The following is a 51,789-nucleotide window of genomic DNA, read 5'->3' as shown; positions in this document are numbered from 1 at the left end:
CTGGCGAAGAAGGCGGTCTGCGCACCCCGGTCCGGGAAGCTCCGCTTCGCGATGCCCGCCTGCTCGAAATACAGGAAGGTCGAGGTCACCGAGAACAGGAGCAGGAACAGCGAGATGTTGAGCAGGTAGGGGGACGCGAAGGTTCGCGTGACGCCGGCGAGCACGCTGCCGCCGATCGTCCGATCCTGCCCGTCATCGGCGCTCCGGTCGCGGTCCGGCACCTCGTGCAGCTGCGTCGACAGGGCCGCGAGACCGCGCATGCAGAACACGGCGATCTCGAGGAGCACCACCGCGCAGAGCATAAGGCCCCAGGTCGGGACGTTCTTGGCGAGGATCGCGGTGGTCGCCGAGCCCGCGATGGCGCCGAGCGTCGCGCCGGCCGCGATGAAGCCGAACAGGCGCTTACCCTGGGCGTTCGAGAACACGTCGACGATCGTCGCCCAGAAGATCGAGACCACGAACAGGTTGAAGATCGACAGCCAGACGAAGAACACCCGGCCGATCCACACGCCCCACTCGGCGGGGGCGAGATAGAGCGTCAGCGCGAAGGCCAGGATGTTGGCCGCGAAGAACCGGTAGGTGATCGGCACGAACCGCGCCCGCGGCATCCGCTTCACCAGGTAGGCGAAGGGCAGGTTGAGGGCGAGCATGCCGACCAGGGTGGCGGTGAACAGCCAGGGCAGGTTTTCGATGCCGCCGGCGACGCCCATCTGATCCCGGATCGGGCGCAGGACGTAGTAGGCGGCCAGGATCGAGAAGATGTAGGCCCAGGACCACGCCAGCGCCCGACCCTCGCCGGGCTGAACGTCAATCAGGCGCGCGAGCGTGCCGCGGGCGGGTGCGGGTTCAGACATGGGCCGATCTCACCGGAATGGGCTTTCCCTCGGGCAAGCCTCCCTCACGGAGACTCGGTCCGACCCGTCGCCTCCGCAAGGCGTGGCGACGGATCGGATGACGCCCCTACTGCGCCAGTCCGAGTTTCTGGCGCATCTCCGACGCGGTCACGTCGTGACCGAAGCCCTGGGAGCCCATGGCGAACTTGTCGGCTTCCTTGAGCGGACCGACCACCACCGGATCGAAGCCGGCGTCGCGGACGAGGTCCTCGGCGACCTTCAGAGCCTCCGGGTCATCCCCGGCGATCGGGATCGCCATCCGTCCGCCCGCGCGACCCTTGCCGCCATCGGCGCCTTCCTTGGCGAAGACCTTGTAGTTGGCCGCATTGAAGGCGCGCACGAGTTTGGCGCCGGGAAAGTACTTGGCCGAGGTGGCGCCGATCCCACTGGCCTGGACCTCGTCGTAGAGCGCGCCGTCGCGCTTCTGCGTGGCGTTGCCGGCGTCGAGGACGACCTTGCCGTTGAGAGCCGGGCCGATCTCCTTCGCGAGATCCGGATAGGCCTTGTAGGGGACGGCGATGAACACGGCATCGCCGAACTTGATCGCCTCATCGGGCTTGCCGGCCTTGGCCTTCGGTCCCAGCTCCGAGACCATCGCCGCCAGCTGCTCCGGGTGGCGGGAGGCGAACATCACCTCGTGGCCGTCCTTGACCCAGAGCGTCCCGATCGTACCGCCGATATTTCCGGCCCCGATGACGCCGATCCGGATCTTTTTCGGGCTGTCCTGGGCCAGCGCGGGCATGGCCGCGGCGACGGCGAGTCCGGCCGCGAGGGCGAGCGCCGCGCGGCGCGAGGTGAGATCAGACCGCATCGATGAACATCTCCATCTGCTTGCGCTGTGCCGCATCCGGGAGCTTGCCCCGCGCGGCGCCGAGGTTGTCCTCGACATAGGCGGCCTTCGCCATGCCGGGGATCGGGCAGGTCACGGCCGGATTGCCGAGCACGTATTTCAGGAAGACCTGCGGCCAGCTCGCGCAGCCGAGGTCCTTGGCGAAAGCCGGCAGTTCCTTGCCCTGGATCGCCTTGAACAGGCGGTCGCGGCCGAACGGCACGTTGGTCATCACCGCCACGCCGCGGTCCGCGGCGAGCGGGATCACGCGCTCGGCGGCGGCACGGTTGTCGATGGCGTAGTTCACCTGGATGAAGTCGAGCGTCTCGCGCTTCATGATGGCTTCGAGCGCGTCGAGCTGGTTGTCGCGCCAGACCGTGACGCCGACATAGCGGATGCGTTTGCGATCCTTCAGATCCCGCAGAATCGCCAGATTCTCGGTCACGTCGATCAGATTGTGGACCGCCACGAGATCGAGTGTATCGACCTTCATCCGCTTGAGCGACCGCTCGAACTCCGCCAGCGTCGCATCGCGGCCGGTCGTGTCGACCTTGCTGGCGAGGAAGACTTTTTGGCGCAGGCCGGGCTCCGCCAGGATCAATCCGAGGACGTCCTCGGCGGTCCCGTAGCTCGGGGCCGTGTCGATCACCGAGCCGCCGAGGGCGACGAAGGTCTTCACCGCTTCCTTCAGCGGCGCCACCGCGTCGGGCGTCGGCTCGACCTCGTAGCGTCGGGACGTGCCGATCCCGATGGCCGGAAGCATCTCGCCGGTGGAGGGGATCGGGCGGCGGATCAGCGGCTCCGCCGCGGTGGCGAGTCGCCCTGCGAGCGGGGCGAGGGCCGCTGCGGCGATGACGGCGCGACGGGATACGGGCATGGCCGGCCTCGGACGAAATCACGACCCATCGGAAGATAGGGCGGCTTCGGCCTGTGTGCATTCATAATTCTCACGCTTGCGTGAGCACGACGCAACGGCCGGCCGCGGGCAGAAGGCTAATCCTCCTCGGGCGGATCCTCGAACTCCGCACCCTCGGTGTCGGGGGCGATGCGGAACCGATATTCGTCGATCGTCAGAAACGCCCGGTGGGCCGCCTGCGGGTCGATCCCGTCGCGGACCACGAGGGTCTGGAAGTCGATGAAGAGGCGGGCGATGCGCGCCTCTTCCGACAAGGCGGCCAGGGCGGACGAGCTGGCGCCGGCGCGCATCATGTAGCGCTTCGCCTCGCCCGCCGTGTCGGGTGCGGGCAGGACGACGACCTGCCCGGCGGTTTCCGGCTTCAGCTCTGCCCAACGCAGGGGCGTCCAGGCGATGATGGCGTCGATCTGCTTCATCGAAAGCTCCGGCAGGAGGATGGGATCCGCCTACCGGGCGCGATCGGGAACGTCGAGGCTCTCGCCATTCCCGATCAGGGCGCGCGCTCCAGCTGGCCGCGGATCTCACCCTTCGGGTTCGCGGCGGTGTGAAGGTTGAAGTAGATGCGGCCCGCAGCGAGATGGGCGGCCTTCGCGTCGTCGAGGATCGCCTCGCCGGAGAAGGGACTGCTCGCCGCCGTCACCGGAACCAGCACGCCGGCATTCTCACCGGCCTTGGCCGGACCATGGAAATGGGCGGCCGTGACCGGGCCGGTGAGACCGCTGTATCGTCCCGACCAGCTGAGGCGCTTGGCGGCAGGATCGAAGGTCGCGGTGATCTCGCCCGTGCCGGCACCTGTGGTCGCCGGGACCTCGCTGCTGCCGGTGAGGGCCGCGCGATAGGTGGCGTCGTTGCCCGCCGCGATGGCCGGGCCGGCGAGGAGCGGCACGCCCAGCACGAGAAGGGCGGCGAGGCTGGTGTTCCAACGATGGTTCGTGCGCGCTGTCATCGAACGCTCCGCGATGTGACGGGCCTTCAGGCGGCCCGTGTGTCAACCTAGCGGGCTTCGACGGACCGCACATGGCCGCCGCATCGGCGACGGTCGACTTCCGGTGACAGCCGGGCTGTCCCGTCCGCGATCGGCGGGACATGGATCGAGCCCGATCCGGACGCGCGCTTTGCGCACCCAAAACCGTTGACAGCGAGCGTCCGCTCTTCCTATACCGCGGCCACTGCACGCATCGTCCTCGCGGACGGTCGTGCCGCGTGGCGGGGTAGCTCAGCTGGTTAGAGCAGAGGAATCATAATCCTTGTGTCGGGGGTTCAAATCCCTCCCTCGCTACCATCTAACTTCTTGATTTTACTCGTTTGACCCAAACCGCCATCCGGCGGGTTTGACGTTTCTGGCCTCTGGGTTTGACGGCCGCCCGCGCTTCGGCGCGCAAACTCGGCGTCCAGCGAAGCCACCAGCGCTCGCATCTTCGGCGCCAAATCCGCACCCTTCGCATAGTGCCGGGCCATCTCGATCGTGCGCTGTCCCAGCGCGTCGGCGATGGCTCTCTCGTCGTGCCCGATCTCGCGTAGCACGACGGCCAGGGTGTGCCGCAGCCCATAGAGCGTGAGGCCTGGCTGCACCCTCCCCGCCTTCTCCAGCTTCAATCGAATCGGCCGCCACGACGCGCGGAATCCGCTGAGCGTCCAGGGTTTGCCCTCGGAGTTCGCGCACAGGGTCGGCGCCGTGTGCTCCGGCGCGGCGGCCAGGATCATCGTGAGCGGTAGCGGTGCGGGCCAGAACACTGGCTCGCCTGTCTTGGCGCGACTCGTCGACAGCTCACCATCGCGAAAGGCCTCCCGCGGTAGGCGGAGCGCCTCCTTCGGTCCGAGGCCGGTGAACATCATCAAGGCGACCGGAGTGAGGATGTGCGGCGGCGCGGCGGCCAGCACAGCTTCGCGCTCGGCATCCGACCAAGGGCGGTTGGCGTCGGGCTCACCCTTCTTCTTGCGCAGATCCTTGATGCCGGTGGCCGTGTTCGCCGGCAGGTGGCCGCGCTCCGACCCCCAGGCGAACATCAGCGACAGCACCGCCTTCACGTAGTTGCCGAATCGACGCCCCTTCCGCTCGGCCGCGCGGTCCCTGACCTTCACCACGAACGGGCGCGTGAACCGCTCAAGGTCTGTGCCGTCGATGTCCTTCAGATAGTCGAGGACCTTCTGGTAATCGGCGCGCGTCTGCGGGGCCAAGTCGGTGAAGGCCGCATGCGCGCGGTAGGCGACGATCAGGCTGCCGAGCGTGCCGGCCTTGGGCGCAGCGGCGGTCTCGGCGCTCTTCCCGATCCGCGCCACCTCCGCGAAGAACGCAGCGGATCCAAGCGGCGCCTTCTTCAGGTCGATCTTCTCGCCGGTCGTCCGGTGGTAGCACCGCATGGCGCCGTGCCGGTCCGCGAAGATCTTGAACCCCTTCACTCGGATGCGCGTCACCCGAGCCTCGCCAGGATATCCTCGTCGCTCTCCTGGTTCGCCTCGCGTTCCGGCAGCGCCTCGAAGAATAGATCGACTTGCGCGCGATCCCAAAGCACGCGCGTGCCAACCTGCTTCGGCCGAGGCATCAGCCTCTCTCGTACCATCTCGTCGAAGGTGGTCACGGAGACGCCGACGTAGCGGGCGGCCTCCAACCGCGAGATGCCCTTGGGTGCGAACGGAAGTGCGGGGCGCTCCGGCCGTTCGGATGTGCGGACGCTACGCGGCACTTCCCCCTCCCAAGTACGGCAACAGCGGTGTCAGCTCGCGCTTCTCGTGTGCGAGCCGCATCTCCTCGCGGACGGCCTCTCCGAAGGTGACGCTCGCGCCGGGCGGCACCGTGTTGGCGAGGAATTCGTCCTCGAACACCACTATGCCGACCTCGACTGCCTCCAGCTTCGCCTTGATGACCAAGGCGAGCGCCCGCCAGCGCGACCGGCAGGCCTGCTCCCATGCGGTCTCGGCCGCCGAGGCGGATCGATCGCGGCCGGTTTCGGTCTTCGTGAACTCGGCGTCTTTCGGATCTGGCATCGCGAGCCGGAACAGGATCCGCCGGCCGCGCATGGTGAAGTGGATCGCGGCCTGCGTGTCGCTCTCCATGTGGGCGAACTCGCTGGCGCCGTAGCGCCGAACGGTGGTCCGGATCTCGGAGATGCTGCGGTCCATCGGGACCGACGTGTCGGCGGCGTAGCGGCGGCTCATCAGAAAATGCCCTCCTGACGCGTCGCCCCGCATTTCGGGCAGCGATAGCGTTGCTCCGCGGTTTCCAAACGTCTGCCGGGCCGCACGATCAGATTGCCTTGGGGGCGCCAGTCGTGTCGGCACCAGTTCTGACGGAAGGCGCGGGCGGCTCCGGCGATCATCTCGATCAGCTTCGATAGCGGTCTCACGCTGCCCTCCCGCTCGTCGCCTCGGTCGGCCGCTCGCCGCGCTCGGCCAGAGCCTCGAGGTCCGGGATCATCTCGGCCCGGATCTCGCGCCGCTCGTAGCTCCAGCCAGGCAGCAGCTCGTGGATGTAGCGTCCGGCCCTGCCGTTGATCCGGTGGAAACCGGGCAGGTTCGCCCAGCTCTCCCACCATTCGCCGCGGCGCGGGCGCGCGAGGTCGACGTGCGCGGTGCTCTTCGCGCCCATGGTCGACGGGTCGGCGATGGCCGCGCGCAGGGCTTGCGCCGCCTCACCCGCGCGGCGGCGCTCGTCGTCGGTCGGCGGCGGGAGGGGCTTCGGGGCGCGCTTCGTCATGCCGCCCCCGCGATGTCGAGCGCGTCCGCCGGCGGGTTGCCGACGAACAGTTGGACAGGCGGATGTTCGACGCCCAGCACGCCGAGGTAGATCGGCGCGCCGGCCACGATGAGTGCGATTTCCTCCGGCGTCGGCAGCCAGGCCGAGACCATCCGGTTCACGCCCGGGCTGTGCGGCTCGTCGCGGATCGGCAGGCCGCCGCAGATGCCGTCCTTCGCCGGGTCCCAGCCCCGCGGCGCTCCGAGGTTGCGGGTCGCGCCCGCCACGCGTCCGATATGCATCACTCTGCTCCGGGATGTGCGGGCACATGGCCGCCGCTGAAGCCCCCGCCGCCCGGCAGCTTCACGGGATCAGGCACCGCGGCCTCGCGCCCGAGGTCCGTCAGCCCCAGCCGCATCGGCCCGCGCGGCTCGACGTGGCCGGTCGTCATCAGCCGCAGCCACGTGTCGGCGAGGAACTGGAGCCGGACGCCGCCGGCCACGACCAAGCCGTGCCGGTCGATCGCGCCCTCGCCTCCGCGGTGGTGGAGGTGCTGGAGGGCTTGCTTCTGGGCGGGGGTCACGAGCGCGCCTCCCCACCGAACAGATCCCCCTTCGCGCCCTCGGCATCGGCTTCTGCCCGGAGCTTGCGCGCGATCGCCTCCATGAGTGCGGTCTGCCGGTCGGCGAGAGCCTGCGTCATGCGCTTGACCTCGACCCAGCGCGGGTAGGCGCGCCGCCGCTGGGCAAGCTCACGCTCGGCGCAGGCGGCGAGGTCGGCGGCGGTGAAGGTCTCGCGCGTGATGGTGCTGGACTCGGCCATGGGGCTACTCCGCGAGCGTGAGAGTGGCGGCGACGATGCGCACGGCCCGACGCGCTGCTACGCTCTCGACCTGCGACCGAGAGGACCGAGCGTGTTCAAGGGCATCGTGCGTGAGGGCGAGTTGCGGCGCTGGGCGCCATGGGCCGGCATGGTGCTGCTGATACTGCTGGCGGCGGCTCTTGAAACCAGCATGGAAGGAGTTTGCTGGGACAAAGATACTGCCCGCGCCGCAAAGATCGATGAAGCCGCCGGCTGTTTCGAATTCTGGTTCAATCGATATCAGACGCTGATTGGTGCACTCGTAACCCTGGTAGCGGCTGGCATTGCGTGGATTGGTCTTAAACGTCAGCTTGAACGAGCCGATGAGCAGATCGATGTCGCGAGACGTCAGGGGCTGATTGCATTGCTGCCCGCGCTCGATCAAAGAGCTGAAAACGCCACCAGGGTATACTCGCTGGCGGCTGCCTTGGGAATGAATGCAATTAGAACCAAAGAGGCTGCCAGAACTACCCTTCAATACGCCTTCGCTCTGAGACAAAATTTTGAGAGCAATACCAATCTTGCGGCCGATATTTATGTTTATCGACACCAGGTCGAAAGGTATCGAGTCGAAATCTCGGCCTTCTCCGAGCGAATTGAGCAGTTTACAATAGAATGGCACAGAGGCCTGTTTGGTCCGGATGGCCGCTATCACTGCGAAAAAATCTGGGCGAGCCTGACCGGTGTTCTGGACACTCATCAAGACGCAATGAACAAGCTTTCCGACACAGGATCCGCCCTGCCAAGATCCGATCTTGAGTTCATGGCTGCACTTGATGCTGCAGCAAAGATTGATCAAAGGGGATTTATATTGTCCGATTTGGGATTTGATATTCCGCTGCGAGGCCTTGAGCACACAGTCGTGGAGATTGAGCGCGAACGAGATCGCTGTCGCGATGCCAGCCGCATTTGAGCGGAGATGCATTGTCCTACTCCGCGGCGAATAAGGACACGGAGACCGCGTCTACGAGCGTGCGGGTACAGTAGGGGCAGCGGAGGGCGGTCATTCAGGCAGCCTCATCCGAGCCGCTGATCGGCCGGACCTGGAAGCACGTCGCCGTGCTCGCCTCGGCCTCGCAGATCAGGGAGCCGTAGCCGAGGAGCGTCTCTACCTTCTCGCCCCGGCGAACAGCCCGGACGGTCAACTCCAGCAGGGTGCCGTCCGTGAACCGGACCGCGAAAAGGCCGCCGCGGCCCTCGTACCGAGCGCGGCGGCGTTCGTTGATCGTCTCGCGGTGGACGACGCGGCGCTGGGACGACGAGTAGCCGGACCATTCGCCTTCGAGGACGTAGCGAGCCATCTCAGGCGGCCTCTTCGCGCTGGCGGGCCGCGGTGCCCGCGCGGTGCCCGGCCTGCCACTTCGCCAGCCGTGCGGGATCCGCCTGGATCTCCGCGTTGAGGCACTTCCCCGTGCCCTTCTCGCCGTCGCTGAAGCCACGGCCGAAGTCCGGGTCGCGCTCGTCGCCCTCGGACGGCGGAGGCTGGACGACGGTCGCCGTACCGTCCTCGACGAGGGGCTGATCGCCTTCGGCCGGCGTGTCCCGCTCCGGCGCGTCGAGCAACGGGCTCTGCACGGGTCGGAAGCCCGGCGCCGGCTCGCCCCGGCCGCGCAGATCGTAGAGGGCGTCGTCCCGCCGGAACAGCTCGGCGAGGTCGGTCGACATCGGGAGGCGCTTGGCGAGACGACGCAGCACCGTCTTGCGCGCCATCTCCTCCCACCAGTCCACCCACGGCCCCTTGGTGGCGGCGCGGCTGACCTTGCGGACCTTCTCGATGTCGGCGAACGACATCACCTCGCGGTAGATCCCGCCATCCTTGGTCTCGGCGATGGCGTAGGCGCAGCGCACCTTGCCGCGGTCGCCGTCGAAGATCGGGCGGTGCTCGATCCTCTCTTCATCACCGAGCGCGTATTCGAACTCGTCACCCTCGAAGACGACGTGCGCCCGGATGCTCTTCAATTCGCCCGAGTTGCGGATCTTCTTGAGGATGCCGCCGATCATCGGCATCCACTGGACCTTGTTGTTGAAGATCACGAGCGCGCCTTCACGCTTGTCCGGCAGGAGGCCATCCTGCGCCGACCGCATGCACGCCTCGAACAGCGATTGCCGGTCCGCCGTGAGGAGGCTCGGGTCGCTGGTGACAGCGGTGATCGCGACCCGGATGAATTGCTCCGGCCGAATGTGCGAGGGTAGCGCGGCAGCTACCTGCCCCTCCATGCGCTGGAGGTCGCCGCGGAAGCTCTTCGCCTGCTGCTGCCGCTCCTCGGCGACGGTCAGCCGTTGTCCCTGTGCCATGGTCGTCTCCGATGTCAGAAGGCGGCGCCGAACCACGCCGGCAGGTGGTCGAGGTCGATCTCCTCGAGGGGCTGGTGGTCGACCCACGGGCCGTCGCCATGCGCCCGGCGCGCCGCCGTGAAGTTATCCAGTGCGCGGCGCACGGATTCCTCGCCGACGCCGACCAGAGCGCTCCCGGGGGACATGACGCCGCCCCAGGTGAGCGGGGCACCGGTGGAGGCCCAGAACACGAAGACGAGGGCGTAGTCCTCGGCGGCGGCGACCCGGGCGAGCCACGCGGGGTCGTGATCGCCGTAGACCTGGCCAGCCGAGACGAAGGCGGCGAGGCGGGCGCGGGCCTGGAGGTAGGCCGCGGCCTGGGTCGGATAGCTCCACTGAGCCAAAGCCCGACGGCAGGACGCTACGAAGGGCATGCCGTCCTTCGGGCGGGTCGACTTGAGGTCGACCACGGCGCGAGGCTTGAGATAGTCGAACCGGGCTTTGCGGCGCACTGGCTCGCCGCCGATCTCGTCCGTCCAGAACAGCGAGACCTCGGCCGCCCCGCCCTCGAATGAGCCGACGAGATGCGGGTTGTCGAGCACCGCGCACCCGGCGGCGGTAATCCGGTCGTAATCGGCGGCCTTCAGCACCGCACGGCTGGCGTCGGCAGCCTCCCGCAGCAGGTGGTCGAGCATCCGCGGCGGTTCGACCCCGTCGGCGAGGCAGCGCTCGCGGATCAGTTCGACGCTGGCGGCCTTCGTCTTGCCGGGCTTCACGTCCCGGTCCTTCAGCCACGCGCCGAGATGATCGGCGGTGACGAGGAGGTCGTCGCCCTCGGGGTAGCGTTCGAAGCGGTCGAGGAAGGCGGGCGGGCCCTCTAGGACGAACTTGTGCACCGCCCGGCCGACGAGGCGGGCCGGGGTGTCGTCGTCCTCGGCGGGCCGGTGCGGGTTGAGGGCCGATCCGTACCAGTAGGCGGCCGGCTCGGTGGCGAGTTGCTTCAGGTCGGTCGAGCCGAGGGCCGGATCCGCATGGTAGGCGGCCTCGTCCAGTCCGAAGTGGATCCCGTCGGGAATCTTGCAGACGGTGACGAGGTGGGCTGGGGTGACTGCGTCCACGGGGCGCTCCTCAGAAGGGGATGTCGTCGGGGAAGCGGCGGGCGCGGCTGCCCGGCACCGGGCCGGGCGAAACCTCGGACGGCTCGCCGAAGGTGAGGCGCTCGAACTCGACGAGGCGGATGGCCTCGACGGCCTCCAGCACGACGAAGGCCTGCCCAGGGTTCTGGCGCGCGAGGCGCTCGGCCTCGTGGATCGCGCTGAGCTTCGTCTCGTGCCGGTAGTGGGTCGGCCCGGAGCCGTGGACGAGCCAGTAGGGTTCGAGGTGCAACGCCATCGTCACGCCTCCGCGGGCACGGCCTGCCCGGCGACGCCGAGCCCGGCGTTGATGGCGGCGGCGAGCATCTCGGCCCGCTCGCGGTCGAGGCTCGGGGAGCCGGCCGGGAGCAGCAGCGCGAACACCGTCCCGTCGGCGTCGGCGAGGCCGCGCAGGGTGCTCTCGCAGGCGCGGACCGGCGCCCGGATGCCGAGGAAGGTCGCTCGCTGGGCGAGCGTGACGGCGCGGGGCTCGCGCATCTCGAAGGGAAGCACGGAGCGGGTCATCACGGTCTCGGTGTGAGTGAAGGGAGGGAGGGTCACAGGCGTCTCCCGGCAGCCCGGAGCCGCGTGCGCGCGTCGGCGAGCACGGTGACGTCGTCGCGCCCGTCGAGGTCGACGCGAGTCTCGGCGGTGAAGAGGGCGATGCCGGCGGCCATGCTGGCGGCCGTGGCCTTCTCCAGCGCCTCCTCCAGGATGAGCTCGACGACCGCGCGGGGCTGGTCGAGGCCGGTCCGGGCGAGGAGGACCTGCAACTCGCCGACCTGGCCCTCGAGGGTGCGCAGGATCGCGTAGAGGTCGGCGCTGTTGCGCTCGGCCATCCCGTGGGCCGCAACGTGCCGCGGGAGCGCGTGGGCGATCTCGCTGTAGGTCGGCAGGCCGAGCAGAGCGGCCCGCTCGTCCACCGCCGCGATGAAGACCTCCTGGTTGAAGGTCAGAGGCTGGGTCGCGCTCAACGGACGCCTCCATCCTGCAGGTTGCTGACGAGGGCGCGGTCCGCACGGAAGACGGCGAGCTGCTCGCGCATGTCGGCGATCCAGGCGCTGTCCTCGCCCCCGCAGCGCCCGAACGAGCCGAGGTGGCCGTGGTCGAAGGCGCACAGGAAGCTAGCGACGGCGTCGGCGAGCGCCGCGCCGCTCGGGAAGGCGACGGGCTCCAGCGCGTCGAGGCTCTCGGCCGGCAGGGCGTGCCGGTGCGCTTCACGGAAAGCGTTCATGCTGCCTCGCGGAGTTGATCGGCCTCGAAGTCCGCGATGGCGGCCAGCTCGTCGGCGGCCTCCAGCGCGAGGGAATCGGCGTGGTCCTGGGCGGCGAAACAGGCCGCGGCCCAGCAGTCGAAGTCGTCGCCGAGGAGGCCGTAGGGGCTGTGCGCCGCGTAGCCGACGGAGGAGCCGGTGATCCGGTAGCCGACAGGGAGGTCGAGGCGCGCCATGATCAGGCCGCCTCTGGAACGAGGGCGAGCGAGCGCGGAGTGACCGCGTCACCGGCCACCAGCCGCGCCTCGACGTAGAGGTCGGCAGCTCGCAAAAGATGCTCCCGCGCCCTGTCGACAGTCTGCGGAGCCGTTAGCGGTGCGGGCGTCTCCGGCGCGTCGAAGAACGACGCGATCGGTGCGCCTGTCAGCTTGGCGATGATGCTCAGCGCGATCGCGCTGATGCGGTTCGTGCCCTTCTCGTACTTCTGGAGCTGGGCGGCCGAGACGCCGATCTCGGCGGCGACGGTGCGCTGGGTGAGACGAGCCCGGATCCGGGCGGCGCAGATGCGCGCACCAATCCGGACGTCGACGTCGGTGGCGGGTTGGCCGGACATGTCAGCGCCCCCAGCCGAGGGACATGCCGACAGCCGGCACGCCGAACGCGAGAAGGACCGAGCTGACAAAAATCAGCGTGAGGACGAGATCTGCGGGGGCATCGAGCATCTGCGGCTCCATCGGCTCGGTGAGCGGCGATGGCTGATACTACGCATCGTGCGTAACGCTTGTCAACGCATAATGCGTAGCCACGGGCGGTGCGTCCTTCCGCTCTGCGCAGAATGCGTTGTCCACAGCCGTGCACAGCCCAACCCACGGCAGGGTCGCAACGATTCCAGCAATAGCGGATTGCGCGCGACGATGTTCTTCTTTCGTTCTAGCGTTCGATCCAGGCTATGACGGCCGAAACAGACGACAGGATCAGCAATGGCCCACGCGCAGTATCACGCTGTACAGCCGTTCGTGAGAGGCGGTCGCGGAGCAATATCGGCCGGACCTATCCGGCAGTGTCCAAGTCCTGAGGCTGCTAAGCGCTTGGCTGAACGCCTCGTCGAGGAGAAGAAGGCAATCGGTGCGCTCGCCTACTCTCGACCTGGCGCCAGCAGTGCCGACGAATTTGCCGAGCCGACGTTTCTAGCTCGGATCGGCGAAGTCCCCGAAACTGATGATTTCTAGCGCGGCTTGATCCAGGCGACCTTGGCAGACCAGTTGATCTCCTCAACCTCGATAGGCGGCAATCCGCCTGTCGAGACGAGGAGGTAGGGGCCGCCGTCGCGTCCGCGAAACACCTTCTTCACGTAGACCTCTTCCTCTGAGATCCACACAACGCAGAGCTGCCCAATCCACTCGTCGGGCAGTCCGCGAACTCGCTGATCATAGTAGATCAGCCAATCATCTTCGGCGAGGCCGGGCATCGAGTCGCCTCGCACGCGGGCAGCTACTGTATCTGGCGACGATCCCGGGGGGCGCGGTGCCCTGTCATATCCGCCCTGTGGCTCGCCGTTGAAGACGATGCGCGCTCCTGCGCCTACGTCACCGACAATCGGCACGGTGTCATCCTTGGGCGCATCCAGCCGGGGCCCGCCCTCTAAGATCCATTCCCAGCGTGTCTTGTAGGCATTCGCGTATCGCTTTGCCGTCTCTCGGCTGGGATTACGATCGCCGTTCTCGTGGCCGAGATACGTCGGTACCGCCCATCCGAATGCTCGCGCCGCCTCAGTGGCCGTGTTGAAGCCAGCCTTCTTGCGTAGGTACTGCAGGCGCTCGGCGATCGAATCCATGACCGCCGCTTCGCACAATGCATTACGCATTGTGCGTTGACATGCGCTACGCATCAGGCGTAGCGTGCTCGTCGCCATGGAATCCGTCGCCGAAATCATCGCTGCACTCGGGGGGCCTACCGCCTTCGGTGTGATCTGCGGGTTCTCCAAGAACCCAGGCGCGCGCGGCAGCGATATGCGCCAGCGCTGCTCTATCCCGGTCGTCTACTGGCCACGGATCGTCGAGGCGGCCCAAGCGAAGGGCATCTCGATCGACAACGATGTGCTGGTGCGAGCTCATCTCCAGCGCGAGCGCGGTACCGCCCCCGTCGAGGGAGCGGCCGCGTGAGGGGCGCTCAGCGCAGCCACCAGAGCACGGCGATCGCGACGGCTTCCATCAGGCTTACGAGCGCCAGCACGCCAGAACCGATCAGAATGAGGTGCGCATCCTCGCTGCGTCCACACTGCACAAGCCTAACCCGCTGCGCCAAGTTTTCGTGCGCCGTTTCAAGCCGATTGATCACGTTTTCCAGGTCGCACACGCGGTCCTCAAGGGCCTGGATTTGTTCTTCAGAATTCATCGGCTGCCCTGGGGAGAGTGAGGCGGCGCTCTCGACGGCGCACTTGTCCTACCGGTGCTGCATACCCAGTACCCGTCGAGTCTCCTGTAGCAGAACCTCGTGCCGGACCGCGGCAGGTCCATGGTTCGGTGTGCTCCTGCTCTCCTGTGCAATCAGCTCTTGGAACCGTGGTCGCTTCACTGCTCGTGGCCCAACCGATTTCAAAAGGGCAGTCATCACCGCGCGCGTTGCTTCCATGCGGTGGTTGGCTTCCGAGACCTCCAGTGCTGCGCGGACTTTCAGCTCTTGGAAGGCCTCCCGCAGATCCTCCAACTCTCTGCGGAGTTCGGCCTCTTCGGTCGCGGTCATCCCTCTCCCCTGTAGCTGTGTCTCGCGGCACCTCCTGAGGTCGAACGCGCGCGATGTCCACGGTGTAGCGCGCATAGCGTCTGTCGCGCTCGTTGCTGCGTCGCTGCTGGGCGCCTGCGAGGCCGACGAGGTCGCTGCGCGCGCCACGCTGAAGGATCTCGGCTTTCACGGCATCGCCCTGTCGCGGGCGCCGCTGACCGGCCGACCCTGCGCGTGGGGCGAGCCTTTCGCCGTACGGTACCGGGCCGTGACCGAGGACGGGCGGATCGTCGCCGGCACGCTGTGCAGCGTCGACGAGGCGACCGAGGACGCGCGGCTGCTCCCCGATGTGGAGGGCCGGCGCTGATGCTCGCGGCACTGATGTTCCTCCTCAAGCTGATGTCGGTGGTGTCGCTCGGCACGCTCGTCGGCGCCCTGCTCGGCTTCCGGCCGATCATCGCGGCGATCACCGTGCTGCCGGCGCTCGTCGTCGGCTGCCGCGCCCTGGCGGTGCTGTGATGAGCGCCGCCCCTCGCCTTTCGCCGCGTGTCCCCGCCGTCGCCAGCGTCGGGGCCTCAGCCTCGGTGGCGGTCTCCTGCCTGGAGCCCACCGTGACCGACGCTTCCGACCTCTCCCGCCCGGCCTGGGCCGTCCGCGTCGCTGCCGACGACGCACTCGCCCTCGCGGCGCGCACGGATCACCTCGCGCACCTGTGCCGCGAGGACGCCGGCCAGAACCTCAACAGCCTTGCCGACGCCACGCGCCGCCATGCCGAGGAACTGGATCGGGCTGCTGCGTTCGTCGCGCGCTGCGAGCGGATTCCTGGGCTCATCGCGATGGTCGAGGCGATGGAACGCGGCACGCTGTTCGTGCCGGTCGAGCCGGTCTCCGCCGGTCGTTCGCCCCTGCCGGCGGATGTTGTCGTTGTCGGCCAGGACAACGCCGCCTCGCTTCGCGAACGCGTGGGCCGTGGCTTGGCGCGTCTGAAGAGGCGCGCCTGACATGTCGTTGTGCGTGCACATCGCCCGATCGTCCATCGTCCTCGCGAAGAATAACGCGGGCGTCGGATCAGTGTCGCTAACGGCGAATGCTGGCCTGTGCATGATTTTCCCCCATCGCAGCGGTCGCAGGCTCACGCCTCCCGCCAGCGAGCGACCCGGCCGAGACCATCGCAAACTCGGACCCTCGGCCGGGTCGTCCCTTCTCCTGCGCGTCCGTCCATGCCGCCAAGCCAGCGGTCGCGCTGTGTGTCGTGCGTACTCCGTCAACCTCCCGCATTCGCTGCGCTCCTCTGCGACATCCGCAAGATGTCGCGAAGGAATGGGCCAGTGTGGACAAAGACTGACCGGAACCGAGCAATGCTGACCGCATCCCAAGCTCGGGACGAGACCTTGCCGAAGCTTTCGGCGCTCGTCCGCCTCGCCCAGTCGAGCATGGGCTCGAAGATGGCCGCCTATGAAGCGGTTGGACGCCGGATCGGCGCCTCGGGTTCCTGGGTCCGCAAGTTCATCGGGCGCCAGGACACCGGCCTCGACGGGCACGTCCTGCACAACATCCGGACCGCCTACGAGCGGCTCTGCTCGAACATCGAGGCCGCGGCCGACGCCGCAGAAGCCACCAACGCTCTGCTCCGGGAGGATCTCCATGCGGCTCTTCGCGCCGATCGTCCGGCTGCTGCGCGCACGCCTGGAGGAGCGCCGGCTGCGGGCGCAGCTCCGCGCCGTCCAGGACACCCGTCCGCACCCGCACTGGTCGGGCCGGATGCTGCACCGCGTCTGCCGAGCCTGCGGGGTTCGGCGGACCTGACGGACCTGCCGCTGTGGCGGGCCGCGAACGAGGAGGAGTGAACATGTCGGACGGATCGCAGGTCTACGCGAAAGCATCGCCGAGCACTCTCGCGAGCGTGACGAAGGACCTGGGGGACACGCGCTCCCGGATGGATGACGCCGCCACGGCCATCGAGGCGCTGGCTGACAAGCTGAGCGGTGCGGTCCCGGCGGGCGCCGATACCAGCAGCCTCAACGCCTCCGCCCAGCCGGCCGGGTCGGTGGCGGTGCTTGCTGCGCTCGTCGGCGGCCTCGCGACGCCCGCCATGCGGATCGAGCTGGCCGTCTCGCGCATCCAGTCCGCCATCGGCTGATCCGCCAACTCCGGGCGGCGCTGTCGCCCGGCTCACCCTGAGGAGCCGTCCATGGGCCAGTACACGAAGAAGCCGGTCACGATCGAAGCCTTCCGCTGGACCGGCGGACCGGATCCGCAGGAAGATCCGGAGTGGGCCTGCGCAGCCATCGCGGCCGGCACCATTCAGTTCGTCGAGGCCGGCTTGATGTCGGTCCACACGACGGAAGGCGTGATGAATGCGTCGCCGGGCGACTGGATCATCCGCGGTGTCGAGGGCGAGATCTACCCCTGCCGGGACTCGGTGTTCCAGGCGACCTACATGCCGGCGAGCCGGCCGGCCGATGCCACCGGCAAGCCGGCGATCACCCGCGCCGAGGCCGATGCCAGCCTGTCGGCCGCCCCGGCGCCGCGGGTCACCGTCGAGAGCATGGAGGCCAAGGTCGCGAGCGCGGAGTACTTCCGCTCGAAGACGCTCACGATCTGCATCCTGACGCTGGCGAACGGCTTCACCATCGTCGGGAAGTCGGCATGCGCCTCGCCTGAGAACTACAACCAGGCGCTCGGCGAGCGGTACGCCTACGACGACGCGTTCCGGCAGATCTGGGCCTTCGAGGGCTACCTGCTGCGCGAGCGGCTGGCGGCGGCCTGACCATGTCCGACGGCGCCTTCGTCACCACCCTGCCGACGCACTTCGCGAGCCTGCGCGAGGGCGTGGAGCAGCACGTCCCCGAGACGGCCGTGAACGCGGTGATCCGGAAGTGCCTCCTGGCCCTTCTCGGCTGGGCGAAGGGTCTCGCGCTGGCCCTGGTGGCGATGACGCCAGCGCCCGCCCAGCAGCAATTCCACGCGCCGCTCCGCAACCGCTCGCCCGTCGTCGAGGAGCCCCGCGTGCCCCGTCACGCCGGCCGCGACCCGCGCCTGCCGGGCAACCGCCCGCACCCGTGAACGAGAACCGCCCGGCCTGCGCGAACAGACCGGGCGGACGATGAAATCCCCTACGATGGGTTGAGCTATGAAGGCCACAAGATCTTCCCCCGATCAAGTCTCGGCCGCTGATGGCGTCGCCGCAGATGAACTTCGACAGTTCATTGAGCGGATCGAACGGCTTGAGGAGGAGAAGGCCGGCATCCTCGGCGACATCAAAGAGGTGTTCGCCGAAGCCAAGGGCCGCGGCTTCGACACGAAAGCCATGCGGACCATCCTCCGCATCCGCAAGCAGGATCACTCCGAGCGCCAGGAGCAGGAGGCGATCCTCGAGCTCTACATGCAGGCGCTCGGCATGCTGGCAGACACGCCGCTCGGCCGCGCCGCGGTGAGCCGGGAGTTCGCCGAGTCCCGGATCACGATCACCGGCCCCGGCATCGAGCCGGTCGAGACCACTGGTGCCGGCCTCGCCCGCGCGTCGGCATCGCTCGGCGTCCAGGCGCATGCGCAGCGCAACCGCCGCGGCAACTCCGCTGCCCGACAGATCGACCTCGAAGACGCCATCGCGGCGAGCCGGTGATCGCCATGCGCCGCCCGCCCGCCTCCCATGGCCCCGTGTTCGCGCCGCCCGGCCGCCGCGTGGTCGATTCCGTGACCGTGCTCCTACCGGTCCCGCCCTCAGTGAACCGGATCTACCGGCACACGAAGGAGCGCGGCCCGGTGAAGTCGGACGCCTACCGGTCCTGGATCGACGGCGCCGGCTGGCGCCTCCAGGCGCAGCGACCCGGCCGAGTACCCGGCCCGTACGTCCTCCTGCTGGCCGTGCCGACCACGTCCCGCATGGATCTCGACAACTCGGTGAAGGCGATCTCCGACCTGCTGCAGCGGCACGGCGTCATCGACAACGACCGGAACGCGGTCCGCGCCCTGCTCGAGTGGCATGCCGAACACGACGAGGTCGCCGCCACGGTGCGTGGTCTCTCGGATGGCGCCGCTCTGGAGCCGATCGCCCCTGTACGCCCTCCGCTGGAGGCGGTGGCATGACATGGCACCTCCCCATCCTCGCGGGCCGCGCGCTCTCCGGCGCCATCTCCCTCGTCGTGCGCGGCAGCGCCGATTCCTCGCGCCTCCGGAGGTCCGCCCCGTGAGCCACCGCGAGAACAAGGCTCACGCGCTCTCGGAGCGCGGGAACGACCTCTACGAGACGCCGGCGGTCGCCGTGCGGGCTCTGATCGGGACCGAATGGCTGCCACAACGGATCTGGGAGCCAGCCTGCGGGCCTGGCGCCATCGTGCGCGAGCTGTACGCGGCCGGGCACGACGTGCTCGCCACCGATCTCGTCGACTATGGCTGGAAGGGGCAGGTCTCGGGCGTCGACTTCCTGAAGGTGCCGGAGGCCCCGGAGGGCATCGACTGCATCGTCACGAACCCGCCCTACAAGGACGCTCGCGCCTTCGTGGAGCAGGCCGTGCGGCTCTGCCCGCGCGTGATGATGCTGCTGCGGTTCTCGTTCTACGAGAGCATCTCACGCGGCTCCATCCTCGACACCGGCACGCTGGCCCGGGTGCATTGCTTCCGCAAGCGCCTGCCGATGATGCACCGCGACGGCTGGGAGGGCCCGAAGGCGTCCTCGAACATGGCCTTCGCGTGGTTCGTTTGGGACCTCTCCCACCGCGGCCCGACGCAGCTCAGCCGCATGTCCTGGGAGGACTTCACCGACGAGGCCGGCGCCGATCCTCTCCTCATGGCCGCGGAGTAGGCGATGGCGATCCGTTCAGAAGCCCTCCGCGCGCTCGTGGCGGCCGGAGCCTCGGCCGAGATGCTGCTCGCGGTGATCGAGGCGGACGAGAAGGCCGTGGCTGCCGAGGTCGACGCGAAGACCGAGAAGCGCCGAGCCCAGACCGCCGCCCGGGTGCGCCGGCACCGTGAAACGCACCGTAACGCTGGTAACGGCGGTAATGCGTTACCCCCCGTCCCCTCCCCGGATGGTCCGCCCCCTCCTCCTGCACCTCCACCCCCACCCCTTAACCCCTCCCCGACCCCCGGTTCCGATCCTGACGGATCGGCCGACGTTGTCGGGCAAGCTGGCGCAGGCGCGGCTGAGCAGGCGCGGGCCTTCCGTCGGGATCTGCTGACCCGGGGCGCCGCACTGATCTGCGCCAACACCGGCCGGTCCCAACGCTCCGCCCTGGCCCTGATCGGCCATTGGCTGGCCATCGCCCAGGACGAGGCGGTGGTGGTGCTCGGCCTGATCGAGGAGGCCGACGGCCGCGAGCTGGCAGACTTCTCGAGCTGGGTCGACCGGCGCCTCCATGCCCGCCGCGAAGCGATGGGCCGCCGCCCGGACCGCGGCCGCCCCGCCCAGCCAGCGCCTACCGGCCTCGCCGCCCGCCTCATCCGTCAGCACGCCGCATCCCAGCTGGGAGCCTACGATGTCGAACCGCCTGCCATCGACGCGAACGACCCCGACGCCGGCCCGGGTCAAGGAGAGGATCTCGGCACTCCATGGCAGGCTGGAGGCGCATCCCGTCCTTCCGACCCGCTACTCCGTGCGGCGGGACAGGGCGGCCACGACAGCCGAGCGTCGAGTGCTCTCCGACGTCGCCGCGCGGCTTAACGCCGAGCTGACCGCGCCCTCGGATCCCCGCCACGTCGACACGGTCGTGACCCGGGTCCTCCTCGGATTCGAGCAGGGGCGCGGGCGTGGAGACGACGAGAACGAGGTGCTGATCGCGGAGTACGTGTCGGCGCTGAAGGCCCTCCCGCTGGCCGCGATTCACGCCGCGGCCGAGCGCTTCCGGTCCGGCGAGACGCTGCGGCCGTGGGTGAAGCGCTGGCGGCCCTCCCCGGCCGAGTTCGCCGACGAGGCGCGCGAGGGCCTGATCCCGCTCCGGACGCAGCTCCTGCACATCCGGCGCGTGCTCGACGCCGAGATCTACGACGTACCGACGCCGGAGCAGCGCGCGGAGGTGGCGAAGGCGGCAGAGGCGCACCTGCAGCGCATGCGGCAGGCCGAGCCCGCGCGGCACCGCGCCGAGACGCCGGCCGAGATCGCCCGGGCGCAGCGGGCGAAGCTGGACGAGGACCTCGCCCGGCTCCGCGCGACCGGCCACGGTCCGGACATCGGCCGGCTGATGGCGCGTCTCGACCAGCGCCAGGGCGTGTCGGGGGGCGCACGGTGAGCCGCCGCCCCGATCTGTGGAAGGCCGAGCTGCGCGACCGCGAGGCCGCGCGGAAGGCGGCCGAGGCTCAGCGGGAGCCGCCGGGCGAGCACACCTGCGCGGAATGTGGCGTGTTCGGTGCCTCGTTCGGGTTCGGATGCTTCCGGAATCGCTCTGACGGTCTGTGGTCGTGTGCTGATCGCCATTGCCTCGCAGTGGTCGAGGCGCGAGCGGCGGTGCCTCCGATGCCGGCCGCGCACACGCGGGCCGACCCGCCAGCGGCTGACCTGTTCAGCCGCTCGGCTGCGTGAGGAGACCGCGTACCCGGTGCTGATGGCGAACCCGCCGAGGATCGAAGGCCCTGACCCGCCGGCCATGACGTGTGCGGATGTCGAGCGGTGGCTGGTGGCGGCGTTCATGGCGTTCACCGGCGCGGGCATCTTCAGCGTCCGGACGAACCGGCTTCAGCCGAACGACCCGGAGGAAATGCGGGCGACCTTCGACTGGATCGTGTTCTCCGCCGAGATCCTGGGCACGAACAGCAATGAGCGGATCGCGCTGCTCACCTGGGCACGGGCGAAGGCGCGGCGTCGGATCAAGCGGCACCGGCGGCTTCGGCTGCTGAAGGACGTGCCCGGCGGATCGATCACCGACCATTGCCGCGAGTTCGGGATCTGGCGTCGGACCTTCGACCGGCGGCGGAAGAGGGCCTGCGAGCGGCTGGCGGAGGCCTGGAACGCGCGCGGCTCCCAATAGCCGCGCCACGTGGTCAGGCATTGAGATCGACGAGGCTGCCGGGTGGAAGCGGAGCCTGCGAGGTCTGGCCGTTGTCCGACGCCTTGGCCTGGGCGAGCTGGGCTTGGGCCTTGTCCACCAGCTTCTGGTCGCAGGCGACACAGCTCGGACTGTGGTTGCGCCTATCCTGGTCCACGATACCGTTGGCGTTGGCGAGTTCCTGCTGCGCTACCGCGACTTTGGCCTGCGTCTTGGCCGCTTGCTGGGCCGACAGGGCTGGGTCAGCAGTCTGCGGCCGCCCAAAGGGTTTGGTCGGCAGCGTGTAGGCCCCGCCCGAGGCGGCTGCGCCGATGCTGATCGACATCAGTTCGTATCCAAGCCTGCGGCTCGGATGGGATGGTGAGGGCGAGGTATTGAGATCCCGCTAACTGCCGATGCCTGGAACGTGCCTGATCGAGGACCGCCGGATGGACGCAGGCATAGATCACGCTTGCGTGTGTCCAAAAACGGGACGCAGATCAGGTGTCACGGATCGACGGAAGGTCGACCGCCGCAAGGGGCACCACCGTGGCAGCGTCCAGGACCAAGGCCATCACCCTCGCCGGCTCGCCGGCTACCCACACCCACGTGCCCGCGGCCAAGCCGGAGCGGCGCCGGGATCCGCGCGGCGACCGGTACGACCACGCCGGCGCCTTCGACCCGCGCACCGACCTGTCGAAGCCGGTCCGGGGCAAGCGCGGCCCGATCCAGACGGCGGCCGTGGCGGTTGACGATCCGTGGACCCCGGGCGGTCGTAGCCTCGCCGCGGTCAACCGCCGGGTCGACGTGCTGGAGATGGAGCGCTCGCACGGACGCCTCACCGTCTCGCAGTACGAGGTCGGGCGCCAGGTCCAGGCCATCTTCGAGCGCGCCTCCGGCGCCCGGCTCGGCTCCATGGACTTCGGCGTCCGCGGATCGAAGGACATGACCATCGCGCACGAGCTGTCGGTCATCTACGCGATCGACGACGCCCGGCTGGTGGCGAAACTCAAGGACAAGGTCGTCCGCGCCGTCGGCGTGCCCGGGGCGCGATTCCTCCACGAGGTGCTCACCGGCCGGCAGACGTTCGCGCAGTTCGCCGAGGCCCGCGGCAAGGGCGGCGACCGCGGCACGGCCTACATCGCCGAGCACTTCCGGATCCTGATGGAGAACCTCGATGAGGACTTCGCGGCCGAGGGCGTTGCAAACGTGCAGGAGCGCTTCTTCCAGGGCCAGAAGACCGGCGAGCAGACCGACGCGCGCGGCCGGGCCGTCCCGGAGGGCCACGGCCAGTACTGGGGCGCCGAGGAGGCACGCTATGCCCCGCAGGCCAAGCCGGAGGTCCAGCGCGCCGTCGCCGGCCGCGGGCGGGTGCGGGACATCGTGGCGGCGCGGTGCCGGGTCGGCGAGACAGCCTGACTTCGCTGTGCCAGCATGGGCGCTCGCATGGAGTGCGCCCGTGACTGTTGACCCGAAGCTGGCGATCGAAGTCGCCAAGGTCGTTGCCAAAGAAGTCTACGGCGACGCTTTCGCGCCAGCTGCGCGGGAAATTGGTACCGCACTTGGTGACCTCGCCCGAACGATGAGAGTCGCCGGGCTCGATTTCGGAGCCATCACACGTGAGCGTGTGGAGCGGCTCTTTGAGCGCGCCTTGTCAAAGGTGCCCCCTCAAAGACGGATTGCTCCTCAATCTGACATTCTTGGTCCCATCCTTGAGGGTGTCCGCTATCGAGAAGAAGGCACTCCGATCGAAGAAGCATTTCGTCGCCTGTTAAGCAGGGCAACCGACGTTGAACGTGTTGGGGAGGCTCACCCATCATTCCCCGGGATAATAAATCGGATCTCGCCCGACGAAGCCCATATGCTCGTAAAGCTTTCAGAAGAACCATTTATATTGGAGGGCAACATGATCGAGGGCGTTGTCCGTCGCATCTGTCTTGACGAAGGGCAACTTATCAAAGAGGTCCAGTATCTGGAGAACATGCTTTTATACATCAATAATCTTCAGAGTTGTGGCCTTATTAATGTCGCACAAGGTGCAATTCCGGCGGAACGACAGGCTGAGCTTTTCCGTACAGACCGCTGGGACGGGCGCATGTGCCTTGGCGTATCCTTAACGCCGCTTGGCGATGGTTTCGTCGGAGCCTGTTTGCGAGATTGCTGATCGGCACCTCGGTTGGGTAGCGCATTCGACAGTGACACCGGCCGGCCGATGGACGAGCATAGGCGCGTCGAAACGGAGGCGTGCAGATGGCGTGGATCCAGGTTACGTGGCGCAACAACAATAGAACTGTATACATAAATACAGACAATGTGTTTCGCATTGACGATTGGGAGGGCAATGCCCGCCTCAGGATCATTGCCACATCCTCCGATACGGACGAGCGGCACTCGCCAGACTCGATCATTCTTGTTGAGTCGGTGGCCGAGGTGCTGAAGCTCATGGAGCAAGCAGGCGAGAAGGTGGTCCGTCGTACATCCGCTTGACCCGTCGGGCGAAACCCGGCATTCCGTTCAAGTCGCGAGACGCACGCCCGGGGCTGAGAAGCCGCCGGGCGTTTGCATGTCTGGCCCCTGCCTCGGTAGCTCAGTTGGTAGAGCGGCAGATTGAAGATCTGCGCGTCGCTGGTTCGATCCCAGCTTGAGGCACCAGCTTCCTCGAACCCGCTCAACAGCTTAGGCGTTGCTTCCGCAGACGCGTGCGGTGTTCCGTGCCATGATCGGTTCCCGATGAGCGCCCACGCTATCGTCACGGCGATTGAGGAGGAGAGCCTCGCGCTCTGCCGCCTTCGCGCGACCGGGCGCCAGGACGTCGACCTCGCCGCCCGCGATCATCACTGCCGGCGCATCCGGTCGCTGATCCGCCAGCTCCGGCCCCTCATCGGCACCGTTGAGAAGCGCACCTTCGGCACCGCCGGGCGGAGCGAGAAGGGCAAGCCGTTCACGGTGGCCCGGCGGCGTCGAGCGGCCTGATTTGAAGGCCATTTCCAAGGTCTCCTGAGATCTTGGAAATATCGGCCGTTTAGACGCCAAAACATAAGCAAAATCAGAGGTTTGCAGGTGGTTTCGGGCTCACGTCGTGTGGGCCGCCAGCGGGCCCGGTATAAAATCCAGACCGACACGAAGGCAGCCAGCGCCGTTCGGGCGCTCGGCTACCTGCGGGTCTCGACGGAAGAGCAGGCCGCGACCGGCCACGGGCTTGAGGCGCAGGAGAAGGCGGTCCGCTCCTTCGCCGAGAGCCAGGGCTACGAGCTGATCGAGGTCCTCACCGACCCGGGTGTCTCGGGTGCGACCCGGCCCGCCGACCGCCCCGCCTTCGGGCAGGCGTTGGAGCTCGCCGCGGCTAAGGCCTTCGACGTGCTGCTGGTGGCGAAGATCGACCGGCTGTCTCGCGACATCCGCCACGCGATGACGACGGTCTCGGACCTGGCGGAGCAGCACGAGGTCGCCTTCCGGTCGGTCACGGAATCGGTGATCGACACGTCGAACCCGATGGGCCGGACATTCTTCGCGATCTTCGCCGGCATGGCGGAGAACGAGCGGTTCGTGATCCGTGACCGGACCGCCGGCGGCCGGGTGGCCAAGGCCGGCAAGGGCGGCTTCGCCGGGGGCCAAGCGCCATACGGCTACACGAAGGATCTGGAGGGCGGCCTGCGGGTCGTTCCCGAGCAGGCTCGCATCGTGCGCCGGATCTACCAGGAGCGTCGCCGCAAGCGGACGCTCCAGGCCATCGCCGACGGCTTGAACGCCGAGGGCATCCCGGCGCCGAAGGGCGGTCGCTGGGCCGTCTCCACGGTCGCGTACGTGACCGACAACCCGAAATACCGCGGCGCGATCGAGTACCTGTTCCGCTGGAACGGGACCGAGACGCACGTCCTGCAGCCGGGCGCCCACGCCGCGATCATCGGCTGACGAAAGATCCACATGGTCATCTCGAAGCTTCACACCTCCCTTCAGGAGGCGCGCATCGCTGCGCTCATCGGCCGGGACGCGCTGTCCGGCGTCGCCGCGCTCCACATGGCGAACATCGTGGCGGCCTGGAACGCGATCGCGCCGAAGCGGATCGCCGCCACGCGCGAGGTGCCGGGCGCCACTATGGTGCTGCACCCGACCAAGGGCTGGCGCCGGATCTCGCACAAGCGCCTCGGCATCGCGTGACCGGCCGCCCGGACTACACCTCGGCCGAGGCCGAGCGGGACCTGCGCCAGATGCAGCGTCTCCAGCGTGATCCCGCGGCCCAGGCCTACGGTGATCATCTGCGTCGGAAGGGCACCCTTCCCGCAGCCACTCCAACCCCGGTGCTGTCGCCTTACGACGAGGTGGCGGCCGGCGAGTTCGAGGTGCGCCGCGCGCTCGCGATGAGGTTCGCGAGCTGATGGGCCGCCTCCTGCTCCGGCTGCTGTTCGGCCGCCGGCCGGCGCCGTCCGCGCCGATCGTCCACCGCGGCGAGCGCGAGATGTGCGCCGGCCCCGATCTCGGTGCGCCGGCCGGCCCGATCGCGAAGCTGTCCTACGACGAGGCGCTCCGGTGCTTCGGCGTCCACCAGGGACGATGACGATGCCCCGCCTCTGCGCCGCGATCCTGTTGGCTGGCATCGCCGCGGCGGCGCTGCGCCCGCGCCGGCCGGCCTCCTTCGTGCTGGTCCGGCCAGCCGTGCCCGATGACGTGCGCGTCATGGCCGAGCGCCTGACGCTCCTCTTCGGCGACATGCCGTCCCGGGCGAAGCACTGATGCGCGGCGTCGTGGGCCCCCGGCACGGCGCCGGCATCCTCCTGGTCCTGGCGCTCGGCTGGGGCTGGGTGTGGGTGTTCGATCGCCCCGCGCAGGCTGCGACGGTCGGCTACCGCATCGAGGTCCGTGCCTGCCGTGGATCGGACTGCCGCCTGCTCCCGGTCTCCGGCCGGCGATGGATCGGCCGGTTCGCCTGCGAGGGCCACGCCTCCACCATCGAGCAATTCGGCGAGGCCCCGCGCGGCCGCACGCTGTCGGCGCGCTGCGTAGCGGTTGAAGGGATGGCAGGAGCCTGATGGCGAGTTTCCACGATCCCATCTTCGCCGAGCTGATGCGTCAGCAGGCCAATGCGCAGGCCCGTACGCTCTGGGAGGCGCAGCAGAACTACAACGCTTCGGCCCATGCGGCAGACGCCTTCGCCTACGCGGCGGCCGCTCAGCAGCCGAAGCGCCCCGCTTCCCGCTTCGACGGGCCCGACGTGATCGACCTCGTGCAGGGTGCCGACGGCGCGTGGCGCGTGCCGGAGCACCTCGAGCACCGGATGCGCCAGCCCTGATGCTCGCCCGCCCTCGCCCGCCGGAGCGGCTGCTCGGCCAGGAAGGCGCCGTCGGCGCGGCGGCGGGCCAGACCGCGGCGCTGGTCGAGGCGGCCAACCGGCCCCCGATCGTGTGCGAGGCGGACATCGTCGGCGCCTGCGGCACCTGCGGGCGCCGGGTTTGATCCTGAATTGACGGATTCGCGACTGTGTCGACGCTCTCCGACGAGGTTAAAACCTTCATCGTTCAGCAGCTTGCGTGCTTCGACCCACCCTCCGTGGTGGTGAAGGCGGTCAAGGCCGAGTTTGCCGAGACGGTCTCGCCGCAGCAGGTCGAGGCGTACAATCCGGAGCGGCGCGCCGGGCAGGGCTTGAGCGAGCAGTACCGGGAGCTGTTCCAGGCGACCCGCGCGGCCTTCCTGGAGAACGCGGCGTCGATCGGCATCTCGCACCGTGTGACCCGGCTGCGCGCGCTGCAGCGCCTCGCCGAGCGTGCGGAGACGCAGGGGAACATCGCACTCGCGGCCCAGCTCCTGGCGCAGGCCGCGAAGGAGGTCGGTGGCGTCTTCACCAACAAGCGGGAGAACGAGCTGACCGGCAAGGACGGCGCCCCGCTGGTCGACGGCGGGATCACCGTCGCGTTCGTCAGGGCGGCGCCCGTCGATGCGGGTTGAGTTCCCGGAGAAGCTCGACTTCCTGTTCGAGCCGGCCCGCTACAAGGTCGCGTACGGCGGCCGCGGCGGGGCGAAATCCTGGGGGTTCGGCCGGGCGCTCGTGATCCTCGGGGCCCAGCGCAAGCTCCGCGTCCTGTGCGCCCGCGAGTTCCAGAACAGCATCGCGGAATCGGCGCACGCGCTCCTCGTGCAGCAGATCGACCTCCTCGGGCTGTCGCACCTCTACGACACGCAGGAGAAGCGGATCCTCGGGACCAACGGGACCGAGTTCATCTTCAAGGGCCTCCGGCACAACGTCGCCTCGGTGAAGTCGACCGAGGGCGTGGACGTCTGCTGGGTCGAGGAGGCGCGCACCGTCTCGAAGACGTCCTGGGACGTGCTCATCCCGACCATCCGCAAGGAAGGCTCGGAGATCTGGATCAGCTTCAACACGGAGTTGGAGGCGGACGAGACCTACCAGCGGTTCGTGAAGCACCCGCCGACCGGCTGCAAACCGGTCAAGATCGGTTGGGAGGACAATCCGTGGTTCCCCGCCGTGCTCCGGCAGGAGGCGTTGGACCTGAAGGCTCGCGACCCGGTCGCCTACGAGACGGTCTGGGGCGGCCACGTCAAGCAGGTCCTCGACGGCGCGATCTACACGCACGAGATCCTGGCTGCCGCGCGGGAGAAGCGGTTCACCAAGGTCTCGTTCGACCCGTCGAAGCGGGTGCACACGTTCTGGGACCTGGGCCGGGCGGATAAGACGAGCATCTGGTTCGCCCAGATCATCGGCTTCGAGTTCCGGCTGATCGACTTCTACGAGAATCGCGGCTTCGCGCTCCAGCACTACCTCGACGTGCTGGCGGCCCGGACCGCCGAGCAGGGCTACGTCTACGGCGAGCACTGGCTCCCGCACGACGCGCAGAACGAGCTCCTCGCCTCCGAGCGCACGATCGAGCAGCAGATGTGGGCCGCCGGCCACGAGGTGCGGATCACGCCGCGCCTGACCGTGGCGGCCGGCATCGACGCGGCGCGCCAGCTCTTCGCGCGGTGCTGGTTCGATGAGGAGCGGTGTGCGGACGGCCTGCAGTCGCTCCGGAACTACCGCTACGACGTCGATGAGAAGACGCAGGCCTTCTCGAAGAACCCGCTGCACGACGAGGCGAGCCACGCGGCCGACGCCTTCCGCTACTTCGCCGTCGCCATCGCCGAGCCCCGGCCGGACGATCCGCCGGTGAACACCCCGAACGACCGCTACGACCGGCGCCGTCGCCGCGAGCGCACCGAGACCACGTTAGGCACCGGATGGGCGGCATGACCGAGACCGACGCGCCGGCCGACGAGGCCGTCTCGCCCGAGGAGCAGGAGCAGCTCGACCGCGACGCCCTGTTCCGTAAGCTGCGGGCGTGGTTCCGCGCGGACCGGGACGCCTCGTCGACGTGGCGGGCGAACGCGCGCGAGGACTTCGACTTCGTGGCGGGCCACCAGTGGTCGGCCGCCGACGAGGCGGTGCTGAAGGAGCAGGGCCGGCCCCCGATCACGTTCAACCGCGTCCTGCCGGTCATCAAGGCCGTGGCGGGCTCCGAGGTCTCGACCCGCCAGGACATCCAGTACCTGCCGCGCGAGGTCGGCGATGCGGCGCTGAACGAGGTGCTCACCGAGGCGTCCCGCTACCTCGCGGACGAAGCCGACGCGGAGGACGAGGAGAGCGACGCCTTCGTGGACGCCGTGATCTGCGGCGTTGGCGTGATCGAGCAGCGGCTGGACTACGAGATCAACCCGGACGGCGCCTACGTCGAGGACCGGGTCAACCCGATCGAGATGTTCTGGGATCACACCGCGACGAAGCGCGGGCTGTCCGACGCGCGCCGCGTGTTCCGGGCGAAGACGATGGACCGGGCCGAGGCCGAGGGCCTGTTCCCGGATGCCGACGCGTCCGACCTCGATGCGGCCTGGGCCGAGGACCGCGACGGCGGCGAGCCGCACCAACAGCTCCAGCCCGGCGAGCATCGCATGGACCGCCGCGACGCGGCCGACGCCGGCACGGACCGCGTCACCATCGTCGAGGTGCAGTGGTGGGAGCGGAAGAAGGTCGCGATCGTCATCGACCCGCAGACCGGCGAGCCGATGGACATGGACCCCGCGCAGGCGAAGGTGCTGCTGCAGCGCGCCGCCGCGATGGGCATGCCGCCCGTGCAGGTGTTCCACCAGATGAAGCGCGTCTATCGGCGCGCGTTCCTCGGTGCGACCGTGCTGGAGGAGGGCCCGGCCCCGGCCGGTGACCGCTTCTCCTACGCCTTCCTCACGGGCGACCGGGACCAGAACAAGGGCACGTGGTTCGGGATCGTGCGCCCGATGCTCGACCCGCAGCGCTTCGCCAACAAGTGGCTGAGCCAGACCATGGACATGCTCAACCGGCAGTCCAAGGGCGGGCACTTCGCCGAGACCTCGGCGGTGAAGGACGTCCGGCAGTTCGAGGCGTCCGCGGCCAAGCCCGGCGCCACGACCTGGGTGAACCCGGGCGCGCTGCGCTCCGGCGCGATCAAGGAGAAGCCCCTGCCGGTCCTGCCCTCGGGACACTGGCAGATGATGGAGTTCGCGATCGGCTCCATCCGCGATTCCTCGGGCGTGAACCTGGAGCTGCTCGGCCAGCAGCAGAACGACCAGGCCGGGATCCTGGAGTACCACCGCAAGCAGGCGGCGATGAACATCCTCGCCACCGCGTTCAACGCGCTGCGGCGGGCACGGAAGCACATCGGCCGGGTGCGGCTCTACTTCATCCAGCGCTACCTCTCGGATGGCCGCCTCGTGCGGATCACCGGGCCGGCCGGCCAGAAGGTCATCCCGCTCCTGCGCGACCAGACCGCGGGTGACTTCGACGTGATCATCGACGAGGCGCCGTCCTCGCCGAACCAGCAGCAGGTCATGTGGCAGACCTTCGTGTCGGTGCTGCCGATCATCCGCGACATGATCACCCCGCAGGTGCTGCTCGAGGTCCTGCCCTACTCGCCGTTCCCCGACAGCTTCGTCGCGAAGATGCGCGAGCTGCTCGCCAGCCAGCAGAACGACCCGCAGGCGCAGCAGCAGAAGCAGATGGCCATGCAGCAGGCGCTCACGGCGATCGAGGAGACGGCGGCCGGCGCCGACCTGAAGCGCGCGCAAGCCGAGCATCAGCGCTCGCTCAGCACGTACGACAAGGTCGACACGGTCGGGCGCACCCTGGAGATCGCGCACGGCCACCAGCAGGTGACGCAGGGCGCGGCTCCCTCGCCCGAACAGCACCGTCACGCCGCTCCGGCCCCGACGCCCCTCCCCGTGGACCGGGCGCCGTTCGCGATGCTGCCGCCGCCGGCCAGCGCGCCGCCGCAGCCGGGCCCGTCGGCCTACCCGGGCCAGATCGGCCTCTGATCTGCAGGCTCAGCGATGAAGCTCGTCCAGCTCCGGATCTACTCCGGCGATCCCGAGACGCCCGGCGAGGCGGTCTACATCGCCCCGGACAACGTCGGCATGGTCGAGGTCGGGATGGCCGATCCGCCGGCCGCGCAGGTCTGGCTCAAGGTCGGCACCCCGATGCTGCTGGTCGAGGGCTCGGCCGAGACCGTGACCGCCCGGGTGAACACTGGCTTCCAGCCTCAGCCTGCCCATGAGGGCGGCACGGCCCGGGTGTTCGGCAATCCGAAGATGTCCCCGGCGGTCGACTATGCCGAGCTGCTCGATGAGATCGAGCGCTTCGGCGACCACGGCGAGAGCGGCCAGCTCCGCATCCTCGTGAGCCTGCTCCGGGACGCCGTCTTCCACATCCTGACGCGCCTCGGCCCCCCGCGCGCCTGACCCCTTCCGCTCGCCGGCGGCGCACGCCGGCTTTCGTACCCTTCACGTCACGAGGACATCATGGACGACAACGACTTCGCCTCCACGGACAACGCCGAGGGCTTCACCCCCGAGGAACGGGCCGCCTTCGACGCGTACGAGCGCGGCGAGGATGCGCCGTCCAGCGCCGCCGCGGCGCCGGCTCCCGAGGTCGCTCCGGCCGGTGGTGATGTTGCCGCCCCGGGCGCCGCTGCTGCCCCCGCCGCCGAGGTCCCTGGTTCCGAGATCGATCCCGAGTCTCAGGCGCGCGACGAGAAGGGCAAGTTCGTCCCGCACGGCGCATTCCACGAGGAGCGCGAGCGCCGGAAGGCCGTCGAGAAGGAGCTGAACGACCTCCGCGAGAAGTACGCGCGCGGCGACGAGCGTCTGCGCGTCATCACCGAGGCGATGCAGGCCCGCCAGCAGCCCGCCGCGGCCCAGCCCGAGACCCCGGCCGCCCCGCCCAGCCCGGACGAGGATATCTTCGGCTACGCCAAGCACCTCGAGAAGCAGATCGAGGACCTGCGGAACGGTGTGCAGCAGGAGACCGCCCGCCAGCGCCAGGAGCGCGAGGCCGGCGAGGTCGTGCGGGACTACCACACCGATCTGAACCGCTTCGCCCAGTCCGAGCCGACCTTCGCCGACGCCTTCCGACACGTCATGCAGAGCCGCGCGGCCGAGTATGCGGCCCTCGGCGTGCCGCAGGATCAGATCGCGCAGGCTTTGGCGAACGACGAGTTCCAGGTGGCCATGCAGGCGCGGCAGGCCGGCGTCTCGCCCGCCGAGCGCATCTTCCAGATCGCCAAGGCCCGCGGGTTCACCCCGAAGGCTGCCGAGCCCGCGCCCGCCCCCGCGCCGGCCGAGACCGCGGCCCAGAAGGTCGAGCGCGTCGCAGCAGGCCAGGCCGGCCCGGGCAAGTCGCTATCGGCCGCCGGTGGCGCGCCGGCCGGCGAGGTCACCTTCGAGATGCTGGCCGCGATGAGCGAGAAGGACTTCGAGGCCTTCGCGACCAAGAACCCGGAGAAGCTCGCCCGCCTAATGGGCGCTGAAACAGATATTTAGGGCAATCGACAGACAGACAATAATAATCACATCTTGCTGTCGTAGAAGAAGGCAATTGCCGCAATCAAGCTCAGAAACACAAATACAAAATATAGAAAACTGCCGTAGAGGCCCAATGTGTAGTTATTTTCCCACCAAAGTAATGCTCGTCGCACGTACTTGTACAACGGAAAGATAATTATTACTGCCACAAATGCGGCAGCAATTGACAATTTTAGATAATAATCACCAGTCTCGGTGTAATTACCAAGCTCATGCAGCACCACCAACGCGCCAATAAACATAGCTCCTGTCAACCAGTAAACTGACAGATCGTCCCAAACATTTCCAAGCCTCAATAGTGGCAACAGCGCGATGGCGGAGAACGCGAAAGCCAACATTGACGCGACGACAGTTCTAACAACGCCAGAACCGTAGTATATTCCGAAGAAAATAGATAGTAATAATACGAATACTATACATGCGCCATACAAGATTTGTGACAAATTTCGCTCAAGCTCATAGTGGGGCCTGTTTCTGTCAAGGGTTTCGGCCTTAACGGCATTTCGATGCCCGATAAATTTGGTGTAGGTAACCCATGCTGCCGCCAACAAGCCAGTAAGCACAGGATTATTGATTACCCATGGAAAATTATGCTGGAACCAATCATAAAGCATGTTCAAGATGTAGGCCTCCGAAAATCAGCCCCTCACCAATAGCCTGCAAATATTATAGAAAGTTAATACGAGGACAGCTTGAGCATCATTGCCTCCCTGGCGCTATGTCTTTATAGATAATAATGATAATTTTTATCATTCTGCTACTTGGCCTTGTGATCCTTGATCTGTCCTGCTTGACCCGACGGGCGAAACAACGCATATTGCCATTGTCGCGTGACGTGCGGGCCTGAGGCCCCGTCCCGCATCCCACCAGTTTCCGACCGGCCCGCGCGCCGAACTCTGCTGTTCCCAGCGGGGCGCTTTCGCGTGTCCAGTCGTCCGATTGGCCCCCGTCACAGGGCTCGCCCGGCCGCGTCACAGCCTTCGTCCGCGCCACGTCACGGCGCCCGTCCGATCACCGTCCCCAACGGTCACCTGGGGCCCGGCTTCCGTCCGCGCGGCGACGACACGGCCCGCACGCACCCCTCCCCCACGGAATCCAGCCCTTAGAGGCACCTCTCATGTCGTTCACGAATTTCGGCATCGGCGATCCGATGGCCCAGAAGCTGTGGAGCAAGAAGCTCGCAGTGGAGGCCAACAAGTCCATCGACATCGACCCGCTGGTCGGCACCTCCGATGGCTCCATCATCCAGGAGAAGACCGAGACCAAGAAGGGCAACGGCGACCAGGTCACCTTCGGCCTGCGCATGCAGCTCAAGGGCGACGGCTTCACCTCCGACGACGTCGCCGAGGGCAACGGCGAGCAGCTCGGCACCAACTCCGACAAGGTGACGATCGACGAGCTCGGCCACGTCGTCGGCGTGAAGTCGGACAACACCATCGACGCCCAGCGCGTGCCGTTCAACCTGCGTGAGCAGGCCCGCTCCGGCATCGCCGACTGGTTCCAGACCCGCCGCGCGAAGATCTTCTTCGCCCACGTCTGCGGCTACACCCCGGTCAACGCGCTGCCGGGCAAGAATGCCCGGAAGTACAACGGCAACAACCTCGTCACGGCCCCGTCCGCCGGTCGCATCCTGCGCCCGAATGGTCGCGCTGCGGACTCGGCCCTCGTCGCCGGCGACATCTTCACCCTCAGCCTGATCGACCAGGCGGTGGAGCTGGCGAAGACCGGTGGCGCCGCGGGCAAGGTGATGATCCGCCCCGTCGTGGTCGATGGCCAGAAGGTCTACGTGATGTACCTGCACTCCACGCAGGTCACCTCGCTGCGGACCAACACTGCCGCCGGCCAGTGGCTGGACATCCAGAAGGCGGCGATGGCCGGCATGCAGTCGAGCAAGAGCCCGATCTTCTCGGGCGCGCTCGGCATGTACAACGGCGTCGTGCTCCGCGAGGCGCAGGACGTCACGCAGGGCGTCTCGGACAACGGCAACGCCGCGGTGGCCAACACCCGCCGCGCCGTCCTCCTCGGCGCCCAGGCCGCGACCGTCGCCTACGGCAAGGCCGGCGGTGACGAGCGCTACCGCTGGAACGAGGAGCTGTACGACCACAAGCGGAACCTCGAGGTCTCCGCCTGGGCGATCTGGGGCCTGAAGAAGACGACGTTCAACGGCGACGACTTCGGCGTCATCACCGTCCCGACCTACGCCGCGCCCGCCGGCTAAGCCCCCGCCGATTCAGCCTGATGGCTGACCCGGGCCGGGGCCTCGCGCTCCGGCCCGCTCTCGTCTTCCCCGCCTTTCCCCGATCCGTCTGAACAGGAGGTCCTCGTGGCCACCAATGTCCCCCCCGCGTCACCGTCGGTGCGCGAGTATCGCCGGCAGGAGTCGCAGTACGTCCGCCTGACCGTCTCCTACCTGAATGGCGCCTTCGTCCTCCCGGCCTCGCTGCCGGCCGGCGCGCTGATCACCTCGCTCCTGGTGCTCGTCGAGACCGCGTTCTCGGCCGGCGCCACGATGGTGCTCGGCTCGGCCCCGGGCGGCAACGACCTCGCGGCCTCCGGCGACACCGCCGTGACCGCGGCGGGCGTGAAGCGCATCGACACGGCCACCCTCAAGGGCCGGCTCGCCGCCGATACGCCGATCTACGGCACGATCGCGGGCGCCCCGGCCGCGGGCGTGGCCACCATCGTGCTGCACTACGCCCCGAACAACGACGGCTGATGCACGCCGCGCTCTGGGTGCTGCATGCGGGCGCTCACGCGCTCGCCGACGCGCCCCTACCGGCCCCGGCCCCCGCGCCGGAGCCGGCCCCTCCTTCCCCGCCTGTCCGCCAGCCCGAGCCCGCGCCCGCCGCGCCTCGGAAGCCCGCGCGCCGACCGAAGGGCCGCCGATGATCCCGTCCCGGTTCGGGCGCCTCCTCGGCGCCGCCCTGCTGCTCGTGCCGTCGATGGCGCTCGGGCAGTCGATGATCCAGCAGCCGAACACCGGCGTGTCGGGCTCGAAAGCGGAGCCGCTGCCGAACGCACTGATCAAGCTCTACCAGAACGACGTCGGCCTGGATTCCCGGCTCTCGACGGTCGAGGGCACGCTGAACCGGGTGGTCGGCACGGTCGGGAGCTTCGGGAACGCGGCCTCGAAGAACGTCGGCGTGACGGTCGGCACCGTGGCCGATGGCGGCGCGCTCACGGCTGAGACGAACCGGGCGCTCGCCGCGGAGGGCGCCAACACCACCGCGATCACGGGCGAGGTCACTCGGGCCAAGGCGGCCGAGGCCGCGCTGCAGGCGGCGATCGGCGCCGCCACGAACGCCTATGCGGTGAACTACACCGCGCAGAGCCTGACCAGCGCCCAGCAGCTCCAGGCCCGCCAGAACATCGGCGCAGCGGCGTCCGGTGACACGCTCGTCCTCGGTACCGGCTCGACCGCGACCACGCCGTCGGCCGGCGACAACACCACCAAGGTGGCCACGACCGCCTTCTCGACCGGGGCGCTCGCGAGCTACGCCAGCACGGTCGCGTCGACCTACCTGACGCAGAGCGGGGCGGCCTCGACCTATGCGCCGCTCGCCTCGCCGGCCCTGACGGGCACGCCCACGGTCCCCACCGCCGCGGCCAGCACGAACAACACGCAGGCTGCGAGCACGGCTTACGCGGATCGGGCGGCGACCACCGCAGCGACCACCGCGGCCGCTGCGTCCGTGCCGAACGTGGCCATCTTCAGCGGCCTCACGATCAAGCCGGGGGCCAGCGCCGGATCGCAGATATCGGTCGTCGCCACATCTGCCGTCCTGCGGGGCGCGAGCGCCGGCCTGTCGGTCCAGAACGTCTCGGTCACGATCTCGACGGGCTTGAATGGCGCGGGCGGCCTCGACAAGGGGTCGACGGCGGCGAACACGTGGTATGCGCTGTTCATCATCGCGAAGCCGGATGGCACCAAGGCGGGCCTGTACTCGCTCTCGGCTACGGCGCCGACGCTCCCCTCTGGTTACGCCTACGCGTCTCGCGCGGGCTGGATCCGGACGGACGGTTCCGCCACCTTCGTCCCGATCGTCCAGAGCGGCCGGCAGGCGCGCTACAAGATCGACGGCGGCCACGTCTATCCCGTGGTCTCGGGCGCGAACGGCGATGTGGTCACACCGACCTGGGTGGCGGTCCCGATCTCCGGGTTCGCGCCCTCGACGGCTGTGGGCGGCCTGTTCGCGACCTACGCCACGTCCGGCAGCAGCAACGTCGCCACGCTCGCGCCCAACGCCTCCTACGGCAGCTACAACCAGGGCCAGTCCTCGGGGGCGCCCCCGCCGCCGATCAACAGCTCGAACGGGGTCAACAGTGCCAGCGGCTCCTCGGGGCAGCAGACGATGCACTTCGAGGGCACCAGCGTCTACGCGGCGATCCAGGCGAATGCCGCGGTCGTCTGCCTGGGCTGGGAGGACGGCCTATGACCAGCGGCCCCCTCTTCCCGGACTCCACCGCGCAGGTGAAGTCGGCCTTCGCGGCGACGGTCGACAACCCACTGATCCTCGCGGACGGCACCTCGACCGACGACGGCTCGCCCACCCTCGGGCGCATGGTCAACCAGATCATGGACGAGCTGGACCGGCCCGACTTGGAGGGCCCGATCCGCAACGCGATCCGCGGCGCGATCGGCTTCTGGCAGCGGGAGCGGTTCGCGTTTAACGACGGCGTCCTGACCTTCCAGACCGTACCTGGGCAGGCCGGCTACGGCGGCGCGGACCTCGCCGGGCTGAACGTCATGCTGGCGATCGACAGCGCCATCGCGTTCGATGCGAGCGGCACCTCGTGGACTCTGCGCAGCGTGCCGATGTCCGACGTCGAGGGTGTGGGCGACCAGGCCGAGACCGGGCAGCCCTGCTACTTCGCCAAGTTCACCGAGGGCTACCGCCTCTTCCCGATCCCGGACGGCGTCTACACGGTCCGCTTCACCGGCCACGTCCGGCTCGGCGCGCCGGCGACCGACGCGGACACCAACGCCTGGGTCGACGAGGCCTATGACCTGATCGCCTCCTACGCGAAGCGCTACCTCGCGCTGCACCGCCTGAAGGACACCGCGCTGAAGGCCGCGATGGACGTCGCGGTCGGGGAGGCCTCGTCCTCCCTGAAGGGGCTCGCCACCACCATGGCCGGCACCGGCGTCGTGCGGGCCTACGACCTGTGAGCCGGATGGCCTTCGGCGCCTGGGCGCCCGACATCGCCTCGAACGATGCCGCGGCCGCCGCGGTGGCGCGCAACGTCTTCCCGCGCCCGGACGGCTACGGCCCGGTGCCGTCGCCGAACCCGGTCTCGCAGCCGCTGCCGAACGCCTGCCGCGGCTCGGTCTCAGTCCAGACGCCGAACGGGTCGTGGGTGTTCTTCGCCGGGACCACGAACAAGCTCTACCGGCTGAACCCCGCGACCAACGCCTGGGACGATGTCTCCGGGCCGTCGGCCTACCTCGTGCCGGAGGGCGACCACTGGTCGTTCGCGCTCTACGGCACGCGCCTGTTCGCCGTGCACCTCGGCGCGCCGCCGCAGGTGATCGACGTCGTCACGGGCGTCGCCTTCGCCGACCTCGTCGCCGCGGATCCGGCCAACCAGCCGCCGAAGGCCCGCTTCGTCGCGGTGGTGTCCGAGTTCCTGTTCCTGGGCGGCCTGCTGGCCGACCCGACCATGATCCAGTGGTCGGGCATCGGCGATCCGACCTACTGGACCCCGGGCGTGCACAGCTCGGACGTTCAGGTCCTGCCGGATGGCGGGCACGTCACCGGCCTCGTGGCGGTCGAGACGAGCGTCATCGTGTTCCAGGATCGCGCGATCCAGCAGATGACCTTCGCGCCGGGCACGGCCGTCATCTTCCAGCGCTCGAAGGTCGAGGACGACCGCGGCGCCGTGGCGCCCTGGGCCATCGTGAAGGTCGGGGGCAGCATCTTCTATCGCGACCGGGACGGAATCTACGCCTTCACGGCCGGCGCCTCGTCGCCGATCGGCAAGAATCGCGTGAACGCCTGGGTGCAGGCCCAGCAGGATCCGACCTACGCGCACACCGCCATCGCGGTGGCGGACCCGACCGGCAACCGCGTGCTGTTCGCGGTGAAGAGCCGGGAGGTGTCCGACCCGACGCTGCTCGACCTTTGCATCGTCTACGACTTCACGCAGGACCGGTGGACCCAGCTCGACCTCACACTCCGGCACTGGATGCGGGCCGAGACGGCGCCGATCAGCATCGACAGCATCGCCGAGGACATCGACGCCGGCACCGCGCCCTATGACTTCGCGGGCGGCCTCTCCCTGGATTCCGCGCTGTTCTCGGGCGGCATCCCGCTCGTCGGGGTCTGGGGCATCGACAACAAGCTCGCCCTGCTCGAGGGGCCGAGCATGGAGGCGGTGATCGGCACGGCCGACGCGCAACTCTCGCGCCCGCGCCGGACCTACGCGCGCGGCGTCCGGGTCGATACCGACGCGGACCGGTGGTTCGCCCGGGTCGGCACCCGGGAGAGCCTCGCGATCTCGGTCCCGGTGCGCTGGCGCGGGGAGAGCCCGCCGAACGCGCAGCGGTTCGCGCCCTGCCACGCCTCGGGCCGGTACCACCGCGTCGAGGTGCGGATCCCGGCCGGCGATCCCTGGACCTACGCGACGGGCGTCGAGCCCGATGGCGAGCCGGAGGGCTCACGGTGATCATCCCCGTCCGCGGCCGCGCGCTCACCGCGCAGAACCTCGACGCTCACGGCGACGCGGTGCGCGACCTCGCCACCGGCGGCACGAACGCGGGCGGCGACCTGATCCTGGCGGCGAGCGCCACCACCACCACCGTCCAGGATCCGCTCTGCACGGCCGACACCATGGTGATGTTGAGCCCGCGCAGCGCCACCGCGGCGGCGGCGCTGGCGTGGGTGCAGTCGACGGCCAAGGGCTCGTTCGTGCTCGGCCACGACAGCTCGGCCGCGACCGACCGCGCCTTTCATTACGAGCTTCGACGCCGGTGATCCTCACGCCCGTGCCCGCCGACCAGGTCGATGCGATCTGGCCGGTGGCGGAGCCATGGCTGGCGCGCGTCTGCGCCCGCCAGGAATCCGACCTGACGCTCGACGGCCTGCGGGCGATCTGCCGGGCCGGCCAGGGCCAGCTCGTGCTCATCGGCCCCGCGGGCGGCCCGCCGGTCGCGGCCGGCGTCACGCAGGTCCGCGAGCATGCCGACCAGACCCGGTCGTGTTGGATCCTCGCCGTCGGCGGGGGCGGCGCCCGGGCGTGGCGGCACACGCTGCGCCTGATCGAGGCCGGCGCCCGCCGCATCGGCTGCGCCACCGTCGAGTTCGCAGGCCGGTCCGGCTGGGCCGGGCTGCTGCCGGACTACGCGTCCCACACCCATTTCCGGAAGGCGCTCTGATGGGCTCGTCCACGCAGACCTCGACCGAGCAGCAGCACTCGGTCACGCAGCCGTGGGCGCCCGCGGTCCCCGGCCTCCAGCAGGCCGTGACCGATGCGACCTCGCTCTATTCGAAGGGCATCGGCACCGGCGTCTGGTCGGGCCCGCGCGTCGCTCAGCTCGGCGACGATGCCCTGACCGGCCTCCAGTCGATCCGCGACCAAGCCGCGGCCGACAACGCGGGTGCGCTCGGGACGAGCTACCTGCAGGGCGTGCTCGGCGCGAATGGCAGCGTCTCATACAACGGCCCCTCGCTGAACGCCGACGGGCTGTCGTCCGGCACGATGGGCGCGCTCTCGAACCTGTCCGGCGTGAAGGGCGTGGACCTGTCCGGGCTGAAGAGCCTCTCGACCAGCCTCGCGGATCCGAACAGCGGCGTGAACCGCACCGCCTCCGACTTCATGTCGGGGGCTCGGGACATCACCACGATCCCGCAGCTCGACCAGCTCTTCGCGAAGTCGCAGGCGCCCTCCTCGGCCGAGACGAACCTGTCGGGGATCGCGGCCGGCGACAGCCTCGACCCGACCAAGAACGCGATCTTCCAGAACTTGGTGAAGACCTCGTCCGACAACGCGCTCCAGGCCCAGAAGGAGGCCTTCGCGGCGTCCGGCCGGTACGGCTCGGGCGCGTTCGCCGGGGCGGCCACCAAGGCGGTGAACGACACGCAGAGCCAGCTCTACGCCTCGCAGTACAACACCGAGGCGCAGCGCCAGCTCGCGGCCAACTCGCAGATCGACGCCGCGCGGCAGGCCGCCTCGCAACTCGGCCTCGGGATCACGAGCGCCAAGAGCGGCGTCGAGAGCACGAACAACCAGCAGCGCCTCGCCGGTGCCGGTGTCGCGCAGGCGCAGACGGCCCAGCAGGCGGGGGTGCTCGGGCAGATCCTGGGCGGCGATCAGTTCAACTCGAACCTCGACTATCAGAAGGCGGTCCAGGCGCTCGGCACGTACCGGCAGGGCACCTCGGACGCGATGTCGAACGAGCAGAACCGGGTCTCGACCGCGCTCCAGAGCCAGGGCCAGGGCCTCCAGGCCGCGGGCATGCTGCCGAGCCTCGACGCGCTTCGGTACACGCCCGCGCAGCAGCAGCTCGCCGTCGGCTCCGTCCTCCAGGGCCAGGACCAGTCGAACATCGACGCCGCGATGCAGGCCTACCAGGAGCAGCAGGACATGCCCTGGTCGAACCTCAACCGCTACGCCGGCCTCATGGGCGGCATGGCGGGCCTGGGCGGCACGACGGATTCGACTGGCCGCACGCAGACCCGGACGAGCCAGAGCTTGGGCTCGACGCTCATCGGCGGCCTCAGCAGCGGCCTGGGGCTCCTCGGGATGACGGGCGCCTTCGGGCCGGTCGGCGCCGCCGCCGGCGGGATCGGCGGGATGAGCGGCGCGAGCAGCGCGGGCGGGTATCTGACGCCGTACCTACGCAGCGCCGCCTCTTCGATCTTCGGGAGGTAGGTCATGGCCTTCGGCTTCAGCATCCCGGCGATGGGCTCGCAGGATCAGGCGTTCGGCCTGACCCCCGACATGCTCGCGGCGATCACCCAGATGGCGGCCGGGGGCGCCGCGGCGCCGGCTCCGGCTCAGCCTGCCGCCGCCGCGTCGGTGGCCCAGCCCGCACCCGCGCAGCAGCCGGCGCCGATGGCCATGAGCCTGTCGCCGAGCCCGCCCGAGGCGACACGGCAGCCGGCCGCCGCGCAGGCATCGTCGGCGCAGATTGGCGTCAGCCCATCGCTCGTAGACCGGATCGTTGGCGCGGAGTCGGGCGGGAACGCCACCGCGAAGAACCCGAACTCATCTGCGACGGGCGCGGGCCAGTTCATCTCGGGCACATGGCTCGACATGATGAAGCGGTACCGGCCCGACCTCGCCGGCAGCCTGCCGAGAGAACAGCTCCTCTCCCTGCGCAACGACCCCGCGCTGTCGCGTGAGATGGTCAACCACTACGCCGAGGAGAACGGCGCGAAGCTCCGTGCGGCCGGCCTGCCCGACAACGATGGCACCCGCTACCTCTCCCACTTCGCCGGGTCCGGCGGGGCTCGCTCCGTCCTCTCGGCCGACCCATCCACACCGGTCAGCCAAGTGCTTGAGGCCAGCCAAGTCGCGGCCAACCCTTTCCTCCGGAACATGACCGCCGGCCAGTTGGCGGACTGGGCGGCGGGGAAGGTCAGCGGCTCGGCGCCGAAGATGACGATGCCGGGTGGCTCCAGCCGTCCGGCGGCGTTCGGCCTGTCCGGTCCGACGCAGTCCGGCGGCGCGGGCACGGTGCTGCCGGCCGGCGGCGGTGACATGTCGACGCCGAACCCCATGGCGACGGCTGATCCGAGCGCGACCGCGATAGGGGCGCCCGGCATGGCCGGCGCAGATGGCGGCCAGGGCGGCGGGTCCGGCAAGGGCGGCCAGAAGCAATCCGGCGGCGCGTCACCGATGCAGTTCCGCACGGTTAGGCCGAAGCCCTTCGGCTTCATGTCGCCCATGCAGTTCGCCGGGCAGCGGACCGGACAGTAACCCGACACGAAAGGCGCTCCATGTCCGCTGGCCTCACCACCGACGCCTCGTCCCTGCTGGACGGCCTCTCCCCGGATCTGCTCGCGCGGCTCCTTCAGGCGCAGCCGCCGCAGGCCGCCCCTTCGGTCGATAGCCTCCTGTTCGATCGCAGCACTCTCGGCGCGCCCGACAACGCGTTCTCGGGCAACTCGGGAACGATCGTCTCGGCTCAGCCGCAGCAGGCGGCCGCGCCGGCGACGGCCGTGCCGTCCATGCTCGGCGCCGAGCCGCCCGTGATGCCGCAGATGCAGGCGGCTCCAACGAACGTGCCGTTGGAGACTGGGGCGATCCAGAAGCCGCAGACAGCCCCACCGCCGAGCGGCGGCGAGGAGATCGCCGCGCCGACGGCGCCTGCGCGCGCCTCCGATCTGTCGGCGCTTCGTCCCGGCATGTCGCCGGTCAGCGGCTTTGACCCTTTGACGGGCCAGCCGGTGTCGGGCTCGCCGCAGCCCGTCTCGGCCGCCCCTTCGTCGACACCGACCGCCGACAACTCTCCGGGCTTTCTGAGCCGCCTCAGCGACCCCCGCGTCTACAACACGCTTCTCGGCGTCGGCTCGGGCATCCTCTCCGGCAAGAACTTCGCGGAGGGGCTCGGCCAGGGCGTCCAGAACGCGGCTGCCCTCAATGCGCACCAGGGCGCGAACGACCTTGCGCAGGCGAAGTCACGCATGGAGCAGTACAAGCTTCAGCGCGAACTCGCCGGGCAGAACCAGACGGCCAAGATCATCTCGCAGAAGATGGGCATCCCCCTGGAGGACGCGACCGCGTTGGCGATGAACCCCACCTACGTGCAGGGCTTCCTCTCCTCGCAATTCGGCGCGCAGGATGGCCGGGTGCGGAACGCGGACGGCACGATGTCGGTAGTGCCGGGCAGCCAGCAGGATCCGACGCAGGTGGCAGCCGTCGCGACCGCCCAGCGTCCGACGCCGGAGCAGACCAAGGCAACCGCACAGGCGCAGGCCGAGGGCACAGACGCCGGCACGCCGAAGGAGCCTGATATCCTCAGCCCCGGGCAGGTCATGCTCGACCCAGACACGCATCAGCCGGTTGCGGCGGTGCCGAAGGAGGTGGAGGCGACGGCTGATATTAAGAATTGGCAAGAAGCCAAGCGCAGCAGCGGGTACGCCGGCTCGCTTCAGGACTGGATCAACGAACGCGCGCAGGCCGGCCGGAACCAGACGACGATCAACATGCCCCCGCAAGAGCTGGCGCGGGACAAGAAGGTCGGCGACGCGATCGGCACGGACCTCGCCGATTACATCGGTGCGGCCCGGCCGGCGCGGGATAAGATGGCCGCGCTCAACATCCTGGAGGATGCCTGGAAGGCCGGCGGCGACAAGATCACCACCGGCCCGATGGCGGATCGCGTGCTCGGCCTCAAGCAGTTCGCCCGCGGATCGCTCGGCCTCAACATCGGCGATGACATCGCGCCGTCCGAGCTCATCTCGAAGATCGGGACGCAGCTTGCCACGGCCGACGCCAAGTCACTCACGGCCCGTCCGACGCAGTTCGACTTCGCGACGTACCTGCGCAACAACCCGGGCCTGACGCTCACCCCGGAGGGCAATGCGGCGCTGATCAATATCAAGAAGCAGCAGGCCCAGCATGAACTCGACCTCGCCGCGCTCGCGCGCCGGAAGGAGAACTGGGAGAACTGGGACGATGTGATCGCGGACTATGACCGCAAGCACCCGATCAACAGCCCGCTCACAGGTCGGCCGCTCGGTGCCTCCAGCGTCGAGTTCCCAGGCTCGCAGGGCGGTGGCGGCCAGGGTGGCCAGCCCAGGCAGGACGCTTCGGCCCAGCCGCCGCAGGGGGCGCCTGCTGGGGCGCGGCAGGCCGGCGACGGCAACTGGTACGTCGCGGACCCGAACCGCCCCGGGAAGTATCTGAAGGTGCAGTGATGGTGGATCTCGTCCCTGTCGACTTCGATCCCTTCGCCGGCCAGGGCCAGCAGGCGTCGGCCGGCACGAAGCTCATCCCCGTCGACCACGACCCCTTCGCGGACGAGCCGTCGCTCGCCGCGAAGGCCGGCGCCGTCGCGAAGGACATGGCGCGCTCAGCCGAGGCGGGCGTGGATGCCGGCGTGGCGGGTTTGGTCGGGGCGCCGAATGCGCTGCTGGCACTCGGCGACAAGCTTCTCAGCTACCCAGCGAAAGCTATCGTGCGGGCCACGGGGTTCACGCCTGCCAGCGATTTGCCGGGCGGGGATACCCGTCCCTCGATCGCGGACGGCTTTGTCTCCCCGGCGACGGTCGCCAAGTCGATGGAGGCCGCGACCGGCCCCGCCTACAAGCCTGAGACCACAGCCGGCGAATGGGCACACACGGTCGGCGAGTTCGCGCCGAACGCCGCGATGGGCGGTGGCACGCTGGCGCAGCGTGTCGGACAGGTTGTCGTGCCGGCCCTCGCCTCCGAGGGCGTCGGCCGCGCGGTTCGGACCATCGCGCCGGAACTGGAAGGGCCGGCCCGGCTCATCGGGGCGCTGGCCGGCGGCGTGGGCGCGGCGGTGGCGCAGGCTCCGCGCGGCGCATCCGCCGTCATGCGCGACGGGCTGGAGGGGATCTCGCCCGAACACCTTGAGCGCGCGCAGGCCGTGATGCAGGCGGCGCGCGATCTTCCCGGCGGCGGTGTCCCGCTGTCCCTGGACGAGGCGCTGAACCAAGTCACGGGCGGCCAGGCCACGCGCGCCTCGCAACTCGCCCACACCGTCGCGACGGGCGGCGGCGAGGGCCAGCGCATCGCCACCGAGTTCTACGCCGCGCGCCCCGGGCAGGTGGATGCTGCCGGCCGTGCCGCGTTCCAGGGCATGGCCGATGCGCCGGCCGCGCCCTCGGCGCTCGGCGCATCGGTGCAGGATGCCGCCCGCACGGCCGTCGCCGAGACCCCGCAGGGCATGGCGCTCGCCGAGGCGCGGCAGGCCGCCGGCCCGCGCGTCACGCCGGAGCAGGCCGGGAACGTGATCCAGCCCGCGCTCCGCGAGGCGTTCGACCGCCGCGAGGGCATGCGGGCCGCGCTGGCCGAGCAGGATTACCGCGCGGCCGAGCGCGCGCCGGAGAGCGTCGGCATCGAGCGCACCGTGCCGGTGGAGCGGCCGGGCGAGCCGATCATCACCCAGCAGCAGTACAGCCGCCCGCAGTTCACGGATCAGGCGCCGGCCCCGCTCGGCCCGCCGCCCGGTCGCGGCGACGGCACCCCCGCCGAGGCCGGCCCCGAGAGCCTCGCGCGGTTCGTCGCCCGCAACGGCGGACTGCGCCTCGACGGCGACGTGGCGGCCACGGACCTCCACCGGTTCAACATCCCTGGCGTCGGGAACGTCGCGCGCCAGAATGGTAAGGGCATCGACGACTTCTGGCGCGAGCGGCTGATCGAGGAGGGGTACTTCCGGCCCGATGCCGACGGCGGCATGGCGCGGGACATCTCTTCCGAGCTGCTGCGGAAGCTCCAGAACGAGCAGCGCGGCGCGCCCTCGTACCCGCTCGGCTCGCAGCGGCAGGTCGCCGGCCCGACCTCCGGGCAACTTGGCGACGAGTATGCGGCGGCGCTCTCGCACGCCGAGACCCGCCTGGACGCCGACCTCGGCAAGGCCGGCATCGACCCGAAGAGCATCCATCCGGACATCCGCTCCCGGGCCCTCGGCGCCATGATGCGCGGCGAGACCGCCGAGCCGCTCGACGCGCTGGAGCGGACCATCGGAGCCCTCCGCGAGCCGCCCGCCCCGTTCGTGAAGTCAACCACGGTGCAGGAGCAGATCCCGGATGTGCGGTTCGGCCAGGCCAACCCGCAACCGGTGCTCGACCACATCGAGGAGGCGATGCGCTCGGCCAAGGGGCCGGCGGCGGTGGCGCTCCAGCAGGCCCGGCGCACCCTGTACGAGCCGGACGGCAAGACGCTCGACCTCACGGTGGCCGGCCTGCATGGCGCCCGGCAGGCGATGTCCGACCTGATCGACAAGGCGCCGGCCCAGACCCAGCGCATGCTCCTCGGGGTTCGTGACCGCCTCGACCGCACCCTGTCGGCGGTGCCGGAATACGAAGCGGCCCGGTCCGGGTTCGAGGCGGCCTCGCGCAACCTCGACCCGTTCGCGTCCGGCTCGGCCCCGGGCCGGATCGTGGCGCAGGATCAGACGAGCGGGCGGTTCTCGATGCCGGCCGAGCAGGTGCCCGGCGCGATCGCCGAGGGTCCGAGCGCGGCGCGCGACTTCGCCTCCGTCGCGAGCCCCGAGGCGCGGCGCGCGTTCGAAGGTCAACTCACCACCCGCCTGCTCGACGGCGCGACCGATGCGACCACGGGCGTGCTCGACGGCGGCAAGCTCCGTGGCGCGCTCCGTCAGCACGCGGATCTCCTCGACCAAGTGCCGGCCGTGCGCGACCGCATCGCCGGCATCGCGACGGCGCGCGAAGGCATGGCGGCGGTTGAGCGCTCCCCGCTCGGGCACCTCGCCGAGGGCCATCCCGATCTGAAACGCGCGATCGGCGTGCTGTTCGATCGCGACCCGCTGGCCGGCGGTGAGCGCGAGATCGGCGCGGCGATGGGCGCGCTGGCGAAGGCCGACCCGCAGTCCGCGCGCCAACTCGCCCGCATCCACCTGGAGACCGTGTTCAACGACGCCGTGGCCGAGAAGCGCGGCCTGCCGGCGCAGTACGGCGGGGCCGGGTTCGCGTCGGCCGTGGCGGGGAATCCGCAGCAGGCCAAGAACCTCGAAGCGTCGATCCGGGCGCTGCCCGACGGCGACGTGCTCTGGGGCAGCCTCGACCGGTTCCTGACTACGCTCAAGGCGACCGGCTACAAACCGCAGGCGGGCGGCGACGCGACCTTCAACGCCCGCGTCGGTGAACAGCTCTCCGGTGGGAAGGGGGTCGGCCCGGCCATCGCGGGAGTCCTCGCCAACGCGGCGGCCGGCGCGGGCGCGGCGGGAATGGGCGGCGCCCTGGCGGGCGGCGTGCTCGGCGCCAAGAAGGCGGCGGCCGATGCCTTCTCCCGGTATCAGGCCGCCCGCAACGGCGAAGCTGTGGCCAGGATGCTGTTCGACCCGAAGGCCCTGCCGGATCTGCGCGCTCTGGCGAAGTCGGCGCCGGGGAGCAAGAACGCCCTCGGCTTCACCCATCGCCTGCTGGCGCTATCGGGGTCCGCCGCGGCGCCGCGCGAGCGTCGCTGAGGCGAGATCCCATAGACGGGTGAGCGCGACCGTAGCCATGCCGACGAGAGCAGCGAACAGCAGGAGGGTGATCGGATACGCCTGCCAAGGCACCGGCCCCTTGTCCGCATACGGGCTGGCGAAGGTCAGCCACATCCCGCCGCCAACCACCGCAACCTGCGCTGCGGTGATTGCCGCGTGCCGCCACCCCCATCGGTGCGGCAGCACCCGAAGCAGCGGCTTCGGCGGTGCGGGCGGCAATGCAGGATGGTCAGGGTGCGAGCGGCGTAGCCATGCGTACCGCTCGTCGCCCCGGCCGGCCCGGTAGGCGTGCGCGTCGCGCAGGTACATGCTCGCGGCCCACGCCGCGAGGCTGCCAACGAGCACGATGGCGAGGAGGGTGCCGGGATCTGGCATCGTTGCACCATGCCAGCGCCATGGGCGCCCTTGCAAGGCTCGGCAATTACGCCACTATGCTTCTTCCGGCTTGGCACTGCGCGGCGCGGTAGCGCGCGGCATGGTGGGGCTTGGCCAGGTATGGACCCCCTCGGGGTATGGGCGGCCTTCGGGCCGCCCTTTCATCATTATGTCGTAGTGTTGTCGCCCTCTTCAGCTTCGCCGAAGTTGCGAACCATGCATATTCCTGCGCCAGGTTCCGACTTTAGCTCGGCGACTCGCCCGCGCAGATCGTCGATTGGAACAATCTCAAGATCTTGTAGCGAGAGGTCCTCTGCTGAAATCGAATGCATTTCGGAGCTACTATCAAAGATGAACGTAGCGCTCGCAATAGCCAATACTGCTTGATTGTCGAGAACTATAGTATCGATAAACCTTCCATATTCGCGCTCAGGCAAGCCTTCTGGTAAATGTGCTGCGAGGCCCATTTTGACTGATAGCGCATCATCACCGCGTATTAGCGCGGCGCATACACGTGCGCTCTCCACATTTCGAACGATCGCGGCATGTCCATAAATCGCCGCTGCAGCGCCAGATGCGCTCGACAAAACGAGATTGATATCATCAATAATATTAAGCGATATAACGCACTCTTCTTCGGTGATGGTGTCAATTTTCTTGGTCAAATTCAATGTTTGCTTTTTCAGGCGCTTTGGATGCAGCTCGATTTGGCAGCCCTCCTTAGTCATTTCCTTGACAAAACTATACCAATTCTTCCATTGAGATGAATCAAGTTTCGGATTTTCGGGAGTTATGTCAACCGACTTAAACGCAAGTCTTTCATCGGTTAGAATGAATTTAAATAGTTCAGAGCTTATAACAATTTTTCTAGCTTTCTTGTTGTCGCTTAAACCAGGTGCCATCAAAATTGTACCAGAGAATGTCGCAGCAACGGCAAATCTATTGCGTCGGACAATGATCGAGCAGGTGTCGGCCGGCGATGGGGTGAATGAAATTTTTCCTTCGGTGGGGAAATCTTTAGTTTGAATGGCAATGCCAAAGCGGGTCTCTTTGTTTACCGCGGAACTGAAAGGCAAGTCGCTTTTGAGCCCGAGCAATGCGTCGGTGAACTCTTCTTCGTTTTGAACGGAAAGTCTGAAATCGAGGGTGTGCCGCAGCGGCTCGTACCCGAGTTCAGCAAGCTGACGCGTCTTTTCTGCTTGATAAGCGTTAAGATCTGGCCCGATCGCCTCTTCCACGGCTGCGCGCAGAGCCTTCCCATCCGCACCTATCGGCGCGCCGATGATGGTGGCGGACATATAAATATACTCATTATTGATTTTCTTTTTTCCCGCCTGCTGAAGTTCTCGGAGTTTTCTGAGAACGGCAACAAGATTGTCGCCGATGATGTGAGCTAGAAAAACTTCGCTCGGCAGCTGATCGTGATTAAACTTAGTTATATATACGAATGACGGCTTGGGATCCTTAGCAAGACGCTCAATTGACGTCATTCGAAACTTAATTTGATTGTTATCGTGCCACATAGATTTCAGCTGAAAATGAGCAGAAATGGGATTTTCTCTCTTGTCTAATTCAGCTTCGCTCTGATGGTTGATGGGCCACTCAACAATAAAATCCCATCCTGATCGATCTCGGTGAGCCGTATTAGCGATGAGTTCTGCGCCGGCGCAGATTGTTGCGAAGCGCCCCTCTCCGACCGCCCCAAGAGCATCGCTGTTGATTGGGCGGCCTTCATCTTGATCGCCATCATCTTTACCGCTCAAAGCTTCGCCTCCGTCTGCTATACGTTTTTCTTCTACCGTTTTATTTAGAAAATGTGCCGGCGACGCGCTTCGACTTGCGCATGTACGGGATCCAGATCAGTGCGGCGCCGATCGCCCTACCCATCGAGCGCCCGGTCTCCTGATCGATCGCGACGCCGAACAGCGCTTGCGCCAGTAGCGCGTCGGCCGTGACCAGGGCCGCGGTGGCCGCGAGCGCGGCGATGTAGACCTTGGGGTAGCGACGGTCCCGCTGCACCATCAGGACGAGCGCCCACGCGCTGAGCGCTATCATCGCGCAGTTCAGCGCGATCTCGCCGTACACGAACAGGAAGACGGGGTGGCTGCGGTCCTTCGCCTGCGTCACCACCTCGACGAGGTCGATCGCGGCCTTGGCGGGGAAGAACGGGGCGACGATGGTCCCGAACGCAGGCAGGAGCAGCCACCCGCGGAAGCCGGTCGGTGGGGCGCGCTTGACCCATCGCGGCCCCTCGACAGCGACGGGCGCGAGCACCGGGTTGGCGGCGGCGCCCAGGCTGGCCGGGGTCGGCTCGACTTCGGGTTCGCCCATGAACCCCCGGACCGCCCAGCCGACTGACCAGCACGTCGCGTAGAGAGCGCCGGCCGCGGCGAGCGCCACCCCTCCGACCGCCGCCAGAGTGCTGCGATCACCAGCCCCGGCCGCCCCGGCGATGAGGAGGCCAGCTCCTATTGCCGCGACGGGCACGGCGAGGATGAGTCCGACGCGGTGGAATCCGACGGCGATACGAGAGCGGTTCATGGCAGTTGTCCTTGTTCGAACAACCTACGCGAGTGTGGATGAGGCGCTATTGCACGCCCGCCACAGTCTCGCCGCATTACGTGTCCGTCCGGGGGCCACCGGGCAGTGCGACACGTGACAACACGAAGATTCAAGACGCTAGCTATCGCCTTGCGGTGCCAAGTCCTGGAGAAATATCAGTTCGCTCGTTCATCAAACGAGTCGCCTCGAAAAAAGTTATATCATAAGGCGGCGCATACTCTGCCTCGCGGACAAACTCACCTGACGCTTTCAGAAGATAGCTATGCAGTCTCCTGAGAGCGGCCCCATCACTCTGCGCGAAGCCTTCCACTAGAATTGGAAAACTATCAGCATTATGACCCTGACTAGATAAAACATCGCGTATCAGATGCATATTTCGCCAGCATGTAAGTGTTGGACTATTTTCTATGACCTTCATAACACCAAGCAAATTTGGGTCGATTGTTGACTGATAACGCTGTATTATTATATCGATACCAGAGGTTATTTCTATAGATGTTGACTGAAGTCTACGCCACCAAGGTGTAACGGGAAGCTGTCCACTGCTTGCACTCGCGTCGAAGTGTGTCGATACGAGCTGTACCGTCGCCTCATTGAAGAAATCAGTTCCCTCCTCCGGCGCGGTATCGCTGGTAGCCTTAACAACGTCGCTCCATGTTCCGCAATATTTTGCGAGAATGCGACAAGCGTCAATATATATCGCGTATCTAATCGGTTTAGTGCGCCGCATCTCATTGCGTTTAAGTATCCATCCAAGAAATACGACCGTAAATACGAGATCTATGCCGCCAGCAAATATATTGCTCATCAAGTCGCGGCCGGGCCAACTATCTGGATAAAAGGCGTACAGTAGACCTGCCACGAACAAGAACAGAGCCGCCGCTGCTGCTGGAGCCTGTTTTTCGAAAAAGTCTTTGACCAAAGTCGTTTGATCCAGGCGCCTCACGGCAATAACTCCTCCTCGGCCTCGTTCACCGGGCGGCGCTCGCACACAAGGGCGACGTAATCGGGGAAGTCGCGCGGGTTGAAGATGCGCCGCTTCACGGTGAGCAATTGGCGCGGGATCGGGACGAGGCTCTCGCCGACCGCCAGCGGCAGCAGGAACTCGTCGCCGATCGCTGGCACGATGCCACCGCACTGGTCCAGGCGCAGCTCGCGCCGGGCATCCACCACGCGCCCGTCCGCCTCGACATAGTGCAGGCGGATCGTCAGCGGCTCCATGGCCTCGGCTCAAGTTCGGGGGGGGGGGATTGGGGGGGGTGGGGGGGGGTGTTTTGTTAATTTTATAGGAAAGAAACCCCGCCACCCGGTGGCAGGGCGAGGGGGTTCTGAGCCTGGGCGGGGGCCCCGCCGCACCCCACGGGCGGGG

The 51,789-nt window shown here is 68.2% G+C and carries 72 protein-coding genes, 2 tRNA genes and 1 pseudogene (1 of these 75 only partly in view); 45 read left to right on the top strand and 30 right to left on the bottom strand.

The features are described from left to right. The 5 genes from ABIC70_RS13290 to ABIC70_RS13270 form a co-directional block, all read right to left on the bottom strand. Positions 1-854, bottom strand: the 5' portion of a protein-coding gene (locus tag ABIC70_RS13290; RefSeq protein WP_354439900.1) for an NTP/NDP exchange transporter. The gene continues 520 nt to the left of window position 1, outside the view; the window shows 854 of its 1,374 coding nt (coding positions 1-854); the start codon lies at positions 852-854; the stop codon falls past the left edge of the window. 106 nt (positions 855-960) lie between these two features. Further along, complete coding sequence (locus tag ABIC70_RS13285) at positions 961-1,704, bottom strand: NADPH-dependent F420 reductase (RefSeq protein ID WP_354439899.1); 744 nt, start codon at positions 1,702-1,704, stop codon at positions 961-963. Further along, positions 1,694-2,599: an aldo/keto reductase gene (locus ABIC70_RS13280; protein ID WP_354439898.1), complete on the bottom strand. Its 906-nt coding sequence runs from the start codon at positions 2,597-2,599 to the stop codon at positions 1,694-1,696. The genes ABIC70_RS13285 and ABIC70_RS13280 overlap by 11 nt, the downstream gene beginning before the upstream one ends. A 116-nt stretch (positions 2,600-2,715) precedes the next feature. Further along, complete coding sequence (locus tag ABIC70_RS13275; protein WP_043348958.1) at positions 2,716-3,054, bottom strand: hypothetical protein; 339 nt, start codon at positions 3,052-3,054, stop codon at positions 2,716-2,718. Positions 3,055-3,128: 74 nt separating this feature from the next. Further along, entirely contained in the window at positions 3,129-3,584 is a 456-nt protein-coding gene (locus ABIC70_RS13270) for a CHRD domain-containing protein (RefSeq protein WP_279900162.1), read from the bottom strand. 259 nt (positions 3,585-3,843) lie between these two features. On the opposite strand from ABIC70_RS13270, the gene ABIC70_RS13265 reads away from it, so the two are divergent. After that, a tRNA-Met gene (locus ABIC70_RS13265) sits at positions 3,844-3,920 on the top strand. Here the strand turns inward: ABIC70_RS13265 and ABIC70_RS13260 are convergent. From ABIC70_RS13260 to ABIC70_RS13230, 7 genes are all read right to left on the bottom strand, one after another. After that, positions 3,899-5,053 (bottom strand): tyrosine-type recombinase/integrase, encoded by a 1,155-nt coding sequence (locus ABIC70_RS13260; protein ID WP_354439897.1) that lies wholly within the window; start codon positions 5,051-5,053, stop codon positions 3,899-3,901. The genes ABIC70_RS13265 and ABIC70_RS13260 overlap by 22 nt on opposite strands. Continuing rightward, entirely contained in the window at positions 5,050-5,217 is a 168-nt protein-coding gene (locus ABIC70_RS13255) for a hypothetical protein (protein ID WP_354439896.1), read from the bottom strand. Before ABIC70_RS13255 ends, ABIC70_RS13260 begins: the two co-directional genes overlap by 4 nt. A 94-nt stretch (positions 5,218-5,311) precedes the next feature. Continuing rightward, positions 5,312-5,794 carry a hypothetical protein gene (locus ABIC70_RS13250; protein ID WP_354439895.1) on the bottom strand — a complete coding sequence of 161 codons (483 nt, stop codon included), beginning with the start codon at positions 5,792-5,794 and terminating at the stop codon, positions 5,312-5,314. A gap of 184 nt (positions 5,795-5,978) precedes the next feature. Beyond that, positions 5,979-6,332 (bottom strand): hypothetical protein, encoded by a 354-nt coding sequence (locus ABIC70_RS13245; RefSeq protein WP_354439894.1) that lies wholly within the window; start codon positions 6,330-6,332, stop codon positions 5,979-5,981. Continuing rightward, positions 6,329-6,613: a hypothetical protein gene (locus ABIC70_RS13240; protein WP_354439893.1), complete on the bottom strand. Its 285-nt coding sequence runs from the start codon at positions 6,611-6,613 to the stop codon at positions 6,329-6,331. Before ABIC70_RS13240 ends, ABIC70_RS13245 begins: the two co-directional genes overlap by 4 nt. After that, positions 6,613-6,894, bottom strand: a complete 282-nt coding sequence (locus ABIC70_RS13235) for a hypothetical protein (protein ID WP_354439892.1) — start codon at positions 6,892-6,894, stop codon at positions 6,613-6,615. Before ABIC70_RS13235 ends, ABIC70_RS13240 begins: the two co-directional genes overlap by 1 nt. Then, entirely contained in the window at positions 6,891-7,133 is a 243-nt protein-coding gene (locus ABIC70_RS13230; RefSeq protein WP_354439891.1) for a hypothetical protein, read from the bottom strand. The genes ABIC70_RS13235 and ABIC70_RS13230 overlap by 4 nt, the downstream gene beginning before the upstream one ends. Before the next feature lie 91 nt (positions 7,134-7,224). Between ABIC70_RS13230 and ABIC70_RS13225 the strand changes: the two genes are divergently transcribed. After that, positions 7,225-8,085, top strand: coding sequence for a hypothetical protein (locus ABIC70_RS13225; RefSeq protein WP_354439890.1), 861 nt, complete (start codon positions 7,225-7,227; stop codon positions 8,083-8,085). Between the two features lie 94 nt (positions 8,086-8,179). On the opposite strand, the gene ABIC70_RS13220 is transcribed toward ABIC70_RS13225, so the two are convergent. The 9 genes from ABIC70_RS13220 to ABIC70_RS13180 are packed head-to-tail and all read right to left on the bottom strand — an operon-like array spanning position 8,180 to position 12,405. Beyond that, positions 8,180-8,473: a hypothetical protein gene (locus ABIC70_RS13220; RefSeq protein WP_354439889.1), complete on the bottom strand. Its 294-nt coding sequence runs from the start codon at positions 8,471-8,473 to the stop codon at positions 8,180-8,182. 1 nt (position 8,474) lies between these two features. Continuing rightward, positions 8,475-9,467, bottom strand: a complete 993-nt coding sequence (locus ABIC70_RS13215; protein ID WP_354439888.1) for a recombinase RecT — start codon at positions 9,465-9,467, stop codon at positions 8,475-8,477. Positions 9,468-9,481: 14 nt separating this feature from the next. Beyond that, positions 9,482-10,564, bottom strand: a complete 1,083-nt coding sequence (locus ABIC70_RS13210; RefSeq protein WP_354439887.1) for a PD-(D/E)XK nuclease-like domain-containing protein — start codon at positions 10,562-10,564, stop codon at positions 9,482-9,484. A 10-nt stretch (positions 10,565-10,574) separates the two neighbouring features. Continuing rightward, a complete protein-coding gene (locus tag ABIC70_RS13205; RefSeq protein WP_354439886.1) occupies positions 10,575-10,838 on the bottom strand; it encodes a hypothetical protein in 264 nt (87 codons plus the stop codon). A 2-nt stretch (positions 10,839-10,840) separates the two neighbouring features. Continuing rightward, positions 10,841-11,140 (bottom strand): hypothetical protein, encoded by a 300-nt coding sequence (locus tag ABIC70_RS13200; protein WP_354439885.1) that lies wholly within the window; start codon positions 11,138-11,140, stop codon positions 10,841-10,843. After that, positions 11,137-11,553 carry a hypothetical protein gene (locus ABIC70_RS13195; RefSeq protein WP_354439884.1) on the bottom strand — a complete coding sequence of 139 codons (417 nt, stop codon included), beginning with the start codon at positions 11,551-11,553 and terminating at the stop codon, positions 11,137-11,139. Before ABIC70_RS13195 ends, ABIC70_RS13200 begins: the two co-directional genes overlap by 4 nt. After that, positions 11,550-11,813 (bottom strand): hypothetical protein, encoded by a 264-nt coding sequence (locus ABIC70_RS13190; protein ID WP_354439883.1) that lies wholly within the window; start codon positions 11,811-11,813, stop codon positions 11,550-11,552. Before ABIC70_RS13190 ends, ABIC70_RS13195 begins: the two co-directional genes overlap by 4 nt. Next, positions 11,810-12,028 (bottom strand): hypothetical protein, encoded by a 219-nt coding sequence (locus tag ABIC70_RS13185; protein WP_354439882.1) that lies wholly within the window; start codon positions 12,026-12,028, stop codon positions 11,810-11,812. The genes ABIC70_RS13190 and ABIC70_RS13185 overlap by 4 nt, the downstream gene beginning before the upstream one ends. A gap of 2 nt (positions 12,029-12,030) precedes the next feature. Continuing rightward, a complete protein-coding gene (locus ABIC70_RS13180; RefSeq protein ID WP_354439881.1) occupies positions 12,031-12,405 on the bottom strand; it encodes a helix-turn-helix domain-containing protein in 375 nt (124 codons plus the stop codon). A gap of 475 nt (positions 12,406-12,880) precedes the next feature. On the opposite strand from ABIC70_RS13180, the gene ABIC70_RS13175 reads away from it, so the two are divergent. Further along, positions 12,881-13,021, top strand: coding sequence for a hypothetical protein (locus ABIC70_RS13175; RefSeq protein ID WP_354439880.1), 141 nt, complete (start codon positions 12,881-12,883; stop codon positions 13,019-13,021). Here ABIC70_RS13175 and ABIC70_RS13170 read toward each other — a convergent pair. After that, the gene (locus ABIC70_RS13170) at positions 13,018-13,704 is read right to left on the bottom strand and encodes a LexA family transcriptional regulator (RefSeq protein WP_354439879.1); all 687 of its coding nucleotides are present in this window, start codon (positions 13,702-13,704) and stop codon (positions 13,018-13,020) included. The genes ABIC70_RS13175 and ABIC70_RS13170 overlap by 4 nt on opposite strands. Between ABIC70_RS13170 and ABIC70_RS13165 the strand changes: the two genes are divergently transcribed. Beyond that, on the top strand, positions 13,703-13,954 hold the full coding sequence (locus ABIC70_RS13165) for a hypothetical protein (RefSeq protein ID WP_354439878.1): 252 nt from the start codon (positions 13,703-13,705) through the stop codon (positions 13,952-13,954). The genes ABIC70_RS13170 and ABIC70_RS13165 overlap by 2 nt on opposite strands. Before the next feature lie 7 nt (positions 13,955-13,961). Here the strand turns inward: ABIC70_RS13165 and ABIC70_RS13160 are convergent, their stop codons facing one another. After that, the gene (locus tag ABIC70_RS13160) at positions 13,962-14,186 is read right to left on the bottom strand and encodes a hypothetical protein (protein ID WP_354439877.1); all 225 of its coding nucleotides are present in this window, start codon (positions 14,184-14,186) and stop codon (positions 13,962-13,964) included. A 693-nt stretch (positions 14,187-14,879) separates the two neighbouring features. Between ABIC70_RS13160 and ABIC70_RS13155 the strand changes: the two genes are divergently transcribed. The 12 genes and pseudogenes from ABIC70_RS13155 to ABIC70_RS13100 all read left to right on the top strand — a co-directional run bounded on the left by ABIC70_RS13155 (position 14,880) and on the right by ABIC70_RS13100 (position 21,475). Beyond that, the gene (locus tag ABIC70_RS13155) at positions 14,880-15,032 is read left to right on the top strand and encodes a hypothetical protein (RefSeq protein WP_354439876.1); all 153 of its coding nucleotides are present in this window, start codon (positions 14,880-14,882) and stop codon (positions 15,030-15,032) included. Between the two features lie 92 nt (positions 15,033-15,124). After that, positions 15,125-15,514: a hypothetical protein gene (locus ABIC70_RS13150; protein ID WP_354439875.1), complete on the top strand. Its 390-nt coding sequence runs from the start codon at positions 15,125-15,127 to the stop codon at positions 15,512-15,514. Positions 15,515-15,871: 357 nt separating this feature from the next. Beyond that, positions 15,872-16,360 carry a hypothetical protein gene (locus tag ABIC70_RS13145; RefSeq protein WP_354439874.1) on the top strand — a complete coding sequence of 163 codons (489 nt, stop codon included), beginning with the start codon at positions 15,872-15,874 and terminating at the stop codon, positions 16,358-16,360. A gap of 2 nt (positions 16,361-16,362) precedes the next feature. Beyond that, complete coding sequence (locus ABIC70_RS13140) at positions 16,363-16,653, top strand: hypothetical protein (protein ID WP_354439873.1); 291 nt, start codon at positions 16,363-16,365, stop codon at positions 16,651-16,653. Between the two features lie 51 nt (positions 16,654-16,704). Next, a complete protein-coding gene (locus tag ABIC70_RS13135) occupies positions 16,705-17,283 on the top strand; it encodes a Gp49 family protein (protein ID WP_354439872.1) in 579 nt (192 codons plus the stop codon). A 2-nt stretch (positions 17,284-17,285) separates the two neighbouring features. After that, positions 17,286-17,579, top strand: coding sequence for a hypothetical protein (locus tag ABIC70_RS13130; RefSeq protein ID WP_354439871.1), 294 nt, complete (start codon positions 17,286-17,288; stop codon positions 17,577-17,579). 67 nt (positions 17,580-17,646) lie between these two features. After that, positions 17,647-17,916: pseudogene (locus ABIC70_RS13125) on the top strand (DUF2312 domain-containing protein); the annotation flags it as partial. A gap of 227 nt (positions 17,917-18,143) precedes the next feature. Then, entirely contained in the window at positions 18,144-18,602 is a 459-nt protein-coding gene (locus tag ABIC70_RS13120; protein ID WP_354439870.1) for a RusA family crossover junction endodeoxyribonuclease, read from the top strand. A 100-nt stretch (positions 18,603-18,702) separates the two neighbouring features. Further along, on the top strand, positions 18,703-19,317 hold the full coding sequence (locus ABIC70_RS13115) for a TRM11 family methyltransferase (RefSeq protein WP_354439869.1): 615 nt from the start codon (positions 18,703-18,705) through the stop codon (positions 19,315-19,317). A 3-nt stretch (positions 19,318-19,320) separates the two neighbouring features. Further along, entirely contained in the window at positions 19,321-20,175 is an 855-nt protein-coding gene (locus tag ABIC70_RS13110; protein WP_354439868.1) for a hypothetical protein, read from the top strand. Next, a complete protein-coding gene (locus tag ABIC70_RS13105) occupies positions 20,147-20,740 on the top strand; it encodes a hypothetical protein (protein WP_354439867.1) in 594 nt (197 codons plus the stop codon). Before ABIC70_RS13110 ends, ABIC70_RS13105 begins: the two co-directional genes overlap by 29 nt. A gap of 354 nt (positions 20,741-21,094) precedes the next feature. Further along, positions 21,095-21,475, top strand: a complete 381-nt coding sequence (locus ABIC70_RS13100; RefSeq protein ID WP_354439866.1) for a hypothetical protein — start codon at positions 21,095-21,097, stop codon at positions 21,473-21,475. 13 nt (positions 21,476-21,488) lie between these two features. Here the strand turns inward: ABIC70_RS13100 and ABIC70_RS13095 are convergent, their stop codons facing one another. Next, the gene (locus ABIC70_RS13095) at positions 21,489-21,818 is read right to left on the bottom strand and encodes a hypothetical protein (RefSeq protein ID WP_354439865.1); all 330 of its coding nucleotides are present in this window, start codon (positions 21,816-21,818) and stop codon (positions 21,489-21,491) included. A gap of 203 nt (positions 21,819-22,021) precedes the next feature. On the opposite strand from ABIC70_RS13095, the gene ABIC70_RS13090 reads away from it, so the two are divergent. From ABIC70_RS13090 to ABIC70_RS13005, 18 genes are all read left to right on the top strand, one after another. Then, a complete protein-coding gene (locus ABIC70_RS13090; protein WP_354439864.1) occupies positions 22,022-22,891 on the top strand; it encodes a hypothetical protein in 870 nt (289 codons plus the stop codon). Between the two features lie 40 nt (positions 22,892-22,931). Next, a complete protein-coding gene (locus tag ABIC70_RS13085; protein ID WP_354439863.1) occupies positions 22,932-23,636 on the top strand; it encodes an Abi-alpha family protein in 705 nt (234 codons plus the stop codon). A gap of 86 nt (positions 23,637-23,722) precedes the next feature. After that, a complete protein-coding gene (locus tag ABIC70_RS13080; RefSeq protein WP_354439862.1) occupies positions 23,723-23,959 on the top strand; it encodes a hypothetical protein in 237 nt (78 codons plus the stop codon). Positions 23,960-24,048: 89 nt separating this feature from the next. Beyond that, positions 24,049-24,124, top strand: a tRNA-Phe gene (locus ABIC70_RS13075). 78 nt (positions 24,125-24,202) lie between these two features. Next, entirely contained in the window at positions 24,203-24,445 is a 243-nt protein-coding gene (locus ABIC70_RS13070) for a hypothetical protein (RefSeq protein ID WP_354439861.1), read from the top strand. A 108-nt stretch (positions 24,446-24,553) separates the two neighbouring features. Beyond that, on the top strand, positions 24,554-25,384 hold the full coding sequence (locus ABIC70_RS13065) for a recombinase family protein (protein WP_354439860.1): 831 nt from the start codon (positions 24,554-24,556) through the stop codon (positions 25,382-25,384). 12 nt (positions 25,385-25,396) lie between these two features. Further along, positions 25,397-25,630 (top strand): hypothetical protein, encoded by a 234-nt coding sequence (locus tag ABIC70_RS13060; protein ID WP_354439859.1) that lies wholly within the window; start codon positions 25,397-25,399, stop codon positions 25,628-25,630. Next, a complete protein-coding gene (locus ABIC70_RS13055) occupies positions 25,627-25,848 on the top strand; it encodes a hypothetical protein (protein WP_354439858.1) in 222 nt (73 codons plus the stop codon). Before ABIC70_RS13060 ends, ABIC70_RS13055 begins: the two co-directional genes overlap by 4 nt. Then, a complete protein-coding gene (locus tag ABIC70_RS13050) occupies positions 25,848-26,027 on the top strand; it encodes a hypothetical protein (protein ID WP_354439857.1) in 180 nt (59 codons plus the stop codon). The genes ABIC70_RS13055 and ABIC70_RS13050 overlap by 1 nt, the downstream gene beginning before the upstream one ends. 2 nt (positions 26,028-26,029) lie before the next feature. Then, positions 26,030-26,203 carry a hypothetical protein gene (locus ABIC70_RS13045; RefSeq protein ID WP_354439856.1) on the top strand — a complete coding sequence of 58 codons (174 nt, stop codon included), beginning with the start codon at positions 26,030-26,032 and terminating at the stop codon, positions 26,201-26,203. Further along, on the top strand, positions 26,203-26,499 hold the full coding sequence (locus ABIC70_RS13040; protein ID WP_354439855.1) for a hypothetical protein: 297 nt from the start codon (positions 26,203-26,205) through the stop codon (positions 26,497-26,499). The genes ABIC70_RS13045 and ABIC70_RS13040 overlap by 1 nt, the downstream gene beginning before the upstream one ends. Then, entirely contained in the window at positions 26,499-26,759 is a 261-nt protein-coding gene (locus ABIC70_RS13035; protein WP_354439854.1) for a hypothetical protein, read from the top strand. Before ABIC70_RS13040 ends, ABIC70_RS13035 begins: the two co-directional genes overlap by 1 nt. Next, the gene (locus ABIC70_RS13030; protein ID WP_354439853.1) at positions 26,759-26,923 is read left to right on the top strand and encodes a hypothetical protein; all 165 of its coding nucleotides are present in this window, start codon (positions 26,759-26,761) and stop codon (positions 26,921-26,923) included. Before ABIC70_RS13035 ends, ABIC70_RS13030 begins: the two co-directional genes overlap by 1 nt. Before the next feature lie 24 nt (positions 26,924-26,947). Further along, positions 26,948-27,412 carry a DUF2280 domain-containing protein gene (locus tag ABIC70_RS13025; protein ID WP_354439852.1) on the top strand — a complete coding sequence of 155 codons (465 nt, stop codon included), beginning with the start codon at positions 26,948-26,950 and terminating at the stop codon, positions 27,410-27,412. Next, positions 27,402-28,709, top strand: coding sequence for a PBSX family phage terminase large subunit (locus ABIC70_RS13020; RefSeq protein ID WP_354439851.1), 1,308 nt, complete (start codon positions 27,402-27,404; stop codon positions 28,707-28,709). The genes ABIC70_RS13025 and ABIC70_RS13020 overlap by 11 nt, the downstream gene beginning before the upstream one ends. Continuing rightward, positions 28,706-30,799 (top strand): portal protein, encoded by a 2,094-nt coding sequence (locus ABIC70_RS13015; RefSeq protein ID WP_354439850.1) that lies wholly within the window; start codon positions 28,706-28,708, stop codon positions 30,797-30,799. The genes ABIC70_RS13020 and ABIC70_RS13015 overlap by 4 nt, the downstream gene beginning before the upstream one ends. Before the next feature lie 15 nt (positions 30,800-30,814). Continuing rightward, positions 30,815-31,222 (top strand): hypothetical protein, encoded by a 408-nt coding sequence (locus ABIC70_RS13010; RefSeq protein WP_354439849.1) that lies wholly within the window; start codon positions 30,815-30,817, stop codon positions 31,220-31,222. A gap of 60 nt (positions 31,223-31,282) precedes the next feature. Next, a complete protein-coding gene (locus ABIC70_RS13005; RefSeq protein ID WP_354439848.1) occupies positions 31,283-32,302 on the top strand; it encodes a hypothetical protein in 1,020 nt (339 codons plus the stop codon). A 26-nt stretch (positions 32,303-32,328) separates the two neighbouring features. Here the strand turns inward: ABIC70_RS13005 and ABIC70_RS13000 are convergent, their stop codons facing one another. Continuing rightward, positions 32,329-32,964, bottom strand: coding sequence for a hypothetical protein (locus tag ABIC70_RS13000; RefSeq protein WP_354439847.1), 636 nt, complete (start codon positions 32,962-32,964; stop codon positions 32,329-32,331). Between the two features lie 497 nt (positions 32,965-33,461). On the opposite strand from ABIC70_RS13000, the gene ABIC70_RS12995 reads away from it, so the two are divergent. The 11 genes from ABIC70_RS12995 to ABIC70_RS12945 all read left to right on the top strand — a co-directional run bounded on the left by ABIC70_RS12995 (position 33,462) and on the right by ABIC70_RS12945 (position 47,462). Then, positions 33,462-34,562: a N4-gp56 family major capsid protein gene (locus ABIC70_RS12995; RefSeq protein ID WP_354439846.1), complete on the top strand. Its 1,101-nt coding sequence runs from the start codon at positions 33,462-33,464 to the stop codon at positions 34,560-34,562. Positions 34,563-34,667: 105 nt separating this feature from the next. Continuing rightward, entirely contained in the window at positions 34,668-35,060 is a 393-nt protein-coding gene (locus ABIC70_RS12990) for a hypothetical protein (RefSeq protein ID WP_354439845.1), read from the top strand. A gap of 169 nt (positions 35,061-35,229) precedes the next feature. After that, on the top strand, positions 35,230-36,780 hold the full coding sequence (locus ABIC70_RS12985) for a hypothetical protein (protein ID WP_354439844.1): 1,551 nt from the start codon (positions 35,230-35,232) through the stop codon (positions 36,778-36,780). Beyond that, positions 36,777-37,514: a phage adaptor protein gene (locus ABIC70_RS12980; RefSeq protein ID WP_354439843.1), complete on the top strand. Its 738-nt coding sequence runs from the start codon at positions 36,777-36,779 to the stop codon at positions 37,512-37,514. The genes ABIC70_RS12985 and ABIC70_RS12980 overlap by 4 nt, the downstream gene beginning before the upstream one ends. Before the next feature lie 5 nt (positions 37,515-37,519). After that, a complete protein-coding gene (locus tag ABIC70_RS12975; RefSeq protein WP_354439842.1) occupies positions 37,520-39,010 on the top strand; it encodes a hypothetical protein in 1,491 nt (496 codons plus the stop codon). Next, positions 39,007-39,318 carry a hypothetical protein gene (locus tag ABIC70_RS12970; RefSeq protein WP_354439841.1) on the top strand — a complete coding sequence of 104 codons (312 nt, stop codon included), beginning with the start codon at positions 39,007-39,009 and terminating at the stop codon, positions 39,316-39,318. Before ABIC70_RS12975 ends, ABIC70_RS12970 begins: the two co-directional genes overlap by 4 nt. Beyond that, on the top strand, positions 39,315-39,719 hold the full coding sequence (locus ABIC70_RS12965; protein ID WP_354439840.1) for a hypothetical protein: 405 nt from the start codon (positions 39,315-39,317) through the stop codon (positions 39,717-39,719). Before ABIC70_RS12970 ends, ABIC70_RS12965 begins: the two co-directional genes overlap by 4 nt. Continuing rightward, complete coding sequence (locus tag ABIC70_RS12960; RefSeq protein ID WP_354439839.1) at positions 39,719-41,215, top strand: hypothetical protein; 1,497 nt, start codon at positions 39,719-39,721, stop codon at positions 41,213-41,215. Before ABIC70_RS12965 ends, ABIC70_RS12960 begins: the two co-directional genes overlap by 1 nt. 3 nt (positions 41,216-41,218) lie before the next feature. Beyond that, positions 41,219-42,265, top strand: coding sequence for a lysozyme family protein (locus tag ABIC70_RS12955; RefSeq protein WP_354439838.1), 1,047 nt, complete (start codon positions 41,219-41,221; stop codon positions 42,263-42,265). Positions 42,266-42,285: 20 nt separating this feature from the next. Continuing rightward, positions 42,286-44,208, top strand: coding sequence for a hypothetical protein (locus tag ABIC70_RS12950; RefSeq protein ID WP_354439837.1), 1,923 nt, complete (start codon positions 42,286-42,288; stop codon positions 44,206-44,208). Next, positions 44,208-47,462: a hypothetical protein gene (locus ABIC70_RS12945; RefSeq protein WP_354439836.1), complete on the top strand. Its 3,255-nt coding sequence runs from the start codon at positions 44,208-44,210 to the stop codon at positions 47,460-47,462. Before ABIC70_RS12950 ends, ABIC70_RS12945 begins: the two co-directional genes overlap by 1 nt. Here ABIC70_RS12945 and ABIC70_RS12940 read toward each other — a convergent pair. The 5 genes from ABIC70_RS12940 to ABIC70_RS12920 all read right to left on the bottom strand — a co-directional run bounded on the left by ABIC70_RS12940 (position 47,424) and on the right by ABIC70_RS12920 (position 51,641). Next, positions 47,424-47,858 (bottom strand): hypothetical protein, encoded by a 435-nt coding sequence (locus ABIC70_RS12940; RefSeq protein ID WP_182592073.1) that lies wholly within the window; start codon positions 47,856-47,858, stop codon positions 47,424-47,426. The two genes, ABIC70_RS12945 and ABIC70_RS12940, sit on opposite strands and share 39 nt — an antisense overlap. Positions 47,859-48,025: 167 nt before the next feature. Next, on the bottom strand, positions 48,026-49,621 hold the full coding sequence (locus ABIC70_RS12935) for a hypothetical protein (protein WP_354439835.1): 1,596 nt from the start codon (positions 49,619-49,621) through the stop codon (positions 48,026-48,028). A 40-nt stretch (positions 49,622-49,661) separates the two neighbouring features. After that, complete coding sequence (locus ABIC70_RS12930) at positions 49,662-50,399, bottom strand: DUF2569 domain-containing protein (protein WP_354439834.1); 738 nt, start codon at positions 50,397-50,399, stop codon at positions 49,662-49,664. Positions 50,400-50,541: 142 nt separating this feature from the next. After that, positions 50,542-51,366 (bottom strand): hypothetical protein, encoded by an 825-nt coding sequence (locus tag ABIC70_RS12925; protein WP_354439833.1) that lies wholly within the window; start codon positions 51,364-51,366, stop codon positions 50,542-50,544. Then, positions 51,363-51,641 carry a hypothetical protein gene (locus ABIC70_RS12920; protein ID WP_182592077.1) on the bottom strand — a complete coding sequence of 93 codons (279 nt, stop codon included), beginning with the start codon at positions 51,639-51,641 and terminating at the stop codon, positions 51,363-51,365. Before ABIC70_RS12920 ends, ABIC70_RS12925 begins: the two co-directional genes overlap by 4 nt. Between the last annotated feature and the right edge of the window lie 148 nt (positions 51,642-51,789).

The organism is Methylobacterium sp. 1973 (assembly GCF_040545035.1).
In the GTDB taxonomy this organism is placed as follows: Bacteria; Pseudomonadota; Alphaproteobacteria; order Rhizobiales; family Beijerinckiaceae; genus Methylobacterium; species Methylobacterium fujisawaense.
This window is presented reverse-complemented; position numbering and strand designations above follow the sequence as displayed.

Excerpts from the sequence above, each read along its gene's own strand:
- ABIC70_RS12955 (WP_354439838.1), top strand. The coding sequence starts at position 41,219 with ATGGCCTTCGGCTTCAGCATCCCGGCGATGGGCTCGCAGGATCAGGCG.
- ABIC70_RS13170 (WP_354439879.1), bottom strand. The coding sequence starts at position 13,704 with ATGGCGACGAGCACGCTACGCCTGATGCGTAGCGCATGTCAACGCACA.
- ABIC70_RS13135 (WP_354439872.1), top strand. The coding sequence starts at position 16,705 with ATGGGCCAGTACACGAAGAAGCCGGTCACGATCGAAGCCTTCCGCTGG.
- ABIC70_RS12945 (WP_354439836.1), top strand. The coding sequence starts at position 44,208 with ATGGTGGATCTCGTCCCTGTCGACTTCGATCCCTTCGCCGGCCAGGGC.
- ABIC70_RS13205 (WP_354439886.1), bottom strand. The coding sequence starts at position 10,838 with ATGGCGTTGCACCTCGAACCCTACTGGCTCGTCCACGGCTCCGGGCCG.
- ABIC70_RS13060 (WP_354439859.1), top strand. The coding sequence starts at position 25,397 with ATGGTCATCTCGAAGCTTCACACCTCCCTTCAGGAGGCGCGCATCGCT.
- ABIC70_RS12975 (WP_354439842.1), top strand. The coding sequence starts at position 37,520 with ATGGCCTTCGGCGCCTGGGCGCCCGACATCGCCTCGAACGATGCCGCG.
- ABIC70_RS13120 (WP_354439870.1), top strand. The coding sequence starts at position 18,144 with ATGCGCCGCCCGCCCGCCTCCCATGGCCCCGTGTTCGCGCCGCCCGGC.
- ABIC70_RS13020 (WP_354439851.1), top strand. The coding sequence starts at position 27,402 with ATGCGGGTTGAGTTCCCGGAGAAGCTCGACTTCCTGTTCGAGCCGGCC.
- ABIC70_RS12920 (WP_182592077.1), bottom strand. The coding sequence starts at position 51,641 with ATGGAGCCGCTGACGATCCGCCTGCACTATGTCGAGGCGGACGGGCGC.
- ABIC70_RS13010 (WP_354439849.1), top strand. The coding sequence starts at position 30,815 with ATGAAGCTCGTCCAGCTCCGGATCTACTCCGGCGATCCCGAGACGCCC.
- ABIC70_RS13095 (WP_354439865.1), bottom strand. The coding sequence starts at position 21,818 with ATGTCGATCAGCATCGGCGCAGCCGCCTCGGGCGGGGCCTACACGCTG.
- ABIC70_RS13245 (WP_354439894.1), bottom strand. The coding sequence starts at position 6,332 with ATGACGAAGCGCGCCCCGAAGCCCCTCCCGCCGCCGACCGACGACGAG.
- ABIC70_RS13185 (WP_354439882.1), bottom strand. The coding sequence starts at position 12,028 with ATGGCGCGCCTCGACCTCCCTGTCGGCTACCGGATCACCGGCTCCTCC.
- ABIC70_RS12940 (WP_182592073.1), bottom strand. The coding sequence starts at position 47,858 with ATGCCAGATCCCGGCACCCTCCTCGCCATCGTGCTCGTTGGCAGCCTC.
- ABIC70_RS13215 (WP_354439888.1), bottom strand. The coding sequence starts at position 9,467 with ATGGCACAGGGACAACGGCTGACCGTCGCCGAGGAGCGGCAGCAGCAG.
- ABIC70_RS13240 (WP_354439893.1), bottom strand. The coding sequence starts at position 6,613 with ATGCATATCGGACGCGTGGCGGGCGCGACCCGCAACCTCGGAGCGCCG.
- ABIC70_RS13275 (WP_043348958.1), bottom strand. The coding sequence starts at position 3,054 with ATGAAGCAGATCGACGCCATCATCGCCTGGACGCCCCTGCGTTGGGCA.
- ABIC70_RS13015 (WP_354439850.1), top strand. The coding sequence starts at position 28,706 with ATGACCGAGACCGACGCGCCGGCCGACGAGGCCGTCTCGCCCGAGGAG.
- ABIC70_RS13160 (WP_354439877.1), bottom strand. The coding sequence starts at position 14,186 with ATGAATTCTGAAGAACAAATCCAGGCCCTTGAGGACCGCGTGTGCGAC.
- ABIC70_RS13180 (WP_354439881.1), bottom strand. The coding sequence starts at position 12,405 with ATGTCCGGCCAACCCGCCACCGACGTCGACGTCCGGATTGGTGCGCGC.
- ABIC70_RS13140 (WP_354439873.1), top strand. The coding sequence starts at position 16,363 with ATGTCGGACGGATCGCAGGTCTACGCGAAAGCATCGCCGAGCACTCTC.
- ABIC70_RS13285 (WP_354439899.1), bottom strand. The coding sequence starts at position 1,704 with ATGCGGTCTGATCTCACCTCGCGCCGCGCGGCGCTCGCCCTCGCGGCC.
- ABIC70_RS13040 (WP_354439855.1), top strand. The coding sequence starts at position 26,203 with ATGCGCGGCGTCGTGGGCCCCCGGCACGGCGCCGGCATCCTCCTGGTC.
- ABIC70_RS13230 (WP_354439891.1), bottom strand. The coding sequence starts at position 7,133 with ATGGCCGAGTCCAGCACCATCACGCGCGAGACCTTCACCGCCGCCGAC.
- ABIC70_RS13130 (WP_354439871.1), top strand. The coding sequence starts at position 17,286 with ATGTCCGACGGCGCCTTCGTCACCACCCTGCCGACGCACTTCGCGAGC.
- ABIC70_RS13035 (WP_354439854.1), top strand. The coding sequence starts at position 26,499 with ATGGCGAGTTTCCACGATCCCATCTTCGCCGAGCTGATGCGTCAGCAG.
- ABIC70_RS13280 (WP_354439898.1), bottom strand. The coding sequence starts at position 2,599 with ATGCCCGTATCCCGTCGCGCCGTCATCGCCGCAGCGGCCCTCGCCCCG.
- ABIC70_RS13145 (WP_354439874.1), top strand. The coding sequence starts at position 15,872 with ATGCTGACCGCATCCCAAGCTCGGGACGAGACCTTGCCGAAGCTTTCG.
- ABIC70_RS13080 (WP_354439862.1), top strand. The coding sequence starts at position 23,723 with ATGGCGTGGATCCAGGTTACGTGGCGCAACAACAATAGAACTGTATAC.
- ABIC70_RS12995 (WP_354439846.1), top strand. The coding sequence starts at position 33,462 with ATGTCGTTCACGAATTTCGGCATCGGCGATCCGATGGCCCAGAAGCTG.
- ABIC70_RS13250 (WP_354439895.1), bottom strand. The coding sequence starts at position 5,794 with ATGAGCCGCCGCTACGCCGCCGACACGTCGGTCCCGATGGACCGCAGC.
- ABIC70_RS12960 (WP_354439839.1), top strand. The coding sequence starts at position 39,719 with ATGGGCTCGTCCACGCAGACCTCGACCGAGCAGCAGCACTCGGTCACG.
- ABIC70_RS12980 (WP_354439843.1), top strand. The coding sequence starts at position 36,777 with ATGACCAGCGGCCCCCTCTTCCCGGACTCCACCGCGCAGGTGAAGTCG.
- ABIC70_RS13270 (WP_279900162.1), bottom strand. The coding sequence starts at position 3,584 with ATGACAGCGCGCACGAACCATCGTTGGAACACCAGCCTCGCCGCCCTT.
- ABIC70_RS13050 (WP_354439857.1), top strand. The coding sequence starts at position 25,848 with ATGGGCCGCCTCCTGCTCCGGCTGCTGTTCGGCCGCCGGCCGGCGCCG.
- ABIC70_RS13030 (WP_354439853.1), top strand. The coding sequence starts at position 26,759 with ATGCTCGCCCGCCCTCGCCCGCCGGAGCGGCTGCTCGGCCAGGAAGGC.
- ABIC70_RS13045 (WP_354439856.1), top strand. The coding sequence starts at position 26,030 with ATGCCCCGCCTCTGCGCCGCGATCCTGTTGGCTGGCATCGCCGCGGCG.
- ABIC70_RS13155 (WP_354439876.1), top strand. The coding sequence starts at position 14,880 with ATGCTCGCGGCACTGATGTTCCTCCTCAAGCTGATGTCGGTGGTGTCG.
- ABIC70_RS13165 (WP_354439878.1), top strand. The coding sequence starts at position 13,703 with ATGGAATCCGTCGCCGAAATCATCGCTGCACTCGGGGGGCCTACCGCC.
- ABIC70_RS13100 (WP_354439866.1), top strand. The coding sequence starts at position 21,095 with ATGACGTGTGCGGATGTCGAGCGGTGGCTGGTGGCGGCGTTCATGGCG.
- ABIC70_RS13005 (WP_354439848.1), top strand. The coding sequence starts at position 31,283 with ATGGACGACAACGACTTCGCCTCCACGGACAACGCCGAGGGCTTCACC.
- ABIC70_RS12930 (WP_354439834.1), bottom strand. The coding sequence starts at position 50,399 with ATGAACCGCTCTCGTATCGCCGTCGGATTCCACCGCGTCGGACTCATC.
- ABIC70_RS13110 (WP_354439868.1), top strand. The coding sequence starts at position 19,321 with ATGGCGATCCGTTCAGAAGCCCTCCGCGCGCTCGTGGCGGCCGGAGCC.
- ABIC70_RS12950 (WP_354439837.1), top strand. The coding sequence starts at position 42,286 with ATGTCCGCTGGCCTCACCACCGACGCCTCGTCCCTGCTGGACGGCCTC.
- ABIC70_RS12985 (WP_354439844.1), top strand. The coding sequence starts at position 35,230 with ATGATCCCGTCCCGGTTCGGGCGCCTCCTCGGCGCCGCCCTGCTGCTC.
- ABIC70_RS13190 (WP_354439883.1), bottom strand. The coding sequence starts at position 11,813 with ATGAACGCTTTCCGTGAAGCGCACCGGCACGCCCTGCCGGCCGAGAGC.
- ABIC70_RS13220 (WP_354439889.1), bottom strand. The coding sequence starts at position 8,473 with ATGGCTCGCTACGTCCTCGAAGGCGAATGGTCCGGCTACTCGTCGTCC.
- ABIC70_RS13070 (WP_354439861.1), top strand. The coding sequence starts at position 24,203 with ATGAGCGCCCACGCTATCGTCACGGCGATTGAGGAGGAGAGCCTCGCG.